Annotated in this window: 56 protein-coding genes (1 of these 56 cut by a window edge); 17 read left to right on the plus strand and 39 right to left on the minus strand. The window is 68.6% G+C overall.

Annotation, left to right across the window (positions count from 1 at the left end; translation table 11 throughout):
• Positions 1–81 precede the first annotated feature (81 nt).
• From ODR01_RS02240 to hisB, 9 genes are all read right to left on the minus strand, one after another.
• Complete coding sequence (locus tag ODR01_RS02240) at positions 82–363, minus strand: DUF883 family protein (protein WP_316975959.1); 282 nt, start codon at positions 361–363, stop codon at positions 82–84.
• Between the two features lie 174 nt (positions 364–537).
• Positions 538–897, minus strand: coding sequence for a histidine triad nucleotide-binding protein (locus tag ODR01_RS02245; RefSeq protein ID WP_316975960.1), 360 nt, complete (start codon positions 895–897; stop codon positions 538–540).
• 21 nt (positions 898–918) lie between these two features.
• Positions 919–1,242: a phosphoribosyl-ATP diphosphatase gene (locus tag ODR01_RS02250; RefSeq protein WP_394356804.1), complete on the minus strand. Its 324-nt coding sequence runs from the start codon at positions 1,240–1,242 to the stop codon at positions 919–921.
• The gene (hisF, locus tag ODR01_RS02255) at positions 1,236–2,006 is read right to left on the minus strand and encodes an imidazole glycerol phosphate synthase subunit HisF (RefSeq protein ID WP_316975962.1); all 771 of its coding nucleotides are present in this window, start codon (positions 2,004–2,006) and stop codon (positions 1,236–1,238) included. The genes ODR01_RS02250 and hisF overlap by 7 nt, the downstream gene beginning before the upstream one ends.
• A complete protein-coding gene (gene hisA, locus ODR01_RS02260; protein WP_316975963.1) occupies positions 2,000–2,743 on the minus strand; it encodes a 1-(5-phosphoribosyl)-5-[(5-phosphoribosylamino)methylideneamino]imidazole-4-carboxamide isomerase in 744 nt (247 codons plus the stop codon). The genes hisF and hisA overlap by 7 nt, the downstream gene beginning before the upstream one ends.
• Before the next feature lie 14 nt (positions 2,744–2,757).
• Complete coding sequence (hisH, locus tag ODR01_RS02265; RefSeq protein ID WP_316975964.1) at positions 2,758–3,402, minus strand: imidazole glycerol phosphate synthase subunit HisH; 645 nt, start codon at positions 3,400–3,402, stop codon at positions 2,758–2,760.
• The gene (locus ODR01_RS02270; RefSeq protein ID WP_316975965.1) at positions 3,399–3,779 is read right to left on the minus strand and encodes a DUF2628 domain-containing protein; all 381 of its coding nucleotides are present in this window, start codon (positions 3,777–3,779) and stop codon (positions 3,399–3,401) included. The genes hisH and ODR01_RS02270 overlap by 4 nt, the downstream gene beginning before the upstream one ends.
• A gap of 18 nt (positions 3,780–3,797) precedes the next feature.
• A complete protein-coding gene (locus ODR01_RS02275) occupies positions 3,798–4,418 on the minus strand; it encodes a glutathione S-transferase family protein (protein WP_316975966.1) in 621 nt (206 codons plus the stop codon).
• A 20-nt stretch (positions 4,419–4,438) separates the two neighbouring features.
• Entirely contained in the window at positions 4,439–5,038 is a 600-nt protein-coding gene (gene hisB / locus ODR01_RS02280) for an imidazoleglycerol-phosphate dehydratase HisB (protein WP_316975967.1), read from the minus strand.
• Positions 5,039–5,190: 152 nt separating this feature from the next.
• Here hisB and ODR01_RS02285 point away from each other — a divergent pair, with 152 nt between their 5' ends.
• From ODR01_RS02285 to hslU, 3 genes are all read left to right on the plus strand, one after another.
• Positions 5,191–6,525 carry a S1C family serine protease gene (locus tag ODR01_RS02285; RefSeq protein ID WP_316975968.1) on the plus strand — a complete coding sequence of 445 codons (1,335 nt, stop codon included), beginning with the start codon at positions 5,191–5,193 and terminating at the stop codon, positions 6,523–6,525.
• 107 nt (positions 6,526–6,632) lie between these two features.
• Positions 6,633–7,181, plus strand: a complete 549-nt coding sequence (gene hslV / locus ODR01_RS02290) for an ATP-dependent protease subunit HslV (protein ID WP_394356805.1) — start codon at positions 6,633–6,635, stop codon at positions 7,179–7,181.
• The gene (gene hslU, locus ODR01_RS02295) at positions 7,178–8,500 is read left to right on the plus strand and encodes an ATP-dependent protease ATPase subunit HslU (RefSeq protein ID WP_316975969.1); all 1,323 of its coding nucleotides are present in this window, start codon (positions 7,178–7,180) and stop codon (positions 8,498–8,500) included. Before hslV ends, hslU begins: the two co-directional genes overlap by 4 nt.
• Positions 8,501–8,890: 390 nt before the next feature.
• On the opposite strand, the gene ODR01_RS02300 is transcribed toward hslU, so the two are convergent.
• Genes ODR01_RS02300 through ODR01_RS02330 form a run of 7 tightly spaced genes read right to left on the minus strand, consistent with a single transcriptional unit; the run spans position 8,891 to position 14,667 of the window.
• A complete protein-coding gene (locus tag ODR01_RS02300; protein WP_316975970.1) occupies positions 8,891–9,271 on the minus strand; it encodes a helix-turn-helix domain-containing protein in 381 nt (126 codons plus the stop codon).
• 16 nt (positions 9,272–9,287) lie between these two features.
• Positions 9,288–9,899 (minus strand): Smr/MutS family protein, encoded by a 612-nt coding sequence (locus ODR01_RS02305; RefSeq protein WP_316975971.1) that lies wholly within the window; start codon positions 9,897–9,899, stop codon positions 9,288–9,290.
• The gene (locus ODR01_RS02310) at positions 9,883–10,569 is read right to left on the minus strand and encodes a LutC/YkgG family protein (protein WP_316975972.1); all 687 of its coding nucleotides are present in this window, start codon (positions 10,567–10,569) and stop codon (positions 9,883–9,885) included. The genes ODR01_RS02305 and ODR01_RS02310 overlap by 17 nt, the downstream gene beginning before the upstream one ends.
• On the minus strand, positions 10,566–12,020 hold the full coding sequence (locus ODR01_RS02315) for a LutB/LldF family L-lactate oxidation iron-sulfur protein (protein ID WP_316975973.1): 1,455 nt from the start codon (positions 12,018–12,020) through the stop codon (positions 10,566–10,568). The genes ODR01_RS02310 and ODR01_RS02315 overlap by 4 nt, the downstream gene beginning before the upstream one ends.
• 3 nt (positions 12,021–12,023) lie before the next feature.
• Complete coding sequence (locus tag ODR01_RS02320) at positions 12,024–12,797, minus strand: (Fe-S)-binding protein (protein ID WP_316975974.1); 774 nt, start codon at positions 12,795–12,797, stop codon at positions 12,024–12,026.
• A 39-nt stretch (positions 12,798–12,836) separates the two neighbouring features.
• Entirely contained in the window at positions 12,837–13,991 is a 1,155-nt protein-coding gene (mltA, locus tag ODR01_RS02325; RefSeq protein WP_316975975.1) for a murein transglycosylase A, read from the minus strand.
• On the minus strand, positions 13,984–14,667 hold the full coding sequence (locus ODR01_RS02330; protein WP_316975976.1) for a Tim44/TimA family putative adaptor protein: 684 nt from the start codon (positions 14,665–14,667) through the stop codon (positions 13,984–13,986). Before ODR01_RS02330 ends, mltA begins: the two co-directional genes overlap by 8 nt.
• A gap of 163 nt (positions 14,668–14,830) precedes the next feature.
• Between ODR01_RS02330 and ODR01_RS02335 the strand changes: the two genes are divergently transcribed.
• Entirely contained in the window at positions 14,831–15,349 is a 519-nt protein-coding gene (locus tag ODR01_RS02335) for an FxsA family protein (protein ID WP_316975977.1), read from the plus strand.
• Positions 15,350–15,432: 83 nt separating this feature from the next.
• Positions 15,433–15,948, plus strand: coding sequence for a protein-export chaperone SecB (secB, locus tag ODR01_RS02340; protein WP_316975978.1), 516 nt, complete (start codon positions 15,433–15,435; stop codon positions 15,946–15,948).
• 12 nt (positions 15,949–15,960) lie between these two features.
• Here the strand turns inward: secB and dnaQ are convergent, their stop codons facing one another.
• From dnaQ to ODR01_RS02365, 5 genes are read right to left on the minus strand one after another with little or no spacing between them, the layout of a single operon-like run.
• Positions 15,961–16,635, minus strand: coding sequence for a DNA polymerase III subunit epsilon (dnaQ, locus tag ODR01_RS02345; protein WP_316975979.1), 675 nt, complete (start codon positions 16,633–16,635; stop codon positions 15,961–15,963).
• Between the two features lie 26 nt (positions 16,636–16,661).
• Positions 16,662–17,291, minus strand: coding sequence for a dephospho-CoA kinase (gene coaE, locus ODR01_RS02350; protein ID WP_316975980.1), 630 nt, complete (start codon positions 17,289–17,291; stop codon positions 16,662–16,664).
• 13 nt (positions 17,292–17,304) lie between these two features.
• Positions 17,305–18,159 (minus strand): shikimate dehydrogenase, encoded by an 855-nt coding sequence (locus ODR01_RS02355; protein WP_316976209.1) that lies wholly within the window; start codon positions 18,157–18,159, stop codon positions 17,305–17,307.
• A gap of 52 nt (positions 18,160–18,211) precedes the next feature.
• The gene (locus tag ODR01_RS02360; RefSeq protein ID WP_316976210.1) at positions 18,212–18,820 is read right to left on the minus strand and encodes a Maf family protein; all 609 of its coding nucleotides are present in this window, start codon (positions 18,818–18,820) and stop codon (positions 18,212–18,214) included.
• A complete protein-coding gene (locus ODR01_RS02365; protein WP_316975981.1) occupies positions 18,817–19,659 on the minus strand; it encodes a pyruvate, water dikinase regulatory protein in 843 nt (280 codons plus the stop codon). Before ODR01_RS02365 ends, ODR01_RS02360 begins: the two co-directional genes overlap by 4 nt.
• A gap of 409 nt (positions 19,660–20,068) precedes the next feature.
• Between ODR01_RS02365 and hemE the strand changes: the two genes are divergently transcribed.
• From hemE to rho, 3 genes are all read left to right on the plus strand, one after another.
• Positions 20,069–21,109: a uroporphyrinogen decarboxylase gene (gene hemE, locus ODR01_RS02370; protein ID WP_316975982.1), complete on the plus strand. Its 1,041-nt coding sequence runs from the start codon at positions 20,069–20,071 to the stop codon at positions 21,107–21,109.
• Between the two features lie 45 nt (positions 21,110–21,154).
• Positions 21,155–22,186, plus strand: a complete 1,032-nt coding sequence (gene hemH / locus ODR01_RS02375) for a ferrochelatase (protein ID WP_316975983.1) — start codon at positions 21,155–21,157, stop codon at positions 22,184–22,186.
• Positions 22,187–22,422: 236 nt separating this feature from the next.
• Positions 22,423–23,679: a transcription termination factor Rho gene (gene rho, locus ODR01_RS02380; protein ID WP_316975984.1), complete on the plus strand. Its 1,257-nt coding sequence runs from the start codon at positions 22,423–22,425 to the stop codon at positions 23,677–23,679.
• Positions 23,680–23,752: 73 nt separating this feature from the next.
• Here the strand turns inward: rho and ODR01_RS02385 are convergent, their stop codons facing one another.
• The 3 genes from ODR01_RS02385 to ODR01_RS02395 are packed head-to-tail and all read right to left on the minus strand — an operon-like array spanning position 23,753 to position 27,383.
• Positions 23,753–24,730 (minus strand): quinone oxidoreductase family protein, encoded by a 978-nt coding sequence (locus ODR01_RS02385; RefSeq protein WP_316975985.1) that lies wholly within the window; start codon positions 24,728–24,730, stop codon positions 23,753–23,755.
• A 43-nt stretch (positions 24,731–24,773) separates the two neighbouring features.
• Positions 24,774–25,226, minus strand: a complete 453-nt coding sequence (locus ODR01_RS02390) for a methylated-DNA--[protein]-cysteine S-methyltransferase (protein ID WP_316975986.1) — start codon at positions 25,224–25,226, stop codon at positions 24,774–24,776.
• Between the two features lie 9 nt (positions 25,227–25,235).
• Positions 25,236–27,383, minus strand: coding sequence for a thioredoxin domain-containing protein (locus ODR01_RS02395; protein WP_316975987.1), 2,148 nt, complete (start codon positions 27,381–27,383; stop codon positions 25,236–25,238).
• A gap of 45 nt (positions 27,384–27,428) precedes the next feature.
• Between ODR01_RS02395 and ODR01_RS02400 the strand changes: the two genes are divergently transcribed.
• The 6 genes from ODR01_RS02400 to ODR01_RS02425 all read left to right on the plus strand — a co-directional run bounded on the left by ODR01_RS02400 (position 27,429) and on the right by ODR01_RS02425 (position 33,764).
• Complete coding sequence (locus ODR01_RS02400; RefSeq protein ID WP_316975988.1) at positions 27,429–27,773, plus strand: (2Fe-2S) ferredoxin domain-containing protein; 345 nt, start codon at positions 27,429–27,431, stop codon at positions 27,771–27,773.
• A gap of 36 nt (positions 27,774–27,809) precedes the next feature.
• The gene (gene mnmE / locus ODR01_RS02405; RefSeq protein ID WP_316975989.1) at positions 27,810–29,150 is read left to right on the plus strand and encodes a tRNA uridine-5-carboxymethylaminomethyl(34) synthesis GTPase MnmE; all 1,341 of its coding nucleotides are present in this window, start codon (positions 27,810–27,812) and stop codon (positions 29,148–29,150) included.
• Positions 29,151–29,308: 158 nt separating this feature from the next.
• A complete protein-coding gene (mnmG, locus tag ODR01_RS02410) occupies positions 29,309–31,174 on the plus strand; it encodes a tRNA uridine-5-carboxymethylaminomethyl(34) synthesis enzyme MnmG (RefSeq protein ID WP_316975990.1) in 1,866 nt (621 codons plus the stop codon).
• A 67-nt stretch (positions 31,175–31,241) separates the two neighbouring features.
• Positions 31,242–31,856 (plus strand): 16S rRNA (guanine(527)-N(7))-methyltransferase RsmG, encoded by a 615-nt coding sequence (rsmG, locus tag ODR01_RS02415; protein WP_316976211.1) that lies wholly within the window; start codon positions 31,242–31,244, stop codon positions 31,854–31,856.
• Positions 31,846–32,655: a ParA family protein gene (locus ODR01_RS02420; protein WP_316975991.1), complete on the plus strand. Its 810-nt coding sequence runs from the start codon at positions 31,846–31,848 to the stop codon at positions 32,653–32,655. Before rsmG ends, ODR01_RS02420 begins: the two co-directional genes overlap by 11 nt.
• Positions 32,655–33,764, plus strand: a complete 1,110-nt coding sequence (locus tag ODR01_RS02425) for a ParB/RepB/Spo0J family partition protein (RefSeq protein ID WP_316975992.1) — start codon at positions 32,655–32,657, stop codon at positions 33,762–33,764. Before ODR01_RS02420 ends, ODR01_RS02425 begins: the two co-directional genes overlap by 1 nt.
• Here ODR01_RS02425 and holA read toward each other — a convergent pair.
• From holA to ODR01_RS02465, 8 genes are all read right to left on the minus strand, one after another.
• Positions 33,761–34,792 carry a DNA polymerase III subunit delta gene (gene holA / locus ODR01_RS02430; RefSeq protein ID WP_316975993.1) on the minus strand — a complete coding sequence of 344 codons (1,032 nt, stop codon included), beginning with the start codon at positions 34,790–34,792 and terminating at the stop codon, positions 33,761–33,763. The genes ODR01_RS02425 and holA overlap by 4 nt on opposite strands.
• Positions 34,789–35,316, minus strand: a complete 528-nt coding sequence (lptE, locus tag ODR01_RS02435) for an LPS assembly lipoprotein LptE (RefSeq protein WP_316975994.1) — start codon at positions 35,314–35,316, stop codon at positions 34,789–34,791. The genes holA and lptE overlap by 4 nt, the downstream gene beginning before the upstream one ends.
• The gene (leuS, locus tag ODR01_RS02440) at positions 35,303–37,873 is read right to left on the minus strand and encodes a leucine--tRNA ligase (protein ID WP_316975995.1); all 2,571 of its coding nucleotides are present in this window, start codon (positions 37,871–37,873) and stop codon (positions 35,303–35,305) included. The genes lptE and leuS overlap by 14 nt, the downstream gene beginning before the upstream one ends.
• 139 nt (positions 37,874–38,012) lie before the next feature.
• Positions 38,013–38,414: a DUF3576 domain-containing protein gene (locus tag ODR01_RS02445; protein ID WP_316975996.1), complete on the minus strand. Its 402-nt coding sequence runs from the start codon at positions 38,412–38,414 to the stop codon at positions 38,013–38,015.
• Between the two features lie 248 nt (positions 38,415–38,662).
• Complete coding sequence (locus tag ODR01_RS02450) at positions 38,663–39,790, minus strand: porin (RefSeq protein WP_316975997.1); 1,128 nt, start codon at positions 39,788–39,790, stop codon at positions 38,663–38,665.
• Between the two features lie 319 nt (positions 39,791–40,109).
• Positions 40,110–41,228, minus strand: a complete 1,119-nt coding sequence (locus ODR01_RS02455; protein ID WP_316975998.1) for a porin — start codon at positions 41,226–41,228, stop codon at positions 40,110–40,112.
• A gap of 239 nt (positions 41,229–41,467) precedes the next feature.
• Positions 41,468–43,630, minus strand: coding sequence for an O-linked N-acetylglucosamine transferase, SPINDLY family protein (locus ODR01_RS02460; protein WP_316975999.1), 2,163 nt, complete (start codon positions 43,628–43,630; stop codon positions 41,468–41,470).
• A gap of 42 nt (positions 43,631–43,672) precedes the next feature.
• On the minus strand, positions 43,673–44,281 hold the full coding sequence (locus ODR01_RS02465; RefSeq protein WP_316976000.1) for a thiamine phosphate synthase: 609 nt from the start codon (positions 44,279–44,281) through the stop codon (positions 43,673–43,675).
• A gap of 90 nt (positions 44,282–44,371) precedes the next feature.
• On the opposite strand from ODR01_RS02465, the gene ODR01_RS02470 reads away from it, so the two are divergent.
• Positions 44,372–45,067, plus strand: a complete 696-nt coding sequence (locus tag ODR01_RS02470; protein ID WP_316976001.1) for a YggS family pyridoxal phosphate-dependent enzyme — start codon at positions 44,372–44,374, stop codon at positions 45,065–45,067.
• Here the strand turns inward: ODR01_RS02470 and ODR01_RS02475 are convergent.
• The 3 genes from ODR01_RS02475 to ribA form a co-directional block, all read right to left on the minus strand.
• Entirely contained in the window at positions 45,009–45,554 is a 546-nt protein-coding gene (locus tag ODR01_RS02475) for a L,D-transpeptidase family protein (protein WP_316976002.1), read from the minus strand. The two genes, ODR01_RS02470 and ODR01_RS02475, sit on opposite strands and share 59 nt — an antisense overlap.
• Positions 45,555–45,595: 41 nt before the next feature.
• A complete protein-coding gene (locus tag ODR01_RS02480) occupies positions 45,596–46,351 on the minus strand; it encodes a hypothetical protein (RefSeq protein WP_316976003.1) in 756 nt (251 codons plus the stop codon).
• A gap of 163 nt (positions 46,352–46,514) precedes the next feature.
• Entirely contained in the window at positions 46,515–47,663 is a 1,149-nt protein-coding gene (gene ribA / locus ODR01_RS02485) for a GTP cyclohydrolase II (RefSeq protein ID WP_316976004.1), read from the minus strand.
• 255 nt (positions 47,664–47,918) lie between these two features.
• Here ribA and ODR01_RS02490 point away from each other — a divergent pair, with 255 nt between their 5' ends.
• Positions 47,919–48,620 carry a response regulator transcription factor gene (locus tag ODR01_RS02490; RefSeq protein ID WP_316976005.1) on the plus strand — a complete coding sequence of 234 codons (702 nt, stop codon included), beginning with the start codon at positions 47,919–47,921 and terminating at the stop codon, positions 48,618–48,620.
• 657 nt (positions 48,621–49,277) lie between these two features.
• Here ODR01_RS02490 and ODR01_RS02495 read toward each other — a convergent pair.
• From ODR01_RS02495 to ODR01_RS02510, 4 genes are all read right to left on the minus strand, one after another.
• Positions 49,278–49,967 carry a LolA family protein gene (locus tag ODR01_RS02495; protein WP_316976006.1) on the minus strand — a complete coding sequence of 230 codons (690 nt, stop codon included), beginning with the start codon at positions 49,965–49,967 and terminating at the stop codon, positions 49,278–49,280.
• Positions 49,960–52,314: a DNA translocase FtsK gene (locus ODR01_RS02500; RefSeq protein WP_316976007.1), complete on the minus strand. Its 2,355-nt coding sequence runs from the start codon at positions 52,312–52,314 to the stop codon at positions 49,960–49,962. Before ODR01_RS02500 ends, ODR01_RS02495 begins: the two co-directional genes overlap by 8 nt.
• Positions 52,315–52,324: 10 nt before the next feature.
• On the minus strand, positions 52,325–53,530 hold the full coding sequence (locus ODR01_RS02505) for an aminotransferase class I/II-fold pyridoxal phosphate-dependent enzyme (RefSeq protein WP_316976008.1): 1,206 nt from the start codon (positions 53,528–53,530) through the stop codon (positions 52,325–52,327).
• Between the two features lie 146 nt (positions 53,531–53,676).
• Entirely contained in the window at positions 53,677–53,973 is a 297-nt protein-coding gene (locus ODR01_RS02510) for a helix-turn-helix domain-containing protein (protein WP_316976009.1), read from the minus strand.
• 279 nt (positions 53,974–54,252) lie between these two features.
• Between ODR01_RS02510 and ODR01_RS02515 the strand changes: the two genes are divergently transcribed.
• Positions 54,253–54,864 carry the 5' portion of an ankyrin repeat domain-containing protein gene (locus tag ODR01_RS02515; RefSeq protein WP_316976010.1) on the plus strand. It continues 282 nt past the right edge of the window, so only the first 612 of its 894 coding nucleotides appear in the window; the start codon lies at positions 54,253–54,255; its stop codon lies off the right edge, out of view.

The raw sequence follows: 54,864 nt of genomic DNA on the forward strand, positions 1-54,864 counted from the left end.
CGCATCGGGGCGGAGCGCGGGCTTCCGGTAAAGGGGTCGAGGCGGCCAGGGGACACCACCCCCGGCCGGTGCCGGCGTCGATTACATCCTGCGGCCCAGCAGGGCGCCCAGGACCATGCCGATGCCGAAGGCCGACAGCAGCGCGGTCAGCGGACGTTCTTCGATCTGCCCGCCGACGACTTCGCGCACCTGGTGGGCCTGGTTCTGGATGCGCTCGCCGGCGTCCCGGGCATGCGCCTTGGCGCGGTCGAAGCCGTGCTCGGCCTGCCCGCGCAGGCTTCCGGTCAGTGTTTCCATTTCGGCGCGAAGCGCGGTGAAGTCCTTGCGCAGCGCCTCGAAATCCTTGGTCGTCTGATCGGCCATGAATTCTCCTCTCGGCTTGTCGTCGGCGCCCGCGACGGATCGCAAGGGCCGCCGCCAGGGTGGTCACAGGTAGACTGTGGCCGTCCCGGGGCTATTCCCGGAGGCATGGCATCAGGCCCCGGCCCGAGCCGGGGCGGCGGTTTCAAGAGAGGGGAGGTGCCGGTATCCCCGGACCTAGCGTTTCAGCATCGGCCCCAGCGGCCTGCCGGCGAACACGTGGACGTGGAAGTGCGGCACTTCCTGGCCGGCGTCGGGACCGGTGTTGGCGAGGATGCGATAGCCGGCGTCGGCCACCCCCAGCTGGCGCGCCACCGCGCCTACCGCCCGCCAGAAGCCGGCGATCTCGGCCACGGTCCCCTGTTCGGAGAAATCGTCGAGCGATTCATAGGGCCCCTTGGGAATGACCAGGACATGGGTGGGCGCCTGCGGATGGATGTCGGGGAAAGCCATCGCGAAGCCGTCCTCGTAGATCTTCTGGCACGGGATCTCGCCGCGCAGGATGCGGGCGAAGATATTGCTGTCGTCGTAGGCCATGGCTCTTTTCCCTTCCTGACTTCAGCGCGGACGGCGGGCCGCCTTCTCGGCCAGGCCCGAAATGCCCTCGCGGCGCCCCAGTTCCGCCCACACGTCGGCGGCGGCAACCCCGGTTTCCGCCCACAACACCAGAAGATGATACAAAAGATCGGCGCTTTCCGCCGCCACCCTTTGCGGCGATTCGGTCAGCGCCGCCCGCGCCGTTTCCCGGGCTTCCTCGGTCAGCTTGGCGGCAATGGCTTCCCGCCCCCCGGCGAACAGCCGGGCGGTATAGGAGCCGTCGGGGTCGGCGCCGCGCCGCGACTCGATGACGGCGAACAGGCGGTCGAGCCCGGCGTTCACGATCCCGCCCTGTCCTCGCGCACCGGGATGCCGGCCTTGCGCATGTGGGCCTTGGCCTCGGCGATGGTGTAGGTGCCGAAATGGAAGATCGAGGCGGCCAACACCGCCGAGGCGTGGCCCTTGATCACGCCGTCGATGAGATGATCGAGCGTGCCGACGCCGCCAGACGCGATCACCGGCACCGGCACCGCGTCGGAAATCGCCCGCGTCAGGTCGAGGTCGAAGCCGATCTTGGTGCCGTCCCTGTCCATCGAGGTCAGCAGAATTTCGCCGGCCCCCAGGCCGGTCATGCGTTTCGCCCAGCCGATGGCCTCGATACCGGTCGGCTTGCGCCCGCCGTGGGTGTAGATCTCGAAACCGTCGCCGGTGCGCTTGGCGTCCACCGCCACGACGATGCACTGGTTGCCGAATTTCTCGGCGGCCCGGCCGACGAAGTCGGGGTCGGCCACCGCCGCCGTGTTGATCGACACCTTGTCGGCGCCGGCCAGCAGCAGCTTGCGGATGTCTTCCAGCGTGCGCACGCCGCCGCCCACCGTGAGCGGCATGAAGCACTGCTCGGCGGTGCGCCGCACGACGTCGAACAGGGTGTCGCGGTTCTCGTGGCTGGCGGTGATGTCGAGGAAGGTCAGCTCGTCCGCCCCGGCGGCGTCATAGACGCGGGCCTGCTCGACCGGGTCGCCGGCATCGATGAGGTCGACGAAGTTGACGCCCTTCACCACGCGGCCGGCCTTGACGTCGAGGCAGGGGATGATGCGCACCTTCAGCATGGCGCCGCCGCCTTTCCCGCCAGCAGGGCCACCGCGGCCCGCGGATCGATGCGCCCGTCGTAGACGGCGCGGCCGCTGATGACGCCCTCGAGCTTGCCGTCGGCCACCGCCTTGATGGCCGCCAGATCGGCCATCGAGGAAACGCCGCCCGACAGCACCACCGGGATCGATACCGCCTCGGCCATGGCCAGGGTGGCCATGATGTTGGGCCCGGCCATGGCGCCGTCGCGCGCGATGTCGGTATAGATCAGCGCCGCCACGCCGGCGTCCTCGAAGGCGCGGGCGAGGTCCACCGCCTTCATGGCCGAAACCTCGGCCCAGCCCTCGACGGCGACGAAGCCGTCGCGGGCGTCGATGCCGACCGCCACCCGGCCGGGATGGCGCCGGCAGGCGTCCCTGACCAGGGCGGGATCGCGCACCGCGACGGTGCCGAGGATGACGCGATGGACGCCCGCCGCCAGCCAGCCCTCGATGGTGGCGAGGTCGCGGATGCCGCCGCCCAGTTCGACCGCCATGTCGACGGCGCCCAGGATGGCCTTGACCGCCGGCGCGTTGACCGGACGCCCGGCGAAGGCGCCGTTGAGATCGACCACGTGCAGCCACGTGCAGCCGGCGGCGGCGAAGGCGGCGGCCTGCGCCGCCGGATCGTCGCCGAACACGGTGGCGCGTTTCATGTCGCCCTGGATGAGGCGCACGCACTGGCCGTCCTTGAGGTCGATGGCGGGCAGGAAGTTCATGGCCATGGCAATCCTCAGGGCTTCCAGGCCAGGAAATTGGTGATCAGGCGCAGCCCCGTCCGCTGGCTTTTCTCGGGATGGAACTGGGTGCCCACCAGGTTGTCGCGGCCGACCACGGCGGCCACCAGGCCGCCGTATTCCACGCTGGCCAGCACGTGGGCCGGATCGGCACAGCGCATGGCGTAGGAATGGACGAAATAGGCATGCGCCCCGGCCTCGATGCCGGCCAGCACCGGATGATCGGGGGCCGCCACCACCAGCTCGTTCCAGCCCATGTGCGGAATCTTGAGCGCGGCGTCGGCGGGCGTCAGCGCCACCACCTCGCCCGGCAGCCAGCCGAGGCCGTCGCTGACTTCGTATTCGCGCCCCACCTCGGCCATCAGTTGCATGCCGACGCAGATGCCGAGGAAAGGCCGCCCGTCCTCGATCACCGCCTCGGTCAGGGCATCCAGCATGCCGGGCAGCGCGGCGAGCCCGCGCTTGCAGTCGGCGAACGCCCCCACCCCGGGCAGCACCACGCGCGCCGCCCGGCGCACCACCTCGGGATCGGCGGTCACCGCCACGGTTTCGGCGGAGCCAGCCTCGCGGATGGCCCGCTCGAAGGCCTTGGCGGCCGAGCGCAGGTTGCCCGACCCGTAGTCGATGAGGGCGACGGTCATCCGAGCCCCCCGGTCAGCAGCGGGGCGTTGGCGAGAAAGCGCCGCAAAGCCTCGTCCTCGCCGCCGCCCATCACCACCCCTTCCTCGGAGAAACCCCGGCGTTCCAGCGTCCAGCGGCGAAGGTCGTTGGCGGTGCCGCCGATCGCCATCGCCGTGCCCAGCGAAAGCGCCGCCGCCGTCACCGCATCGAGGCCAGGCACGGCGCCCGCCGCGCCGACGGCAACGACGAGGGCGACCAGTCCCAGCGCCACCACCCATAGCCCGTGCCACAGCGCCCACAGCGGGCCGGCCAGGAACGCCGGCCAGCAGAAGCCTTCCTTGACCAGCACGATGTCGCCGCCGTCGTCGGGCCGGAAATGGACCGTATAGATGCGCATGGGTTTCCGGCGGCCTTTCTAGCGGGTGACGTGATCCATCGGGATGTGCAGCGGCTGCGCGGCCACCCGCTCTATCCAGGCCCGGATGGCCGGATAGGGCTCGAGGTCGAAGCCGCCCTCGGGGGCGACGTGGGTGTAGGCGTAGAGCGCGATGTCGGCCACCGAATAGCGGCCGCCGGCGAAGAAGGCGCGGGACGACAGCGTGGTCTGCATCAGCTCCAGCGCCGCCCGCCCCTTCTCCCACAGTCCGGGCAGCCGGGGTTCCTCGTCTGCCGACTTGCCGAGGACATGCATCAGGGAGCGGGCCACCGCGATACAGGGCTCGTGGCTGTACTGTTCCCAGAACAGCCACTGGTAGGCCTTGGCGCGTTCGAAACGGTCGGTGGGCAGCAACGCGGTCCCCTCGGCGAAGTGCAGCAGGATGGCGTTGGATTCCGAAAGCCGGCGGCCGCCGCCGAGATCGAGCAGCGGCACCTTGCCGGCCGGGTTCAGCTTGAGGAATGCCGGCGTGCGCGTCTCGCCGCCCTGAACGTCGACCTCGACCGTGGAAAACGACCGGCCGAGCTGATGGAGGGCGAGGCGCACCTTGTAGCAGTTGCCCGAGCCCTGGAACTGGTAAAGCTTCAAATCGCCGAGCATGGTGCGTCGCCACCGTCCGTCTAGAGAGAGCCGCCCAGGACCCCCTTGGTCGAGGGCACGGCATCGGCCTTGCGCGGGTCGATCTCGACCGCTTGGCGAAGCGCGCGGGCCAAGGCCTTGTATAGGGATTCGGCGATGTGGTGGTTGTTGTCGCCGTAGAAATTCTCGACATGCAGCGTCAGCCCGGCCGCCTGGGCGAAGGCCTGGAACCATTCCTTGAAGAGTTCGGTGTCCATCTCGCCCAGCTTGTCGCGCGCGAAGGTCACCTTCCACACCAGGTACGGCCGGTTGGAGGCGTCGAGTGCGACCCGCGACAGCGCCTCGTCCATCGGCGCGATGGCGGTGCCATAGCGGGCAATGCCCTTGCGCGCGCCCAGCGCCTTGTTCACCGCCTCGCCGATGACGATGCCGGCGTCCTCGGTGGTGTGGTGAAAGTCGATATGCAGGTCGCCGTCGGCCTTGAGCGTCAGGTCGATCAGGCTGTGGCGCGACAACTGCTCCATCATGTGGTCGAGGAAGCCGATCCCGGTGGCGATGTCGTAGCGCCCGGTGCCGTCCAGATCGACGGTCGCCGAGATGCGGGTTTCGGTCGTCTTGCGCTCGACGGTGGCGCGGCGCATGGAACGTCTCCTTGGCAGCGGACAGCCCCGTTGTATCAGGAACTTGCGCCAACCGGAAGCCCGCCGCTTCGCGCCGGTTGCGCGCACCAAAAACACGTGTATCATCGAGGACCTGTACAATCGTGCGGGCGCAACGGGGAGGAGCGGGGACGATGGCGGGGCGAACGGAGGGGCGTGTCGTCTTTCTGGCGATGGCGGCGGCGTTGCTGGCGGGCTGTAACCACAACATGGTCGCCGTGGAAACGGCGCCCAGGCTGCAGGCGGCGGAAATCGCCAACCGCGAGGAACTGGCGCCGATGCGGTTCAACCGGCTCAGCATCAACCTGCGGCGCGGGACGGTCGTCGGCGGCTACGAGAAGGACCTGATCACCTGCTATCCTTACGGCCCGGACAAGGTGGTCTGGAACAGCGGCCGCGTGCTGCAGCGCGACATCGAGTTCGAGGACCTGTTCTTCGAGGAAATGTCGCTGGCGAACTTCAACGTCGTCGGCGATCCCAAGGACCTGTTCAGCGGGGCCCGGCGCGAGGAGATCAAGCCGGAGTACCTGGTCAGCGCCCAGATCGAGGACATTCGCATGAACGTCTGCGAGGTCATGGGCTACTGGACCGCGAAACCCGACGGGACCTTCCGCGGCGAAGCCTCGGTGCGGGTCCTGTGGCAGGTATTCTCGGTGTTCGACCAGAATGTCGTCTACGAGACCACGACCAAGGGTTCCATCAAGCGCCAGGAAGCGAGAGCGGGCGGCGAAGTCGGTTTGCTGACCGAAGCCTTTTCCGAGGCGGTGGCCAATCTCGCTGCCGACCGCAAACTGGTCGACCTTCTCGGCAAAAGAACGCGCACCGTTGCCGACGTTCGCGCGGTTGCCGACGCCCCGCTGAAAATCCCCTATCAGCCGCCCTTCCAAAGCACCATCACCGACAACATCGACGCCGTCCGCCGGTCCGTCGTCACCCTCGACGGCGGGGCCGGCCATGGGTCGGGCTTCTTCATCTCGCCGACCCTGATCGTGACCAACCATCACGTGGTCGCCGGCCAGACCGTCATGCGGGTCACGCTGGTGACCGGCCGCAAGGTGCTGGGCGAGGTGATGCGCCGCCATCCCGAGCGCGACGTCGCCCTGGTCCAGGTGGAGGCGGCGGGCCATCAGCCGCTGCCGTTGCGCCTGGAGCCGGTCAGGATCACCGAAGAGATCTACGCCGTCGGCTCGCCGCTCGACAAGGCGCTGGCCGGCACCGTCACCAAGGGCATCGTCAGCAAATTCGCCACCAATACCCATGGGCTGGAGGACATCCAAGCCGACGTCGACATCCAGCCGGGCAACAGCGGCGGCGCCCTGCTCGATACCCGCGGCAACGTGGTCGGCATTTCCTACGCCGGCATCGGGGAGACGTCGGTGGGCCTGAATTTCTTCATCCCCATCTACGACGCGCTGGAGCGGCTCAACGTCGGGATCGACAAGACCCGCGGCCTGACCGTCGCCAACTAGGGCCGCGGCCGGCCCGGCTTGACGGAGCGGGCCGGCCGGCCTAGATCATGACCATGAACCCGCTCCGGCGGCGCGCCGCGCCGCTTTCCCCGAACCCCATGGACATGATGGCCTCCGAAAATTCCTCGACCTGGCACGGCACCACCATCCTCGCGGTGCGCAAGGGCGGTAAGGTGGTGATCGCCGGCGACGGCCAGGTCACCCTCGGCCAGACCGTGCTGAAGTCCAACGCCACCAAGGTGCGCCGCCTTTCCGACGGGGCGGTGATCGCCGGCTTCGCCGGGGCCACCGCCGACGCCTTCGCGCTGTTCGAGCGCCTCGAGGGCCGCCTGGAGCAGTACCCCGGCCAGCTGGCCCGGGCCTGCGTCGAGATGGCCAAGGACTGGCGCACCGACCGCTATCTGCGCCGCCTGGAGGCGATGATGGCGGTGGCCGACCGCAAGGTTTCCCTCGTGCTGACCGGCACCGGCGACGTGCTGGAGCCCGAGGACGGGCTGATCGGCATCGGCTCGGGCGGCAACTACGCGCTGGCCGCCGCGCGCGCGCTGATCGACCGCGACGACCTCGACGCCGAGGCGGTGGCGAGGCGCGCCATGAAGATCGCCGCCGGCATCTGCATCTACACCAACGAGAGCGTCACCGTCGAAATCCTATGACCAGCTTCACCCCCCGCGAAATCGTTTCCGAACTCGACCGCTTCATCGTCGGCCAGAAGGACGCCAAGCGCGCCGTCGCCATCGCCCTTCGCAACCGCTGGCGCCGCCAGCAGCTGGACGAAACCCTGCGCGAAGAGGTCATGCCCAAGAACATCCTGATGATCGGGCCCACCGGCGTCGGCAAGACCGAGATCTCGCGCCGCCTGGCCAAGCTGGCCCAGGCGCCGTTCATCAAGGTCGAGGCCACCAAGTTCACCGAGGTGGGCTATGTCGGGCGCGACGTCGAGCAGATCATCCGCGACCTGATCGAGGTCGCCATCGCCATGACCCGCGAGCGCCTGCGCCAGCAGGTGGCGGCCAAGGCCGAGCTGCTGGCCGAGGAACGGGTGCTGGACGCCCTGGTCGGCGACAACGCCAGCAAGGAGACCCGCGAGAAGTTCCGCAAGATGCTGCGCGAGGGCGCGCTGGCCGACAAGGAGATCGAGGTCCAGGTGGCGGAATCCGCCGGCTTCGGCCTGCCGACCATGGACATTCCCGGCATGCCGGGCAGCCAGCTTGGCATGATCAATCTGAACGACATGCTGGGCAAGGCCTTCGGCGGCGGCAAGCGCACCAAGGCCCGGCGGATGACGGTGGCCGAATCCTATACCGTGCTGATGGCCGAGGAGAGCGACAAGCTCTTGGACGAGGACAAGGTGGTCAAGGAGGCCATCGCGACGGCCGAGAATCACGGCATCGTCTTCATCGACGAGATCGACAAGATCACGGCGCGCAGCGGCGAGCAGCGCATGGGGGCCGACGTGTCCAGGGAAGGCGTGCAGCGCGACCTGCTGCCCCTGATCGAGGGCACCACGGTGGCCACCAAGCACGGGGCGGTGAAGACCGACCACATCCTGTTCATCGCCTCGGGCGCCTTCCACATGTCGAAGCCGGCCGACATGCTGCCGGAACTCCAGGGCCGTCTTCCCATCCGCGTTGAGCTGCGCGCCCTAACCCGCGACGACTTCGTCAGAATCCTCACCGAGCCCGAGGCCTCGCTGATCAAGCAGTACGTGGCCCTGTTGGGGGTCGAGGGGATCACGATTTCCTTCGCCGCGGACGCCATCGACGAGATCGCCGACCTGGCGGCCGCCATCAACAGCGGCGTCGAGAACATCGGCGCCCGGCGCCTGCAGACGGTAATGGAGAAGCTGGTCGAGGAAATCAGCTTCGAGGCCTCCGAGCGCAGTGGCGAAACCATCACCATCGACGCCGCCTATGTGCGCGACAAGGTGTCGAATCTCGCCAAGGACGCCGACCTCAGCCGCTTCATCCTGTAGGCGCCGGGCGGTCAAAGATACCTTCGAATCAGAGGGTTGCCGGCCGACTTCAATCTCTTTCGTCACCCCCGCGCACACTCTTGGGCACGGGTATTTCTTTCTCCATCCCGTCATTGCCCGGCTCCGTCCGGGCAATCCAGGCGCCCGCAGGCTGGATGCCCCGGGCTGAACAGCTGGCGCCGGGGCATGACGGATCGCGGGAAACGGCTCGGGGTTTGGCAGATCCTGACAATTCGCCTTAATCTTTAGGGGTATTGCCTTGAATCGCCCGGAGGAATTCGATCGGCGCCTCGAAACCAGCCGCCGTCTCGAATGTTGCAACGCAATCTCGCGTATTGCTTAAAATTTTATGGTTATTGCGTTGAAAAGACTCGGCGATTCATCGCCGTGTCAATACGCCGGCCCCTTGGGCGGCAGGCGGCGGGTGCGGATTTCGGCCAGCACCCAGTCCAGCGTCTCCTCGTCCAGCTCGCCGATGTTTTCGGCCAGCAGGTTGGCCAGCTCGGTGGCCTTGGCGCTGAGCCCCGCGGTGTCGACCACGACGCGCGGGTGCGACAGCCGGGCCAGGCGCTTCAACTCCTCGGCCTCGTCCCAGATCAGGCCGAACAGGGCGCAGATCTGCATGATCAGGCCGGTGCGCGGGCGGCCGCGGTTGCCGTGCTCCAGCGCCGACAGATAGGCCGACGACACGCCGAGGTGGGCGGCCATGTCCTTGAGCGCCATGCCGCGCGCCGCGCGGAGCGCGCGGACCTTTTCGCCGAAGGGCGTCATTTCCCCTCTCCCTCCCCTATTTCCGCCGTTTGAGCAGCAGGTAGAGCGCGCCCTCGCCGCCGTCCCGGGGTTGGGCGTGGCAGAAGGCCAGGATGCGCGCCCGGTTGGGCGCCTCGTTCAGCCAGCGCGGCACGTTGCGGCGCAGCACGCCGGTGCGCCCGTCCTGGCGCAACCCCTTGCCGGTGACCACCAGCACGCAACGCCGGCCGGCCCCCTGGGCGCCGATGACGAAGGAGGCGAGCGCCCGGTGGGCGTCCTCCTCGGTCAGGCCGTGCAGGTCGATACGCGCCTCGATCGGCAACTGGCCGCGCCGCATGCGCTGGGCGGTGCGCTTGTCCAGTCCGGCGACGTCGCCGTGCGCGATCTCGGGCAGGCTCGGCGCCGGCGGCGGCGGAGCCGGCGGTTCGGGCAGCGGCGGCTTGCGCGGCCGGCGGCGCGGCGCCGGCGGCGGCACCGGCGACACCGGCAGCGGCTCGGAGGGAAACTCCTCGTCGAGGTCCGGCAGCAGGCGGCCGGGCAGCGGCGCCACCGTGGCGGCCAGGCGCCGCCACAGCGCGAGGTCTTCGCGGCTCAGCCGGCCGGCCCTGGCGCGGCGCTTGCGCGAGGCGGGTTCAGGCGTCTTGCACATCGACCAGCAGAATATGCAGGCGGCGCGGCCCGTGCACCCCCAAAAGCAGGATCAGTTCGATGTCGGCCGAGCGCGACGGCCCGGTGATCCAGTTGACGGCGCGCGGCATGAAGTCGCCCCTCGCCGCCTCAGCCCGGAAGCGCGACCAGGCGTCCTCGTAGGAGCCGACGATGCGGGCCGTTTCCAGTACCACGATGTGGACGTCGGGCAGGTAGTTGAGCGTGGTCGGGCTCGCCGGACCGGAGGGCAGGACCAACGTGCCGGTTTCGGCGATGCCGGCGACGGCAACGCTGAGGCCGACCGGGGTATCGGCGTCGGCCCTGCCGTATTCGACGGCGACGCCGAGCCGTTCCGGCCAGGAAACGTCCTTCAGCGCCGGGGCCGCCCGGACCCGCCGGGACAGGCCGTGGGCGGTGAGATAGTCGGCGGCGGCGGCCGCAATGCCGGCGCGGCCGGCCACCCGGGCCACGGTGGCGGCGGCGGCCTCGGATTCGGCAATGAAACGAACGAGAAGCTCGGCCGGCGTTCCCTTGCCGCGTTCGGGGACAAGGTTGGCCCTCGGCGCCGCCAGCCGGGCGGCGAAGGCCTGTTCGACCGCCGGGCGGCCGGGCGCGACGGCGCCGCCGGTGGCGCGGCGCACGGCGGCTAGGATGTCGTCGCGGGCGCTCATGGCCGGCCCTCCGTACGACTTCGGGAGGCGGGTTTCCCCCGCCGGCGTTCGGCCCACAGCGATTGGAAGGTGCGGCCCTCGGGCGCCGGCAGGTCGCGCGGCCCGGTCCAGGCGGAGGCCAGCGGCAGCCGCCGGAAGCGCCCGCGGCCGCGCCCGAGGATGGCCAGCAGGCCGACGCCCAGCGCCATGGCCCGCCGATAGAGGGCCGGCCGCCGGGCGAGGAAGGCCCACAGCTTCAGCGCGCCCCTGCCCTTGGCGGCCGGGCCGCCGGAAACGAACTGGCGCTCGCGCAGGTGGCGCATCATCGCCGGCAGCGGGATGCGCATCGGGCAGACCTGTTCGCACTTGCCGCAGAAGGTCGAGGCGTTGGGCAGGTCGTCGGCCTTATGCGCCCCCAGCAGGCTGGGGGTCAGCACGCTGCCCATCGGCCCCGAATAGACCCAGCCGTAGGCGTGGCCGCCGATGCCGGCGTAGACCGGGCAGTGGTTGAGGCAGGCCCCGCAGCGGATGCAGCGCAGCATGTCGCGGAACTCGCCGCCCAGCATGGCGGTGCGCCCGTTGTCCATGAGCACGATGTGGAATTCATCGGGACCGTCGGGGTCGCCCGGCCGCTTCGGCCCGGTGGCGAACGTGGTGTAGGCGGTGATGTCCTGCCCGGTGGCCGAGCGCGCCAGCAGGCGCAGGATGGTGGCGGCATCCTCCAGCGTCGGCACCACCTTTTCCAGGCTGGCCACCGCCACGTGGACCTTGGGCAGGCTCATCACCAGGTCGGCGTTGCCCTCGTTGGTGACGACGACGATGGAGCCGGTCTCGGCCACCAGCATGTTGGCGCCGGTCAGCCCGACGTCGGCGGCCAGGAACTCGCCCCGGAGCACGGTGCGGGCCTCGCGCAGGATGGCCTCGGGCTGGTCCAGCGCCCGGCCGGCCGGCAGCGCGGTATGTTTTTCGCGGAAGGTTTCGGCGATGTCCGGGCCCTTGAGGTGGATGGCCGGCACCAGGATGTGGCTGGGCGATTCGCCGCGCACCTGGATGATGTATTCGCCGAGGTCGGTTTCCACCGGCCGCACGCCATTGGCTTCCAGGAATTCGTTGATGGCGATCTCCTCGCCGATCATCGACTTGCTCTTGGTCACCGTCCTGGCACCGGCGGAGCGGCAGATGGCAAGGATGGTCTCGCGGGCCTCGGCGGCATCGCGGCACCAGTGGATCTTCGTTCCCGCCGCCGCCGCCTTGGCCTCGAAGCGCTCGAGGTAGAAATCGAGGTTGGCCAGCACGTGGTTCTTGATGCTGACGCCCTCGTCGCGCAGGGCGTCGAATTCGGGCAGGCGGTCGATCACCTTCTGGCGCTTTTCGGGGAACGTCTTGGTGAAACTGGCCAGCGATTCCTTGAGCCGGCCGTCGGCGAGCGCCCCCCTGGCGTTGTCGCGAAAGCGCTGGCTGGTGGCGTCCATGGCCTAGGGCTTCCGCCCGGGCTCGCCGATGGCGGGCGCGTCGAGCGATCCGGCCAGCACCTCGGCGACGTGGCGGGCCTGCATGGCAGAGCCCTTGCGCTTGAGCCTGCCGGCGATGTTGAGCAGGCAGCCCAGGTCGCCGGCCAGCACCATGTCGGCGCCGGTGGCCATCAAATCCTCGGCCTTGGTATCGACCATGCGCTCCGAGATCTCGGGGTACTTGACGCAGAAGGTGCCGCCGAAGCCGCAGCAGGTTTCGGCCATGGCCGATTCCTTCACGGTCAACCCGTCGACGGCGGCAAGCAGGCGGCGCGGCTGCGCCTTGACGCCCAGTTCGCGCAGGCCGGAACAGGCGTCGTGGTAGGTGACGGTGGCGGCGAGCCTGGCCGCCACACCCTCGACGTCCAGGACGTCGACCAGGAAGGCCGTGAGCTCGTAGGTGCGTTCGGCAAGCCTGCGGGCCCGCCCCTCCCACGCCGCGTCGCCGGCAAAGAGGCGCGGATAGTGCTCGCGGATCATGCCGGCGCAGGAACCCGAGGGGGCCACCACGTAATCGAAGCCCTCGAAGGCGGCGATCACCTGTTTGGCCAGGGCGATGGCGTCGGCCCGGTCGCCCGAATTGTAGGCCGGCTGGCCGCAGCAGGTCTGTTCGGCAGGCACCTCGACCCGGCAGCCGGCGTCTTCCAGCAGCTTGACGGCGGCGAAACCCACCGACGGCCGCATGAGGTCGACCAGGCAGGTCACGAAGAAACCGACACGGGGGGCGGTGCTGGGCATGGGCCGCACAATGCGGGCAGAGGCGCCGTTTGGCAAGGGTCAGGAGGTCGGCCGGACGCCCTTGCGCGGCAGCAGGACGAAGTAGCGGCCGCGCGCCTTCATGACACCGGCCTGACGGGCGGCCGGATCCCCGAAGCCGAAAAAGAGGTCGGCCCGGATCGGTCCCTTGATGGCGCTGCCGGTGTCCTGGGCGACGAACAGGCGCCGGAGCGGCGTATTGGGGGCCAGCGGCTCGACGGTGTCGACCCACATCGGCGCCCCCAAGGGCACGAAGGCGGGGTCGACCGCCAGGCTGCGCCCCGGCGTCAGCGCCACGCCCTGGGCGCCGATCGGGCCGTCGTCGGAATAGTTGCGGATGGCGAAAAAGATGTAGCGCGGATTCTGCCCCATCATATGGCCGGCCTGGGCGGGGTTGGCGGCGATCCAGGCGCGGATTTCCTGCATGCTCGGCGGGGCGGCCATGAAGCCGTGGTCCATCAGCGCCCGGCCGAGCGAGGCGTAGGGATGTCCGTTGTCCCCGGCATAGCCGAGGCGGACCACCCGGCCGTCGTCCATGACCACCCGGCCCGAGCCCTGCACGTGCAGGAAGAAGACGTCGACCGGGTCGTCGGCCCACAGCAGCTCCAGCCCCTTGCCGGCAAGCGCGCCGCCGGCGATCTCGGCGCGCGTCCGGTACTTGCCGCCGTTGCCGGCCTTGGCAGCCTCGAGATCGGGCGGTGGACCGTAGACGGGGGCCTGATAGCGGCCGCCCCGCTTGCGCGAGCCGCGCAGCTCGGCCTCGTAGTAGCCGGTGAAGAGGCCGGTATCGTCGGCCCCGACGGTGGCGCGATGGGGAACGAACCACTTTTCGATGGCGTAGCGGGCGGTGGCGTCGTTGCCGGCCGGGATTTTGTCGATGGCGGCGCAGGCCGCCCGCCAATCGACCGCCTGGCCGCCGATGCCGCCGTCCCCGCCCATCGGCCTGTCGGCCGGCAGGCTGGCGATGCGCGCGCAGGACCGGCGGATGGCCGGTAGCGCCGCCGCTTGGTGATCTACTTTCCAGCCGGGAAGCTGATCGAAGGAAACCGGCGTCAGGGTAAGGCGGGCCGGGGCGCCGGGCGGCGCCACCGGGGCCGGCGGTGGGCCTCCGGCGCAGCCGGCGACCGTCACGAGAAGGGCGCCCAGAAGCGCCAGACGCAATCCGGTGCTAATCAAGGGTGCCCGTCGCCACCAGGGTCCAGTTGGGATCGCGGGACTTGAGCGCGCGCTCGAAGGTCCAAAAGTCGCTGACCTCGGTGGTGGCCTCGGGATCGCCTTCGATCAGGCGGCCCTCGTGGTCGCGGGTCAGGTTGGTCTGGTCGCTGACGAACTTGACGGTCAGGCGCGCCGTGCGGCCGTCGACGCGGGCCTCGACGATGTCGGAAATCCGAATGGCGGTGACGACGGTTTCAAGCGTTTCGCCCGACTCCTCGCGCTTGGCGATCTCCTCGGCGAAGTTGGCAAAGACATCGCGGCTGAGCAGCGGCTTCAAGGCCTCGGTGTCGCCGGCGGCAAAGGCGCTGATGATCATTTCGAAGGCGGTGCGGGCACCGACCAGGAACTCTTCGATGTCGAAGCCGGGATCGGAGCGACGAAGCCGCGCCAGGCCCGCCTCGATGGGGTCGGTGGGCTCGGTCTCGGCGGCATCCCCGACGGCATCGGGGTTGCCGCGGTCGGGCAGCGCCACTACGTTTTCGTTGTCGGCCTGGCCCCCGGCGGGCGGGGCGAAAGGATCGCGCGGCCGGCCCTTGAAGCCGTCGCGCCGCCCGAGGACGCCGCGCAACCTCAGGACCAGGAAGGCGGCGATCAGGGCGAAAAGGATGATGTCGATGAACTGGAAGCCGTCGCCCATGATTGCCTTCCTGCGTAATCTCCGGCTGGACCGCCGGAGTTCCCTGCGTTAAACACGACCGACCGCTCCAGCCGGGCGACCCCGAGACATAGCCGGCGACTGGCGGCCAACACGAGGGAACGCCTGCTGAACTAGATAATCCGATATTCGCCTAAGGGCAAGCATGGCTCTTGTCATTCTCCTGCTCCTGATCGGGGTGCCGATCGCCGAAATCGCCGTCTTCATCCAGGTCGGCGGTTGGATCGGCTTGGGACCGACCATCGCCGTGGTGGTGCTGACCGCGCTGCTCGGCGCCGCGCTGTTGCGCCAGCAGGGATTCGCCATCTTGATGAGGGTGCGCGAAAGCCTGGCGGCGGGCCGCCTTCCCATGGCCGAGGTATTCGACGGCGTGTGCCTGCTGGTGGCCGGCGCCCTGCTGCTGACCCCCGGTTTCGTCACCGACACCATCGGCTTCCTGCTGTTCGTGCCGCCGGTGCGCGCCGCCGTGCGCCGGTGGCTTGCCGCCTACCTGCTGTCGTCCGGGCGGGTGCACACCGTGTCGGAGGGCCCGCCGCCGCGCCGCGACCCCCCCCGTTCGCCCAGCGGCCCGACGGTCATCGAAGGCGAATACGAGGAAATCGACAGCAGCCGGCCGCCGCCCGACAAGGATGACGCCAACCCCTGGCGCCACGGCGGCCGCTAGGGGCCGTTCGGCCGGCTTTGGCGATTGTCTCGGCCGGAATTCCGTGCTAGCCAGCCCTGCCAACCCATCCATGGAGACCCGCGATGACTTCCAACGGCCCGTCCGACGCCACCCCGACCGACGCCGCCCCGACCGATACCGGTGCCGGCGTTCCGCCCCTGATCGTCAATGGCCAGTACATCAAGGACCTGTCCTTCGAGGTACCGGGAGCGCCCGGCATCTACGGCGAGATGACCACCAAGGAACCGCAGATCTCGGTCAACGTCGAGGTCCAGGCCAAGGCCGCGCAGGAGACGCTTTTCGAGGTGACGCTGCACATCGTCGCCGAATGCAAGGTGGGCGAGGCCGTCGCCTTCGTCTGCGAGCTGGCCTATGCCGGCCTGTTCACCATCGTCGTGCCGCGCGAACATCTGCAGGCCATGCTGCTCATCGAGTGCCCGCGCCTGCTTTTCCCGTTCGCCCGCAACATCATTGCCGACGCCACCCGCGATGGGGCGTTCCCGCCGCTGATGCTCTCGCCGGTCGACTTCGCCGGCATGTACCGCAACAAGATAGCCAGTCTGGAGCAGGCCGCGGCGGGCGCGCCGCAGACGGCCTGAGGGCCTGCCGCCTCAGGACGCCCACAGCGGGTCTTTGAGCTTTTCGAGGAAGCGGGCATGGGCCGCCTCTTCCTCGGGCGTCGGTGCGTGCGGCCTGGGTGGGCGTTGCGGACGCGCCGCCGCCGGCATGCCTGCCGCCGCACTCGCCGCGGCCGCGGTCAAGGCGAGCTTGGTCTGGCGGCCGCCAATCAGTTCCAGGTAGACCTCGGCCAGCAGTCTGGCGTCCTTCAGCGCGCCGTGCAGCGCGCGATCCGAAAGATCGATCTGGAAGCGACGGCACAGCGCGTCGAGGCTGGCCTGGGCGCCCGGATACTTGCGGCGCGCCATGCCGACGGTGTCGACGGCGCGCGCCGCCGGCAGCGCCGGCTTTTCCAGGCGGGCCAGCTCGGCGTTGAGGAATTTGAGGTCGAACTCGGCGTTGTGGATGATCAGCGTGGCGTCGCCGATGAAGTTCAGGAAGTCGGCGGCGATGGCGGCGAACACCGGCTTGTCGGCCAGGAAGTCCGCCGACAGGCCATGCACCGCGAAGGCTTCGGCCGGCATGTCGCGCTCGGGATTGATATAGATCTGCCGGCTGTGGCCGGTCGGCAGGTGGTTGATCAGCTCGACGGCACCGATCTCGACGATACGGTGGCCGGCCGCCGGGTCCAGCCCGGTGGTTTCGGTATCCAGCACGATCTCGCGCATGGGCGCAATCTCCTTCGTCGCCGGCGTCAGGGACAGGCCGCCGCCGGCCACGGCCAGCGGCAGGGGCGCAGGGTTCGCGCCTGGGCGGCGATGCGCATGATGGCGCGCAGCGTTTCGCGCCGCCCCAGGCCCGAGGGTATCAAAAAATCGGCCCGCCGGCGCTTCTCGGCATCGGCCATCTGGCGGGCGCGGATGGCTTCCAGCCTTTGGCGCGTCATGCCGGGACGGGCCAGCACCCGGGCCTCCTGGACGAACGGCGGCGCCATGACCACGGCCACGGCGTCGCAGTTGCCATCCGCTCCCGTTTCGAACAGCAGCGGCACGTCGAGGACCGCCAGTTTGCAACCCCGCCGCGCCTGACGCCTAAGGAAGGCCGCCTGATCGGCCCGCACCGCCGGATGAAGCACGCCCTCGAGCCGTCCGATGGCCGCCGCGTCGTCGAAGACGCGCCGGCCGAGTTCCCGGCGGTCGATGGCGCCCTCGCGAAGCACGCCGGGAAAGGCGGCGGCGACGGCCGCGACCGCCCCGCCCCGCCGTCCCAGCAGCCGATGGACGGCGGCGTCGGCGTCGTGCACCGGGATTCCCAAGCGCCGGAACATGCCGGCGGCCACGGTCTTGCCCATGCCGATCGAACCGGTGAGGCCCAGGATCACCATGGGCCGCCCGTCCTCATCGCCCGGCCGGCGCCAAGCCGGCCAGCACGAATTCGCGCAGCGCCGGGGTGACGTCGGGTTCGACCCCGAACCAGCGGGCGAAGCCCGGCCGGCCCTGGTGCAGCAGCATGCCGAGGCCGTCGACGGTGCGGTTGCCGCGCGCACGAGCCGCCGCCAGCAGCGGCGTTTCGAGCGGCGAATAGACGATGTCGGTGACCACCGCCTCGGGGGCCAGGTGGCGAAGATCGACCTCGAGCGGCGGCTCGCCGGTCATGCCCAGTCCGGTGGTATTGACCAGCAGGCAGGCGCCCTCCATGGCGGCGGCAAGCTTGGACCAGGGCGTCACGGCGAACGGGCCGCCGATGTCGCGAGCCAGGGAATCGGCGCGGCGCACCGTGCGGTTGGCCAGCCGGATCTCGGGCACGCCGGCATCCAGCAGGGCCACGCAAACCGCCCTGGCGGCGCCGCCGGCGCCGATCACCACGGCCGGCCCCTCGGTGGGGCGCCAGTCCGGCAGCCCGTTCTTGAGGTTGGTGATGAACCCGAAGGCATCGGTGTTCTGGCCGTACAGGCTGCCGTCGGGAAGGACGGAGATGGTGTTGGCGGCGCCGATGCGCCGGGCCGTCTCGTCGGCGTCGTCGACGGCGGCCAGCGCCGCCTCCTTGTAGGGGATGGTCACGTTCACCCCGGCGAAGCCCAGCAGCGGCAAGGCGCGAAAGGCGCCGTCGAAGGCGTCGGCAGGCACCGCCAGGGGCACGTAGGCGCCGTTGATGCCGTAGCGGTCGAGCCAGTAGCCGTGCAGGCGCGGCGACAGGGAATGGCCGATCGGCCACCCCATGACGCCGGCAAGCTTGGCCTGACCGTTCGGTATCATCGCTGCATGGTTCCCGCTGCCCCGTCCGCGGCGGCCGACGTGTGGCCGGTCAATCCAGGATCATGCCCTTGCGGCGAAGAAACCGCAGGAGCGGCAGCAAGGGGAGTCCCTGAATGGTGAAGTGATCGCCGTCGATGCGCTCGAACAGCTGGGCGCCCAGGCCCTCCAGCCGGTAGCCGCCGACCGAATCCCACGTTTCCGGACCGGCGGTGTTGAGATAGGTCTCGAGAAACTCCTCGCTGAACGGGCGCATGGTCAGGCGGGCCGTTTCGGCATGGCTCCACAGCAGGTTGCCGTCGCAAACCACACAGACGCCGCTGACCAGGCGATGCGTACGGCCGCCCAGCATCCTCAGGTGGCGCCGCGCTTCGTCGCGGTTGCCCGGCTTGTCGAAGCACTGGCCGGCGTATTCGAGCACCTGGTCGGCACCGATGACCGCCAAGCTTGGCCGCCGGGACGCCACCAAGCTGGCCTTGGCATGGGCCAGGGCGCCGGCCAGTTCGGTGGCGTCGGCGCCGGTGGCCGCCATGTCGGCCTTGATCTGGGTTTCGTCGAGGTTGGGCGGCTCGCACTCGAAAACCACGCCAGCGGCGCGAAGCAGGCGCAAGCGCGCCGCGCTGGCCGAAGCCAGGACCAGACCGGGGAAGGATGCGCTCAGAGCTGTCTCTCCTGCCGTTCCTTGTAAAGCTGCATGATGATGGCCGCCACCTCCTCGACCGAGCGTTCGGACACGTCGATGAATGGCCACTTGTGCTTGGCGAAGGTTTCGCGGGCGATACGGATTTCCTGCGAAACGGTTTCGATGTCGGCGTAGTCGGTGTTTTCGTCGCGGTCGAGCAGTTTAAGCCGGTTGCGGCGGATCTGCACCAGGCGCTTGGGGTCCTTGGTCAATCCGACGACCAGCGGCGCTCCCGGCTCCAGGACCTCGGCCGGCAGGGGAACCCCCGGCATGATCGGGATGTTCGCCGCCTTGACACCGCGGTTGGCGAGATAGATGCAGGTCGGCGTCTTGAGCGTGCGCGACACCCCGGCCAGGATGACGTCGGCATCGCGCAGGTCGGCTGGCGACTGCCCGTCGTCGTGAGCCAACACGAAATGGATGGCCTCGATGCGCGAGAAGTACTCGGCGTCCATTTCATGCTGGCGCCCCGGCGTCGCCCGCGCCTTCGCTCCCACGTACGAATGCAGGGCTTCCAGCACCGGGTCGAGGACGCCGACGCAGGGCACCTGCAAATGGCGGCAGCCTTCCTCCAGGGCATCCTGAACGTCGCGGTCGACCACCGTGTAGATGACGATTCCCCGGTCCTTCCTGATGGACTCGAGGATGGTGCCGACCTGGCCGGGGGAACGGACCATCGTCCAGGCATGTTCGACCGGCTGTACGTCGTCGAACTGCACGAGGCAGGCCCTGGCAACGGTGGAGACGGTTTCGCCCGTCGAATCCGACACCAAGTGCACGTGCACGGCTTTGTTTTTCCGGCCTGTTTGGGTAGTCATGTCGATGAATTGGGGATAAACCCCCTCCGACCGCTTGGCGTTGGAAAGCGTCCTCGTTCGTCGTTATTTCTTACACCGCCAGAATCCGAATTGAAAACATTATCCTTCGCCCGCCGACAGCGCGCATAACCGTTGGAACGACCGGGCTTTTTCCCCGCTTTCCCCGGCTTTGTCCGGGCGACCCAAACAGCCGGAAACGAGCCCTTGGGCAAGCGCCGTCAACAGGTTGCGCACCGTTGGCCGGGTCGGACCTTAAAAATGCGTCGTGGCGGCGGGGACAAGCTGTGGAGAACATTAATCCCCATGACTCACCGCACAACTACCACTACAGAACCTTTTATAAAAAAGATTCTTGTAGAAGAGGCCTGGGTATAAGTTCGGCAACCGACCGGGCGAAGAAGGAAGCGGCATGGCCGAGGACGTCAAACCATTCCTGGCGGCGTTGCGGGGGCAATCGATGGTGCCGCCGCCGCTGTGGCTGATGCGCCAGGCCGGCCGCTATCTGCCGGAATACCGGAAACTGCGCGAGCGGGCGCGGAATTTTCTCGATTTCTGCTATACGCCGGAGTTGGCCGTCGAAGCGACCTTGCAGCCGCTGCGCCGTTTCAGGCCGGACGCCGCCATCCTGTTCAGCGACATCCTGGTGGTGCCCGATGCCCTGGGCCAGGCCGTCGATTTCCGCGAGGGCGAGGGGCCGGTTCTCGAGCCGTTGCGCTCGCGCCGGGACGTCGAGGTCCTCAAGTCCGGGCGGGTCCTTCGACACCTCGAGCCGGTTTTTACGGCCCTTCGCGGCATCCGGCGCGCGCTGCCGCCGGAAACCGCGCTGATCGGCTTTGCCGGGGCGCCGTGGACGGTCGCCACCTACATGGTCGAGGGCCGCGGCGGCACCGATTTCGGCCGCGCGCTCGGATGGGACGGGGAAGATCCCGAGGGCTTCGCGATGCTGATCGATCTCCTGGTCGAGGCGACCGCCGCCTACCTCATCGAGCAGGTGCGGCACGGCGCCGAGGCCCTTCAGATCTTCGACAGCTGGGCTGGGGCGCTCGACGAAGCGCGTTTCCGCCGGCTGGCGATCGCGCCGACGAGACGCCTGGTGGCGAAGGTGCGCGCCGCCTGTCCCGAGATTCCGATCATCGGCTTTCCGCGCGGCGCCGGCGTCCTCTATGCCGACTATGTGCGGGAGACCGGGGTCGACGGTATCAGCCTGGACAGCGCGGTGGACCTGGGCTTCGCGCGCCTGGCCCTGCAGCCCAACACCGTCCTGCAGGGCAATCTCGACCCCCAGGTTCTGGTTCGTGGCGGCAGCGAAATGCGGGATGCCGCGCTCGCCATCCTTGAAAACCTCGGCCGGGGACCCTTCATTTTCAACCTCGGCCACGGCGTCGTTCCCGAGACGCCGGTCGAGAATGTGCTTCAGTTGGCCGCAACCGTTCGCGCCTGGCGGCCGTAACACTCGTGGAAAATGGGGGCCGTTCCGCTCCCCATGGTCAGGATCATGCCGAAGATTGCCGTCGTCGCGTTCAATCTGGGCGGCCCGGACCGGCCGGAAGCGGTCGAGCCGTTCCTGTTCAACCTCTTCAACGATCCCGCCATCATCGGCCTGCCGTGGCCGGTTCGCCCGCTGCTGGCCAAGCTGATTTCCCGCCGGCGGGGCCCGGTGGCGCGCGCCATCTACGCCAAGATCGGCGGCGGCTCGCCGCTGCTGCCGCTGACCCGCGAGCAGGCGGCGGCGCTTCAAGCCGCGCTGGCCGGCGACGGCGAGGTCAAGGTGTTCATCGCCATGCGCTATTGGCACCCGATGAGCGACGAAACGGCCTTGGCGGTCAAGGATTTCGCCCCCGACGAGATCGTCCTGCTGCCGCTCTATCCCCAGTATTCGACCACCACCACGGCGTCCTCGGTCATGGACTGGGAACGCGCCGCCAGGGCGATCGGCCTCGACGTGCCGACGCGGGCCGTCTGCTGCTACCCGACGGAGCCCGGTTTCGTCGCCGCCGAGGCCGAACTGGTGGCTGCCGCTGTGGACCGGGCGTCCCGGGCCGGGCGGCCGCGCGTGCTGTTTTCCGCCCACGGGTTGCCCAAGCGGGTGATCGAGGGCGGCGATCCCTACAAATGGCAGGTCGAACGGTCGGCGGCGGCGGTGGTGGCCGCGATGGGCCGCGACGACTTCGAATGGCGGGTGTCCTTCCAGAGCCGGGTGGGGCCGCTGGAATGGATCGGCCCGGCCACCGATGCCGAGATCGAGCGGGCGGGGCACGAGGGGAAACCCCTGGTGGTGGTGCCCATCGCCTTCGTTTCCGAGCATTCCGAGACTTTGGTCGAACTCGATATCGAGTACGGCGAACTGGCCCACAAGGCAGGCGTGCCGGCCTACGAACGGGTGCCGGCGGTGGGCACCCATCCCCTTTTCATCGACGGCCTGGCCCGTCTGGTTCGCGCCGCTAGGGCTGGCGGCTGCGCCACCATTTCGCAGGATGGCCGGCGGATCTGCCCCGGCGATCGCGGGCGGTGCGGCCATGCGGGATAGCGCCGGACGGTCTCTTTCGCATTCTCCGTTTGACAGGGTCGGTGCGTTTGGTTAATGCTCTTGAAATCGCAGAGGGTAAGGCACACCCTTTCCATTCCCCAACTTGTTGCAATGTGGGCGGGCCATCGGCCCGGTTGTTGATATCACCGACCGATTGCGGCATTCCGCCGCATGCCGATCCCCAATCCTCTCCACCCCATCCCGACCCGCTTCAGGGTCAGAGCTGACGGCCAGCCATGAATCTCAAGGAACTGAAATCCCAATCCCCGACCGAGCTTCTCGCTTTTGCCGAGGAGCTGGAAATCGAGAACGCCAGTTCGCTGCGCAAGCAGGACATGATGTTCGCCATCCTCAAGCAACTGGCGACCAACAACGTGTCCATCTACGGCGACGGCGTGCTGGAGGTTCTGCCCGACGGCTTCGGCTTCCTGCGCTCGCCGGAGGCCAACTACCTGCCCGGTCCCGACGACATTTACGTCTCGCCCAGCCAGGTCAGGCGCTTCGGGCTGCGCACCGGCGATACGGTGGAGGGCGAGATCCGCGCGCCGAAGGACGGCGAGCGCTATTTCGCGCTGCTCAAGGTCAACGACATCAATTTCGAGGACCCGCAGGCGGTCCGGCACCGCATCAACTTCGACAACCTGACGCCGCTATATCCGGACCGGCGGTTGTCGATGGAAATCGACAGCCCGAAGATCACCGACCCGACGCTGCGCGTCGTCGACCTGATTACGCCGATCGGCAAGGGCCAGCGGGCGCTGATCGTGGCGCCGCCGCGCACCGGCAAGACGGTGATGCTGCAGAACATCGCCCACGCTGTGGCCGAGAATCACCCGGAATGCTACCTGATCGTGCTGCTCATCGACGAGCGGCCCGAGGAAGTGACCGACATGGCCCGCTCGGTCAAGGGCGAGGTGGTGAGCTCCACCTTCGACGAGCCGGCGACCCGCCACGTCCAGGTGGCCGAGATGGTGATTGCCAAGGCCAAGCGCCTCGTCGAGCACAAGCGCGACGTGGTGATCCTGCTCGATTCCATCACCCGCCTGGCGCGCGCCTATAACACCGTGGTGCCGTCGTCGGGCAAGGTCTTGACCGGCGGCGTCGATTCCAATGCGCTCCAGCGGCCGAAGCGCTTCTTCGGCGCGGCGCGCAACATCGAGGAAGGCGGTTCCCTGACCATCATCGCCACCGCGCTGATCGACACCGGCTCGCGGATGGACGAGGTGATCTTCGAAGAGTTCAAGGGCACCGGCAACTCGGAAATCATCCTCGACCGCAAGCTCACCGACAAGCGCACCTGGCCCTCGATCGACATCACGCGCTCGGGCACCCGCAAGGAGGAGCTGCTGGTCGACAAGGGCACGCTGTCGAAGATGTGGGTGCTGCGCCGCATCCTGATGCCGATGGGCGTCGTCGACGCCATGGAGTTCCTGCTCAAGAAGCTCAAGGAAACCAAGAACAATCCCGATTTCTTCGATTCCATGAATACCTGAGCGAACCCACGCTTCACGCCAAGCGAAGGCGGCACGTCCTTAAGGGGCGCGCCGCCTTTTTTGGTACCTTCTCTTATGGCAGCAGGATGGTCGATCCCGTGGTCTTGCGGGCCTCGAGGTTGCGTTGCGCCTGCGCCGCCTCGGCCAGCGGATGGGTCTGGCCGATCTCGATTTTCACCTGGCCGCCGGCGACGACGTCGAACAGCTCCCTGGCGGCCGCGTTCAGGGCTTCCGGCGTCGGCACGTAATCGCCGAGCCTGGGGCGCGTCAGGAACAGCGAGCCCTTGGCGGCGAGCGTCGCCGGCTCGAAGGCCGGCACCGGTCCCGAGGCGTTGCCGAAGGTGACCATCAACCCGGTCCGCCGCAGGCAATTCAGCGATCCTTCGAAGGTCGCGGCGCCGACCGAATCGTAGACCACGGGGACGCCGGCGCCGCCGGTGATCTCGCGCACCCTCTTAGTGAAGTCCTCGCGGGTATAGACGATGACATGGTCGCAGCCGTGGGCCTTGGCGATCTTGGCTTTTTCATCGGTGCCGACGGTGCCGATGACGGTGGCTCCAAGATGCTTCGCCCATTGGCTGAGGATGGAGCCGACACCGCCGGCGGCAGCGTGCAGCAGAATGGTTTCGCCTTTCTGCACGGGATGGATTCGGCGGATCAGGTACCAGACGGTCAGGCCCTTGAGCATGATCGCCGCGGCGGTGCGGTCGGCGATGGCATCGGGCAGCGGCACCAAGCGCTCGGCCGGGAACAGGCGGGCTTCGGAATAGGCGTCGGCGGGGCCGACGCCGTAGGCGACGCGCTGGCCGACCTTGAAGCCGGCCACGCCCGGCCCGACGGCCTCGATCACGCCCGCCGCCTCCTGGCCGAGGCCGGAGGGCAGCGAGGGAAGCTTGTAGAGGCCGCTGCGCATGTAGGTGTCGACGAAGTTGAGGCCGACGGCGGTGTGACGCAGCCGGACCTGGCCGGGCCCGGGCTCGCCGACCGTGACGTCCTCCCACTTCAGGACCTCGGGGCCGCCGTACTCGTGGATGCGGAAGGCTTTGGTCATGATCGTCTCCCCAGCAAGGACAATGGCCGATGACGCCGGCCGGTCACGGAACGTGGGCGGCCTCCAGGACGAGGAGGACGCGCTTGGTGTCGGTGCCCTCGCCACCCGAATAGCCGGTCAGGCGGCCGCCGGCGCCGACGACGCGATGGCAGGGAACAATGATCGGGATGGGGTTGCGCCCGCAGGCGCCGCCGATGGCCCGGGCGGCCGAGCCGAGGGCGTTGGCGAGGTCGCCGTAGGTGCGGGTTTCGCCATAGGGAATGGTCGAGATGGCTCCCCACACGGCCCGCTGGAAGGCCGAGCCGGCGGGCGCCAGCGGCAGCGAAAAGTCGCGCAGCCGGCCGTCGAAGTAGGCGTCGAGCTGGCGGCGGGCCTCTTCGAGCAGCGGCGTTTCCTCGCCGGGCGGGGCGCGGCCGAATTCGACGGCGACGACGGCGGCCTCGTCCTCGAAGACCGTCAGGGGCCCGAGCGGGCTGCTGAGCGACAGGTACGGCATGGCGGCAGATTACAGGGCTGCAAGCTCCTGCCGCAAGATGCTGGCGTCGGTCTTGGGCAGGCCGCAGGTGGCGCCAGCGCACACATAGGCGGTCGGCCGCCCGTCGCGCAGGCCCTTGCCGGCCGCCGGGTGGCCCTCGGGAAGCGGCTCGGCGGGGTCGAGGGCGGCGATGGCGGCGGTGGCCGGTGCCGCCTCGCGGGCGGCTTTCAGCAGTTCGGCGCGGGCGGGATCGGTGGCGGAGCCGAGGACGACGATCTGCACCGGCGCCTCCAGGATTTCGGCCCCGATACACAGCGTCGGCATGCGGGCGTTGTGCTCGGGCGTCGCCGCCGAGAACAGCTTTACCAGGGCTTCGGCGCGTTCGCGGTAGGCGGTCCTGCCGGTCAGCAGGAACAGGCGGCCCAGGACTTCGACCATGGTGCCGTTGCCGGGCGGCACCGCGTGGTCGGCGATGGTCTTGGGCCGCGTGATGAGGTCGGCGGCGTCGTCGGCGGTCAGGAAATAGCCCCCCTCGGCCTTGTCCCAGTAGTGGCGATCGAGGGTTTCCGTCCACGCCTCGGCCAGGGTCAGGAAGGCCCCCTCCCCGGTCGCCTGGTGCAGGGCGAGCGCGGCGCGCGCCAGGTTGGCGTAGTCGTCCAGCACGGCGGCGTGCCGGGCCTGGCCGGCCCGCCAGGAATGAAGCAGACGATCCGGCGCCGCGGGGTCGGCCATATGACGGCCGACGAAGGCGAAGGCGGCCCGGGCGGCATGGATCCAGGCGGGATGGCCGAACACTGTTCCCGCGTTCGCCAGGGCGGCGATGGCAAGGCCGTTCCAGTCGGCCAGCACCTTGTCGTCCCAGGCCGGGGGCACCCGCTCGCGCCGCGCCGCCAGCAGCCGCGCGCGTGCGGCGCCGATGCGGGGATCGTCGGCGATGGCGGTGGCGGCGTGGCTGCGGTTGAGGATGGTGACCCCCTCCCAGTTGCCGGGGGCGGTAACGCCGTAGGCGGCCTTGAAGAGGGCGGAGTCCAGCCCGAGGATGGCGTCGATCTCGGCCTCGCTCCAGACGTAGTATTTGCCCTCGACGCCCTCGCTGTCGGCGTCGTAGGCGGAAGCGAAGGCGAATCTGCCGTCGTCGTCGTCGTCGACCCGCATGTCGCGGAGCAGCCAGTCGACGGTTTCGTGGGCGCGGACGGCATAGAGGGGCGAGCCGGTGGCCTGCCAGGCCTCGGCCAGCAGATCGAGAAGCTGGGCGTTGTCGTAGAGCATCTTTTCGAAGTGCGGGACCAGCCAGCGGGCGTCGGTCGAATAGCGGGCGAAGCCGCCCCCCAGGTGATCGTAGATGCCGCCCTGGCAGAGGGCGTCGAGCGTGGTGGTGACGGCGTCGCGAAAGGCGGCCTCGCCGGTGCGCCGATAGGCCCGCCACAGGAAGCGGAAGAAGCCGGGTTGCGGGAACTTGGGCGCGCCATGGGTGCCGCCGTGATGGGTGTCGACATCGGCCAATGCGGCGCGCGCCGCGGCGTCCAGCGCGGCGCGGCCAAGGCTGCCGCCGGCGGCCGGCTGGGCCAGGCGGGCGAGGCCGTCCCTGAGGGCGGCGACATTGTGCCGGATGGCATCGGCGTCCCGGGCGTGGACCTCGGCGACCCGGCGCAGGACGTCGGCAAAGGCCGGCCGGCCGTAGCGGGGCTGGTTGGGGAAATAGGTGCCGCCCCAGAAAGGCTCGCCCTCGGGGGTGAGGAACATGGTCAGCGGCCAGCCGCCCTGCTCGCCCATCAGGGCCAGCGCGGACTGGTAGATGAGGTCGATGTCGGGACGTTCCTCGCGGTCGACCTTGATGTTGACGAAAAGGGCGTTCATGACGGAGGCGGTTGAATCGTCTTCGAAACTTTCATGGGCCATGACATGGCACCAGTGGCAGGCGGCGTAACCGACCGACAACAGGATCGGACGGTTGAGCCGCTTGGCTTCGGCCAGCGCCTCTGGACCCCAGGCCCGCCAGTGCACGGGGTTCAGCTTGTGCTGGAGCAGATAGGGACTCGTTTCACGGGAAAGGAGGTTCTGGCTCATGCGGTCGTCGGGCCCTTCGCGACGCGGGGTTCCCCAGGTAGGTTGGGGCACCCGGGCGGCGATGCAACAGAAACCGAGATTGACGGCGGCGGCGGCGCACCACAGATTCACCGGGGTTCGGCCGGCGCGGCCGGAGATCTGGCGAAGGAGACCGGGGTGGCGAGCGACGAAACCGAGGGCGGCCTGTATTATCGGCATCACGTGTTCTGCTGCATCAACGAGCGGCCGGAAGGCAATCCACGGGGCTGTTGCGCGCGCAAGGGCGCCATGGGGTTGCGCAACTACATGAAGGGCCAGGCGCAGAAGCTGGGCCTTGACGACGTTCGGATCAACACGGCGGGCTGCCTGGACCGCTGCGAACTGGGGCCGACCATGGTGGTCTATCCGGAGGGCATCTGGTATCGGGCCGAGAGCCGCCAGGACATCGACGAGATCCTGACCTCCCACCTGCGCGAGGGACAGCCGGTGGCGCGCCTCATGTTGGGGCCGAGGGAAGAATAGAATACCAGATACGGTAGGAAGCGGCGGAAGCGGGATATGAAAAGCGGCACCATCTACGCCCTGGCCAGCGCCAGCGGGCCGGCCGGCGTGGCGGTCATCCGGCTGTCGGGGCCGGAGGCTGGCGAGGCGTGGCGGCGCCTGACCGGCATCCCCCTGCCGCCCCCTCGCCGCCTGGTGCGGATGCGATTCACTGACCCCGACACCGGTGAGGTCCTCGACGATGGGCTTGGCGTGTGGTTCGCCGGGCCGGCCAGCTTTACCGGCGAGGATGTGGTGGAGTTTCACCTGCACGGCGGTCGGGCGGTGGTCGCCGGCGCGCTGGCGGCGCTGGGGCGGATCGGCGGGCTTAGGCTGGCCGAGCCCGGGGAGTTCACGCGGCGGGCCTTCGAGAATGGCAGGATGGATTTGACGGCCGCCGAGGGCCTGGCCGATCTGGTGGCCGCCGAGACGGCGGCGCAGCGCCGTCAGGCCTTGCGCCAGATGCAGGGTGCCCTGGGCGCGCTTTACGAGGAATGGCGGGAGGATCTGCTGCGCGACCTCGCCCATGTGGAAGCGGCCATCGACTTCGCCGACGAAGATTTGCCGGAGGGCTTGATCGAGGAAGTCCGGCGGCGGGCGGCGGCGGTGCGCGCCGCGATGGCCGATCACCTGGCCGACGGTCGGCGCGGTGAGCGGCTGCGCGACGGCGTGCAGGTGGCGATCGTCGGGCCGCCCAACGCCGGCAAGTCGAGCCTGCTGAACCTGCTGGCCCGCCGCGAGGCGGCCATCGTGGCGGAGACCGCCGGCACGACGCGCGACGTCATCGAGGTCCATCTCGACCTGGCCGGGATTCCGGTGGTGGTGGCCGACACTGCCGGCCTGCGGGACGGCGGCGATGCGGTGGAGTGCGAGGGCGTGCGGCGGGCCCAGGCGCGGGCGGCCGAGGCCGATGTCAGGATCGCGTTGTTCGACGCCACCCGTTGGCCGGAGACCGACGGCCGCACCGCCGCCCTGGTCGATGGGGCGACGGTGGTGGCGATCAACAAGTCCGATATAACGTCCCCGCCCCCACCCCTCGCGGTAAACGGCGTCGCGGGGCTGGCGGTTTCGGTGCGCACCGGTATTGGCATCGACGGGCTGATGGCCCGGCTGGCGGCGGCGGTGGCCGAATGCTGTCCGGCGGCGGGTGCGCCGGCCATGACCCGGGCCCGCCATCGCGAGGCCCTGGAGGCGTGTGTGGCGGCGCTGGACCGGTTCCTGTCGGGAGAGGGCGTGGCGCCGGAGTTGGCCGCCGAGGACCTGCGGCTGGCGACCCGGGCCCTGGGGCGGATTACCGGACGGGTGGATGTCGAGGACGTGCTCGACGTCATCTTTCGCGAGTTCTGCATCGGCAAATGATGTTTCACGTGAAACATGCCGGGACGAGGGACGGCGATGATTCACGTGAAACATTTTTGGGAAGTCCGCCGGAGTCGATGATTCACGTGAAACATTCGGGGCTGGCGGCGACGGAAGACTTTGACTCCGCGATCGGCGGACCCTAGGTTTGGCGACCCATGGAACGCTATGACGTCATTGTAATTGGAGCCGGCCATGCCGGCGTCGAAGCGGCTGCCGCGTCGGCCCGCGTCGGCGCGCGCACCCTGCTGCTGACGCACCGGCTGGATCGCATCGGCGAGATGTCCTGCAATCCGGCCATCGGCGGCCTGGCCAAGGGGCAACTGGTGCGCGAGGTCGATGCCCTGGATGGGCTGATGGGCCGGGCCATCGATCGCGCCGGCATCCAGTTTCGGGTGCTCAACCGCAGCAAGGGGCCGGCCGTATGGGGGCCGCGCGCGCAGGCCGACCGCAAGCTTTACCGGCGCGTGATGGGCGAGCTGCTGGCCGAGCAGGCCGGGCTGACGGTGCGGGCGGCGGCGGTGGAGGATCTGACTTTTTCGGCCGACGACACGGTTTCGGGCGTGATCACCGCGGGGGGCGAAAGGGTGGCGGCCGGCGCCGTGGTGGTGACCACCGGCACCTTCCTGCGCGGGATCATTCATTGCGGCGAGAACCAGATCCCGGCCGGCCGCGTTGGCGACCCCCCTGCTGTCGGTCTGTCCCACACCTTTCGCCGCGCCGGCTTCGCCTTGGGGCGGCTGAAGACGGGAACGCCGCCCCGCCTCGACGGGCGCACCATCCGCTGGGACGGCCTGGAGGCGCAACCGGGGGACGATCCGCCCGAGCCCTTTTCCTACCTGAGCGAGCGCATCGCGACGCCGCAGGTGGTCTGCCACATCACTGGCACCACGCCGGAAACCCACGCCCTGATTCGCGCCAACCTCGATCGGGCGCCCCTCTACTCGGGGCAGATCCGCAGCACCGGGCCGCGCTATTGCCCGAGCATCGAGGACAAGGTGGTGCGCTTCGCCGGGCGCGACCGACACCAGATCTTCCTCGAGCCCGAGGGGTTGGACGACGATACCGTCTACCCCAACGGCATCTCCACCTCGCTGCCCAAGGACGTCCAGGCCGCCTTGCTCAAGACCATCCCCGGCCTCGAGGACGCGGTGATGCTGCGGCCGGGCTATGCCATCGAGTACGACTTCGTCGATCCGCGCGAACTTTACCCGACGCTCGAAACCAAGCGGGTGGCGCGGCTTTTCTTCGCCGGCCAGATCAACGGCACCACCGGCTACGAGGAGGCGGCGGGCCAGGGACTGATGGCCGGCCTCAACGCCGCCCGCGCCGTGGCCGGCGACGACGGCCTGGTGCTGGACCGGGCCGAGGCCTACATCGGGGTCCTGATCGACGACCTGGTGACGCTGGGCACCACCGAGCCTTACCGGATGTTCACCTCGCGGGCCGAATACCGGCTGGCCCTGCGCGCCGACAACGCCGACCAGCGGTTGACCGCCAAGGGCGAGGCCGCTGGGTGCGTGTCGACCGGTCGCGCCCGCGTCTTCGCCGCCAAGATGGCCGAGCTCGACACCGAACGGCGGCGCTTGTGCGCCCTGACGGCCACGCCCAACCTGCTGCAACGCCACGGCCTGACGGTCAACCTCGACGGGGTGGCGCGTTCGGCCTTCGACCTCCTCGGCCATGCGGGCATCACGCTCGAGCGGCTGACGGGCGTCTGGCCGGACCTCGCCGTCCTTCCCGCCCCCGTCGGACGGCAACTGGAGATCGAAGCCCTCTACGCCCATTACCTTGAGCGCCAGGAGGCCGACGTCCGCGCCTTCCGCCGCGACGAGGCGTTGGCGCTCGACCGCGATCTCGATTACCGCGCCGTCGCCGGCCTGTCGAACGAGGTCCGTGACAAGCTGGTCCGCGCCAAGCCGGCGACGCTCGGCCAGGCCGCCCGCATCTCGGGCGTCACCCCAGCCGCGCTCACCCTGCTGCTCGCCCATGTCCGTCGCCAGGATGCCCGCCAGGGCGCCTAAGGAGCCCCATGTTTCACGTGAAACACCGCCGCCGCTCCAGGGGTCGATCATGACGACGCCCCCTCCCCTGACCCCGGCGGCCTTCCAGGCGCACACGGGAATATCGGACGACACGCGGGCCCGACTGGAAGCCCTGGTCGCGGTCCTTTTGAAATGGCAGGCGCGCATCAACCTGATCGGCCGCGGGACGGTGGCCGACATCTGGCGCCGCCATATCCTCGATTCGGCGCAGCTGGCGCCCCTGGTGCCGGTGACGGCCGAGACCGTCATCGACCTCGGCAGCGGCGCCGGCTTCCCCGGTCTGGTTCTTGCCCTCCTGGGAATCCGCGGCATCCATCTCGTCGAAAGCGACGGGCGCAAGTGCGCCTTCCTGCGCGAAGCGGCGCGAATTACCGGCGCCGCGGTCGAAATTCACGCCGTGCGGGCCGAGGCCCTGGCGCCCCGAGAGGCCGATGCGATCACGGCGCGCGCCCTGGCGCCTCTTTCCGATCTACTGGATATAGCGTCCCCCTTTCTCGGACCCCATACAGCTTGTATTTTCCCCAAGGGACGCGGCGCCGAACAGGAATTGACGGTGTCGCAAAAAACCTGGATGATGACGGTCAGCCGGTTCGAAAGTGTGACCGACCCCGAGGGGACGATTCTGAAATTGGAGGACATTTCCCGTCGCCATGTCCGCTAATCCGCCTCCCGTGCCGGCCGCAGGGCCTCGCATCATCGCCATCGCCAACCAGAAGGGCGGTGTCGGCAAGACGACGACGGCGATCAACCTGGCCACCGCGCTGGCCGCCATCGGCCAGCGGGTGCTGATCATCGATCTCGATCCCCAGGGCAACGCCAGCACCGGCCTGGGCATCGCCCGCACCGCCCGGCGCGTCAATTCCTACCACCTGCTGATCGGCGATGCGGTTCCCGCCGAGGCTGTCGTCGCCACCGAGATTCCCGGTCTTTTCATGATCACCGCCGGGGTCGACTTGAGCGGCGCCGAGATCGAGCTGGTCAACGAGGAGCGCCGCGAGTACCGGCTGCGCGAGGCGCTGGCCACCGGAGCCGGCGACTTCGACTTCATCCTCATCGACTGTCCGCCGGCGTTGGGGCTGCTCACGATCAACGCCCTGGTGGCGGCGCAGGCGGTGCTGGTGCCGCTGCAATGCGAATTCTTCGCGCTGGAGGGAATCAGCCATCTGGTCAAGACCATCGAGCGAATCCGCAAGGCCTTCAATCCCGGGCTCGAAATCCAGGGCATCGTGCTGACCATGTTCGACCGCCGCAACAACCTGTCGAACATGGTGGCCAGCGACGTGCGCGCGTTCTTCGGCGACAAGGTCTACAAGACGATGATCCCTCGCAACGTAAGGGTCTCCGAGGCCCCGTCGCACGGCCGGCCGGTGCTGGTTTACGATCTGCGCTGTCCGGGCGCCCAGGCGTATCTCAGCCTGGCCAGCGAGGTCATCCGGCGCGAGCGGCTGGAGGCGGCGTGATGGCGGCGGAAGGGCATCGGCGCAACCTGGGGCGCGGCCTGTCGGCCCTGCTCGGCGAGGACGACGAGGCCCCGGCAGGGGGCGAAAGCGGCGCCGGCGGCATCCGCACGCTGCCCATCGAATTCCTGCATCCCAGCCCGTTCCAGCCGCGCCACCGGATGAACGACGAGTCGTTGCAGGAGCTGGCGCAGTCGATCGCCGACAAGGGCATTCTCCAGCCCCTCCTGGTGCGCCGCGACAGCGGGCAGGCCGATTCCTACGAGATCATCGGCGGCGAGAGGCGCTGGCGGGCCGCCCAGCTGGCCCAGGTTCACGAGGTACCGGTCATCATCCGCGAGATGGAGGACCGCGAGGCCCTGGAAATCGCGCTGATCGAGAACCTGCAGCGCGAGGATCTCTCCCCGCTCGACGAGGCCGACGGCTATCGCCGCCTCAAGGACGAGTTTTCCTATACCCAGGAGGAGCTGGCCGCCTCCCTCGGCAAGAGCCGCAGCCACGTGGCCAACACGCTGCGCCTGCTGAACCTGCCGGCGGCGGTCAAGGACATGGTCAACGGCGGCGTGCTGACGGCGGGCCACGCGCGGGCCCTGCTCAACGCCGAGAACCCGGCCGCGTTGGCGGCCATCGTCGCCAAGCGGGGCCTCAACGTGCGCCAGACCGAAAAGCTGGCGCAGGCCAAGGCGAAACCGGCCGCCCAGCGGAGCGGCGGCGCCCGCGACCCCGACACCATCGCGCTGGAGCGCGATCTCTCGAACCTGCTGGGGCTCAAGGTCGGCATTCGCTTCCGCGGCGGCGCCGGCAGCCTGACCATCGAGTACCAGTCGCTCGAACAGCTCGACGAGATCCTCCATCGTCTGAGTCGCGGGGCCACCGGCACGCGGGGCTCGCTGCCGAGCGGCGCCGGTCGTCGCGACGACCCCATCGAACCCCTGCCCGACGATCCGATGGAGGCGCTGGCCGACTTCATGCCGGGCGACGACGACCTGGACTCCCTGGGTTTCGGCGGGTTCGGCCCGGACGATGGCGCGAACGGCGCCGGGGCCGACGATGCCGCGTCGGACGAGCCGCCGGCCTTCCCTTCCGAGGACCCCAAAGAGCCGAAGGATTAATCGCGGCCGGCGCGGCCCGCCTGGGCGATGCGCAGGAGGGCCCGCGAGCATACCGCCACGTCCGGCATGCCGGTCGTCTTGCAGTCCAGTTCGGCCTCCAACAGGATCGACAGCACGCGGGCCAACCGGTCGGCCGGCCACCGCCGGGCCTGGGCCTTGAGGGCGTCGGCGTGCAGGAACAGCACCGGCGGCCGCAGGGCGGACACCGCCTGCTCGACGCTGCGGCCCGCCGCCATCTGGCCGCGCAACCAGTGCAGCCGCTGGAAATGCCGATTGGCGGCGCGCAGAAGGGCGATCGGCGCGACGCCTTCCGTGAAGGCGCGGCCCAAGGCCTTCTCGAGAGCGGCAAGATCGCCGGCGCCGGCGGCGAAGACGGCGCCATCGAGCGAAGTCGCCGCGCTGTCGCCGACGCAGGCGGCGGCGTCCCCGAGGGTGACGGTGCCGGGACCGCCCATGTAGAGGGCCAGCTTTTCCAGCTCGGCCCGCGTCACCGAACGATCCGAACCAAGGTTGCTGGCCAGGAAGGCCAGCGCGTCGGGGGCCGCCTTCAGCCCATGGGCGCCCAGGGTTTCGGCAATCACGGCGCCCAGGCTGCGCGCGTCGTCGGCATAGCACGGAACGGCGGCGGCGTTGGCGGCGTCCTCGAAGGCCCGGCGCAGGGCCGAGCGCTTCGCCAGATCGCCGGCCTCGGCCACCACCAGCGCGCCATCGGCATGGGCGGTGGCGAAAAAGGCCGAGAACAGCCCCGCCATGCCGTCGTTGGCCTCGCGCACCCGGATCAGACGGCGGCCGCCGCCCAGGGAAATAGCGGCGGCCTCGTCGCCAAGCCGGGCCGGGTCGCCCTTGAGGTCGGCGGCGGTCAATTCGACGGCGCGGAACGGATCGGCGGGATCGTCGACGACGGCGCGCGCCAACGTTTCCGCACGCTCCCGCACCAGGCCGCGGTCGGGTCCGTAGACGAGGACGGCGGCGATCTTGGGGTCCGGCCGCCCGACAAAGGCATCCGCGCGGGCGCCGGCGACTTTCACGGCGTCCGCGGGGCGGCCGGCTGTTCCTGCTGCAGCCGGAAAAAGGCGGCGAGCCTGGCCTCGATGTCGAGGGCGACCTCGCGCAGCACTCGCTCGCGGACGTCCTGCTCGGCGGCGAGGGTGGCGAATTCCGAGTTGAGGATGTTGTAGCCGCCCTCGATCGCGCTCGAAGCGGAGAAGACGCTTGCCCCGGTATCGACGCGGGTCAGGGCGTAGGCCGCTGTAATGCGAAGGCTGGTGCGGGTCGGAAACTCGCTTTTGCGCACCGCGATGCCAGATGAACTGTCACTCAAATTGATCCGCAGGACATAGGCCGGATGGGCCGGCCGACCGTAAGTATTCAGGCGGTCCAACAGGTGGTTGCGAAGAATCTGCCCGCTGCGATCGGCGATGGGTTCGATGCGGATCGACGCCAGCTCGGCTACGGTCGGGCCCCGCTTGCCGCCGCCGTACAGCGGCTGGAACCCGCAGGCCGCCAGAAAGCTGGCCGCGACGACGGCGGTTAAGAGTCTAGACCACCACATTGACGATCCTGTTTGGCACCACGATGACCTTGCGCGGCGCCCGCCCCTCCAGCGCCTTGGCGACATTGGCGACCGACAACGCCGCCGCCTTGACTTCCTCGCCGTCCATGTCCTTCGGCAGATCGATCGTGCCGCGCAGCTTGCCGTTGACCTGCACGGCGATGACGACGGTGTCCTCGTGAAGCAGCGAGGCATCGATCGCCGGCCAAGGCGTATCGACCAGCAGGGTGGCGTGCCCCAGGCGCTGCCACAATTCCTCGGCCAAATGCGGCATCATCGGTCCGATGAGACAGACCAGGGTGTCGAGCGCTTCGCGCAGGACCCATCCGGCGCCCGCCTCGCTGCGGTCCAGGCCGTCGACCAGGTTGGTCAGCTCGCGAATACGCGCCACCGCCTTGTTGAAATGGAAGCGCTCCAGATCGTCGGAAACCGCGGCGACCGTCTTGTGAATGGCCCGGTTGAGCTTGTCGGCCGCCGGGGATATGGCTTCCGGCGCCGGCGTTCCGGGTTCGGCGAGCGCGACCCCCGGCTCCTCGATCATCCGCCACAGCCGGTTGACATAGCGCCAGGCGCCGTCGATGCCGGCATCGGTCCAGTCGAGATCGTGATCGGGCGGGCTGTCGGACAGCATGAACAGCCGGGCGGTGTCGGCACCATAGGCCGCCAGCGTCGCCTCGGGGTCGACCACGTTGCGTTTGGACTTGCTCATCTTTTCGGAACGGCCGACCGTCACCGGCGCCCCGGTCTTGGCGTGCGCCGCCGTGCCGTCGGGGGCCTCGATGACGTCGGTCGGGAACAGCCAGCGGCCGGTGGCCCCGTCGCGGAAGGTGCGATGGCAGACCATGCCCTGGGTCATCAGGCCGGCGAACGGTTCCTTGATGCCCAGGTAGCCGCAGTCCTTGAGCGCGCGGATGAAAAAGCGCGAATACAGCAGATGGAGAACCGCGTGCTCGATGCCGCCGATGTATTGATCGACCGGCAGCCAATAGTCGACGGCGGCGCGCGCGAAGGCCTGCGCGGTTTCGTGCGGCGCGCAGAACCGCGCGAAGTACCACGACGATTCGAAGAAGGTATCGAAGGTATCGGTCTCGCGCCGGGCCGGTCCGCCGCACTGCGGGCAGGCGACGTGCTTCCAGGTCGGGTGGTTCTCGAGCGGGTTGCCCCGCCCGTCGAAGGTCACGTCTTCGGGCAGGCGCACCGGCAGGTCGGCCTCGGGAACCGGCACCGCGCCGCAACGTTCGCAATGGATGACCGGGATCGGGCAGCCCCAATAGCGCTGGCGGGACACCCCCCAGTCGCGCAGCCGGTAATTGATGGCCTTCTCGCCGGAGCCCTGGGCGGCCAGCCGCCGGATGGCTTCGGCCTTGGCATCCTCGACGGCCATGCCGTCGAGGAAGGAAGAATTGATCAGCCGGCCGTCGCCGGTATAGGCGACGTCGCCGACCGCAAAGGCGGCCGGCTCGACGTCGGCGGGCGCCACCACGGGCACCACGGGAAGGGCATATTTGCGGGCGAAATCGAGGTCGCGCTGATCGTGCGCCGGGCAGCCGAAGATGGCGCCGGTGCCGTATTCCATGAGCACGAAGTTGGCGACGTAAACCGGCAGTTCCTTGCCCGCCACGAAGGGGTGCAAGGCCCGAAGTCCCGTATCGAAGCCCTTCTTTTCCACCGTCTCGATGGCGGCCTCGCTGGTCCCTAAGCGATTGCACTCGGCGATGAAGTCGGCGAGCCCGGCGTTGGAACGCGCGGCCTCCAGGGCCAGCGGATGGTTGGCGGCGATGGCGCAGAAAGAGGCGCCGAAGATGGTGTCGGGCCGGGTGGTATAGACCCGCAGCCTGTCCTTGCGCCCGGCCAGATCGAAGATCATGTAGGCGCCTTCGGAGCGGCCGATCCAGTTGGCCTGCATCAGGCGCACCCGTTCGGGCCAGCGCTCCAGCGTGGCCAGCGTCTCCAGCAGATCGTCGGCATAGGCGGTGATCTTGAGGAACCACTGGCTCAACTGGCGCTTTTCGACCGCGGCGCCGGAGCGCCAGCCCTTGCCGTCGATCACCTGCTCGTTGGCCAGTACCGTCTGTTCCACGGGGTCCCAGTTGACCCAGGATTCCCGCCGGTAGGCCAGGCCCGCCTTGAGGAAGTCGAGGAACATCTTCTGTTCGTGGCGGTAGTATTCTGGCTCGCAGGTGGCGAGTTCGCGCGACCAGTCGTAGGAAAGCCCCATGCTCTGGAGCTGCCGGCGCATGGTGTCGATGTTCTGGCGCGTCCACTGGGCCGGCGGCACTTTGTTCTCGATGGCGGCGTTCTCGGCCGGCAGCCCGAAGGCGTCCCAGCCCATGGGATGCAGCACATTGAAGCCGCGGGCCCGCTTATAGCGGGCGACCAGGTCGCCCAGCGCGTAGTTGCGCACATGGCCCATATGGATGCGCCCCGACGGGTAGGGAAACATCTCGAGCACGTAGTACTTTGGACGGGCCGGGTCCTCGGTGGCCGCGAAGCATTGCCGCTCGGCCCAGATCTTCTGCCATTTGGCTTCGGTTTTCTTGAAATTATAGCGAGCCATGGTCTCTTCGATGTCGGCTTGTTGTCGCCTTTTGTCATGCCCGGACTTGTTCCGGGCATCCACGTCCTTCCGGAGGTCGTGGATGGCCGCGGCAAGCACGGCGACGGCGTGGAGGATTGTTCGGCCGGCCGGGCGTCCTCTATTTCCTCAACGTCTCGTTGCGAAGCTGGCGGGCCTTGGTCAGGATCGCGTCCTCGATCTTGGAGGCGACCTTGATGTCGAGCGGCTGGTCGCGCCACGCCTCGCCTTCCCGGACCTGCCGGAAGACGGCGACCCTGACGCCATCGGCGCGCAGCGCCCGGCCGAGGATATAGACGTTCAGCTTGAAGCGCTGGTCCGGCGGGCTGTCCGACGGGGTGTGCCAGTCGGTGATGATGACGCCGCCGAAGGGGTCGGCGGAACTGACCGGCAAGAACAGCAGGGTGTCCAGCGAGGCCCGCCACAGGAAGGAATTGACGCCGATGCCGCTCCCCTCGAGGTCCTCCTTGGAATGATCGGTGCCACCTAGGATGAAGGCGTCATCGCCGAAAATCCTTCCCATCGACCCCTGCTTACGGATATCGGTGGGGTTTTGCGTCCGTGGATCGGCGGGGGTCGTGGTCTCGATGCCGGAACAGGCGGCCATCCCCAAAAGGATCGCTGCCCCAGCCAAGGGCACGAGAAATCTAGTTTTCGACATCATGCGGCGCATTATAGGTCAACATTTCGTGAAGTTTCCAGGGCATTCTATACGCAAGAAAGCCGCGGCTTGCGCCGCGGCCCTCCCGAACTTCAAAAGGTCGAAAGACCTTAGAAGCTGACTTGCGTGCCAACCAGGAACATGTTGGCTTCGCTGTCTTTGCTGTCATCGGTACCACCGTCGTCGAGATCGATATAACGGTAGGCGGCATAGAAATCGAGGCCGGGAGCGGCGGCATAGCCGGCGCCGACCTGCAGCCAACTGACCTCATCGTCATCCGCACCGCCGTCGTTGGCTTCCGACTGCATGTAGACGACCGACACCCCGTAGGGGCCGGTCTTGTAGGCGACGCCAACATCCCACCAGGAACCGGCATCGTAGCCAGCGTCCTTATTCGTGGTAGTCAGGCCGGAGTCACCCTGGTCCTGGTAGGAACCGGCGACCGAGAAGCCGGCGTAGGAGATCTTCAGACCGCCGCCGTAAGCTTCGGCGTCTTCGTATTCGATGGTGCCGTTGCCCTCGTAATCGCCGCGAACGTAACGGGCGTTGGCCTCGACGCCAACACCGTTGAAGGTCGCGGCATACCGCCCAGCGACGCCGATCTGGTTGCTCTGAGTGCCCTTGATGCCGCCCTTTCCCTCGTCGGAGCTGAAGTCGCTGTTAAACTGGTCGCCGGTGTCCGGGGTGTAGCTGACGGCCAACTGAAACCCGCTGAAGCTCGGCGTGTAGTAGCTGATCTTGTTGGCGTCGTCGCCATTGAGGAAGTCGGTGCCGATGTAAGCGCTGTTCATTCCGCCGATCATGGTGGAGCCGTTATCGCCATCCCAGGCGCCGTCCTTGTCGGCGCTGATCGACCAAGCGCCCAGCTTCCACGTGTTGTGCACGCCGTCCTGCGAGCCCATTTCCAAGCGGCCCCAACCGCCGGAGAGGAACACGTTGGCCTCGTCGTAACCGACCTTGCTGTCGCTGCCACCTTCCTGCAACTCGACATAGAAGCCGTACTCGAGGCCGTTATCGGCCTTCGCCGACCCACGGAAGTGGATCTCGACGTCGTCCATCTGGAAGCCGACACCGCGGCTGTTGTCGTTCGGATCAATGTCCTGATCCGAACCCCAGGCCTCGAAGCGCAGGTAGCCGTCCATTTCGAGCTTCGGCTTCTCGGCTGCCCACACCGGAGCGGCGAGAAGGACGGAGGCGCCGACGATGGCGCTGGTACCCAGAAGAATCTTCTTCATCATCCTCATTCCTTCAGTTTCAGGCTGATTTCAGCCCCCTTGTTTACCCCTGATTTGCCCCACGACCCACCGACCGTGTCGGCCCTGCGAACGTCGCATACGCGAGGAAATCGACAGCATAAAACCGCTATTTTTGATGCTTTGCAACGGCCCCGCGGCCCGGGCTGTATCTTTTCTGCCAGGGTGTGTTATTTCCGCAACAAGCGCGGCGCGGCGCCGCGGAGCCGAAACGCGGGAGGCCGCGGTCTCCCGCGGCCTCCCAATCCGTCCTTCGAACGAAGAACGCTAAAGCGAAATGCGATCCGACGGAACCCGCCCCGTTCTAGAAGCTGACCTGGGTGCCAACCATGAACAGGTTGGCCTCGTTGTCGCTGGCGTTGCCGGCGCGGTCGAGGCCGACGTACTGGTAGGCGGCGTAGAGGTCGAGCCCCGGCGCCGCGGCATAGAGGCCGCCGACCGACAGGAAGTCGACCTCGTCGTCCTGTACGCCGCCCGGCTGGGCCGCCCACGAGCGCATGTAGGCCACCGAGACCTTGTAGGGGCCGGTGCCGCAGGCGAGGCCGACGTCCCACCAGCCGCCGGCATCGGCGCCGTCGGCGGTATTGGCCTTGGCGATGCCGGTGTCGCCGTTGTCGGTGTAGGAACCGGCTAGCTCGAAGCCGGCGTAGCCGACTTTGACGCCGGCGCCCCACGCCCGAACGTCTTCGAGCTCGGTGGTGGGATCGCCGGTATCGTTGAGGCCGTAGCGCCCGGTGATGCCACGCGCCGACACCTCGACGTCGATGTCGCTGAAGGTGGCGGCGTACTTCAGGGCGACCTCGACCACGTTCTCGGGATCGGCGGTCTCCGCCTTGAAGTCGCTATTGAAGAAGGCCGTGCTATCCGGCGTATAGCTGACGGCGGCGCCGAAGCCGGAGAACTCCGGGGTGTAGTAGGTGACCTTGTTGGCGTCGTCGGTGTTGCCGGCCATGTTGCTGCCGATGTAGGCGGCGTTGTCAACGGTATCGAACATCAAATCGCCGTCCCAGCCGGCGTGCAAGTCGGCCATGATGGAGACGGCGCCCACCTTGAACACGTCCTCGGCACCGGGGGCGGAGCCCAGCTCCAGGCGGCCCCAACCGCCGGCAAGATAGACGTTGGCGACGTCATAGCCGACCTTGCTGTCGGACCCGCCTTCCTCCAGCTCGACGTGGAAGCCGTATTCGAGGCCGTTGTCGGCCTTGGCAGAGCCGTCGAAATGGACATGAACGTCGTCCATTTCGAACGCCGTGCCGCGGTTGTTGCCGTTCGGAGCGACGTCCTGATCCGAACCCCAGGCCTGGAAGCGCAGGTAGCCGCTCATCTCGAGGGTAGGCTTTTCGGCCGCCAGCGCCGCACCGGAGACCAGGAAGGACGCAGCAACCGCGGCCATGGCGGTTGTGCAAAGCAAATTCCTTTTCATAACAATGTCCTCTCTCATTTCGCAACGAGCCACCGGGTCCGTACCGGACCCGGCCACAGGGTTTCCGTTTATTCGCCCTGCTGCCTCTGCGGGCATCCCGCCGAAACGCACAACCTTCCCCCAAGGCGACGACTGAACCTTAACGGAGATTTTCGAACGGCGGCAATTGCCTTTGATTCGCGTTCGTATTTTTTTCGGCCACACCGTAACGAAAATGCCACACGGCATATGTGGAAATGTCAGTCTTCGACGACCGCGAAGGATGCTGGCTCGAGGCCGGCTCGATGGCGCGCCCACATTTGTTCGAACCCCCGTTCGAGATTGCGGGCAAAGCGGACGGTGTCGAAGAGCGGCGACCTTTCGCGATTCTCGTTCAACAGCCGTCGAACCTCGGCGAGTTCGCCCCGATCCCGGGCCAGCCGCACAGCCAACTCCCGGTAATCGTCCAGGCTGTGTGTTACCAGTTGCTCCAGCCCAATTGCCTTGAGCAGGCTCGCTCCGACGCGCGAGGCGAAATGCCCACCCAGCAACGATATCACCGGAACGCCGGCCCATAACATGTCGCTCGTGGTCGTATGACCGCCGAAAATCCGGGTATCCAACGCCAAATCCGCCAGTCCGCTACGCGCCAAGTGATCTTCCTTCGCGGCAAGGCGGGCGGCGAAGACAAGGCGGGTGGCGGCAACGCCCAGGGCTTCCGCATGGCGGCGCAGGTTTTCCTTGCCCGTTGGGCTGACATCGGCCAGCCAAAGCACGGAATTCGGAACGCGGCGCAGGATGTCCATCCATACCCTAAACATGATCGGCTCGATCTTCTCGTTTCGGCAGAACGAACAGAAGGCGACGGCGTCGTCGGGCAATCCGCATTCTCTCCTCGCCGGACGTTCTTCGGAAAGCGGATGAGGGCTGGTGACCATATAACAACCCGGCAGGTGAACGAGCTTTTCAGCGAAGAATCGGGCATGCTCCATTGGGGCAACGACGCTGTCGCCGATAACGTAGTCCATGAAATCCGCGCCCGTTGTCCCCGGATATCCCAAATAACCAACTTGTACGGCGGCCGGTTTCAGGGCCAGGACATCGAGCCGGTTCCGGGTCGTAAGGCCGTTCAGGTCGATCAGGATGTCAACGCCGTCCTCGCGGATTCGCTGCGCCGCCGCCGCCGTTCCCGCGGCCACGAGATCGACGAAAGCGTCGCATCCGGACTCGACCCGATGGCGGTACGCGCTACCGTCATCGGGGCCGGCCGAATAGGCGATCACCCGGAATCGGTTCCGGTCGTGCCGGGAGAACAGACCGCTAACCAGATGGCCAACGGGATGGTTGCGAAAATCGCTCGACAGGTAGCCAAGGGTGATCCGGCCATCCCCCGGCCGCGTGGCAACGGCCGGCAGGCTTTCACGGAGCGCATTCGTTGCCGCAACGACGGATTGACTATGGGCGCGAGCATTCCGCAGGAGGTAAATCGGGTCCATGTCCCGGCCCATAGCGTCGAACGATTCCTCGGCGGGCGATTCCCCCCTTTCCAGTGTTTCCAGGGCGGCTTGTCGGACCAGGCGCCTATATTGACCGGCCTCCTCCCAGGCACAAATCTGTTCCAGCATCTTAAGATAGCCGCAGTTGGCCTGTGGATGGGACGGCTCGATAGCCAGAACCGTTCGCAAGACTTCCAGCGTCTCCTCACGCTTGCCCATTAGCTCCAAGACTTCCGCGAACCCCATTAGGACTCGCAGGTTCGTCGGGATGAGGGCGATAAACCGCCGGAAACACCCCACGGCATCCCGCGGCTGGCCCAACAGGCGCAGCAGGCGCGCGAAGCCAAGCAATGCCGCCTCATGGTCCGGCTTGATCTCGACGGTCCGGCGAAAAGCCCCGGCGGCTTTCTCCGGCAGGCCCATGGCCTGATATGCCAAGCCGAGACTGTGAAAAATTTGCGCGTCGTTGGGCTGGGTTCTCAGCGCCCGCTCGTATTCCTCGATCGCCTCCTCCAGCCGCCCCGCCTCCTTCAGCAGGTTGCCCAGGTTGTAGTGGGCGTCGGCGTAACCGGGGGCGAGGTTGAGCGCCTCGCGGAAGGCCGCCTCCGCTTCCGCCGCGCGGCCGCTCTTTTGCAGCGCGTTGGCCAGGTTGTTGTGGACCTCCGGGCGGCGCAGGCCGCGCTCCAGGGCTTTCCCGATCAGCCGCAGGGCGGCGTCGAGATCGTCCTCCTCATAAGCGGCGACGCCGGCCATGTGCAGCAGTTCCGGGTTGTCCGGCTGGCCCGCCAGGGCTCGCGCATAGAGGGCCCGCGCCTCCTTGGGCCGCCCGGCCCGGTGGTGTTCGAAGGCGGCCCGGAACAGCGCTTCCGGCGTGGCCGGCGCCATGCCGGTTTCCGATCGCTGCTTGCGGCGCTCCCTGCGGTTCATCCCTCGGGTCCTTCGGATGCGTTCATCGATGGCGGGTTCTGTCTAGCAGCCCGCCCGGGCGCCGGCAATCCCGGCCAGCGCGCCCAAGGCGGCGAAACCGGCCGCTCCCGTGCCCTTGAGGCGGCGGGCGGAGTGCCGGTCGATGCCGCCCAGCGCATAGACCGGCAGCGGCGATCGGCGGCACCAGGCGACGAAGCGGATGGCCCCGATGCCGGCGGCGCCGGGGTGGCTGGCGGTGGGAAACACCGGGGACAGCAGGGCGGCGTCGGCGCCGGCCTTGGCCGCCCGCCAAAGGGCGGCCGGCGAATGGGCGGCAGCGGTGACCAGGAAGCCAGGCCGGCGAAGGCCGCCCCCGCCCCGGGCCGGCGGGCCGCGCCGGGCCGCCGCTTCCGGCAGGTGGACGCCGCCGGCGCCGACGGCGGCGGCCAGCCGCCAGTCGCCGGCGATCAGCAGCCGCACGCCGCGGCGCCGGCAAAGGGCGGCCAGCCGGCGGGCCAGGGCGGCCCGTCCCGGCGCGTCGTAATGGCGCAGGATGACCGCCGCCCCTCGCGGCAGCCGGCGGATGGTGGCGGCGGGATCGGGCAGGCGCGCTGCGTCGGTGACCAGGATGAGCGGGGGAAGCCGGCCGGCCCCCGGAAGGGGATCGTGCAAATTGAGAAGCCGCCGCCGTTCTGCTAGGTTCGCCCGCACGGTTTCCTTCCCTCCCCTGGGCCTCCGCCCGCTTCAAATCGGTTATCGCACATGACTGAAGACAACGGTATCGCCGCAAATCTCGCCGCCGTCAAAGGCCGCATCGCCGAAGCCGCGCGGGCGGCCGGACGGGCGCCCGAAACGGTCGAGCTGGTGGCCATCAGCAAGACCAAGCCGGCCGAGGCGATTCTCGCCGCCATCGCCGCCGGCCAGCGGGTCTTCGGCGAGAACCGCGTCCAGGAGGCCGAGGAGAAGTGGCCGGTCCTCCGCGCCGCCCACCCGGAGGTGTCGCTCCACCTGGTCGGACCCTTGCAGCGCAACAAGCTGCGCCGCGCCGTCGCCCTCTTCGACGTCATCCAGTCCGTCGACCGCGAGAAACTGGCCGCCGCACTGGCCGAGGAAATGGCCGCAAGCGGCCGGCGGCTCGGCTGCTTCGTTCAGGTCAACACCGGCGAGGAGCCGCAGAAGGCGGGCGTCCTGCCCACCGAGGTCGACGCCTTCGTGGCGGCCTGCCGGAACCGCTTCGGCCTCGACGTCAGGGGTCTCATGTGCATCCCGCCGGTCGACGAGGAGCCGTCGCTCCATTTCGCTCTGCTGGCCGAAATGGCCCGCCGCAACGGCCTTGCTCAGCTCAGCATGGGGATGAGCGACGATTTCGAGGTCGCCGTGCGCTTCGGCGCCACCCACGTCAGGGTCGGCACCGCCCTTTTCGGCGGCCGCCCGCCGCTTGACCCCCAGGCGGGATGACGACCAGCCGCCAGTCGGGCCGCCAGGCCGCCAGGATGTCCTTGAGATCGGGAAGCGCCAGGGCGACGCAGCCCTCGGTCGGGGCGTAGCCGGGCGCCGCCACGTGCAGGAAGATGGCGCTGCCCCGGCCGGCGACCGGCGGGGCGTCGTTGTGGCCGATCACTGCCAGCAGGTCGTAAAGGCCATCCTCGCGCCACAGGGTTTCGTGGCGGGCGGCGAACGGCCGGCGGATGGCGCAATTGTAGGCGGGATCGGCGGTATCGTCGCACCAGCCGTCGGCGGCCTCGAGCGGGCGCGCCGGCAGGTGGACGGCCGGCGGCGCCAGGCGGTCGGGCCGGTAGAGGACTTGGCGCAGCGCGAAGCGGCCGGCCGGCGTGGCGCCGTCGCCCTCGCGCTTGGCCGTGGCGACGCCGCCGCGCCCCACCGCGCAACGCATCGTCCGGCCACCCCAGGCCAGGGTTCCGTCGGCAAAGACCTTGATGTCCATGGAAGGGTTTTAGCGCGCCGCGGGAGCCGCCGCCTAGGCCGTCAATTCGTGGCCGCCGCCATCGTCCCGTCGGTTTTGGCCTGCAGCCGCTGGGCGTCCTGATACCTCTCCATGGCCGCCAGCATGGTCTGGGTGAACCAGCCGCCTTCTCCGGCCAGGGCGCCCGGCGGGATGGCGGCGGAAGATGCGGTGCGGCGGGCGGGCGGCGCGGCGGCGGGGTCGGCGGCCCGTCCGGCATCGGGCATCGCCGCCACGAGAACGGCGGAAGAAGGTGGGGCCAGGGGGGCCAACGCCGCCAGATCGATGGGCGCCGCCGGGCGGGAGGCGGGAGAAGGCGCGGTGTCGGCGGCCGGCGCCGGCAGCGGTCCGAGCAGGGCGAGGTCGGGCACGGCGGCTCCGCCCGTCGTTTCCGCGACGGCGGTGCCGGGCTGCGCGGCGGAGCCGTCTTCGAACCAGGCCAGGACGTGCTCGCCGGCGTCCTTGCCGGTGGCGTCCTCCAGCGCGGCATTGACCCCGGCGACGGCGACGCCGATGACGCCGCCGAAAAGCGCGCCGCCGGCCAGGCGGGCGCCGGGATCCAGGGTGTCGCCGGTGATCCGGCGATAAATGGTGCCGATGACGGGGATGTGTTGCAGCGGGTTCACGATGTCCAGCAGGTCGGCGAAGGTGAAACCATCTTCGCCGAACAGCGCGAACGGCGTCTCGCCGTCCGCCGTCGCGGCGTCGCTTTGCCCGGCGGGCGGGGCGAGGGCCGGCGGCGGCGCCGTCGGGGCCGCACGAAGGTCGGTGGTGACCATGGTTCCGCAATCCGCTTCTGACTGTCCGGGACTTCCCTCGCAAATCCCGGGCCACGAAAAAACGGCCCTGTTTTCAAGAGGATGCGGATAGGGTGCCGAAGTTCGGGCACCCGGTTGCGGCAATTTGTTCCGCCTGCCCGGCCCATCCTGCCGGGCGGGCCGCCTAGAACAGGTGGCCGCTGCGCGCCCGCTTGGTGCGCAGGTACGCCTCGTTGTGCTGATTGGACGGGAAGCTGTGCGGCACCCGCTCCACCACCTCGACGCCGCAACGGGCCAGCGCCGACACCTTCTCGGGGTTGTTGGTGAGCAGGCGGACGCGGGAAATCCCCAGCTGGTGAAGCATCTCGGCGGCCGGGATGTAGACCCGCTCGTCGGCGTCGAAGCCCAGCTGCTCGTTGGCCTCGATGGTATCCAGCCCGCGGTCCTGCAGCTCGTAGGCGCGCAGCTTGTTGACCAGGCCGATGCCGCGGCCCTCCTGGGCGAGGTAGAGCAGAATTCCGCTGCCGGCCTGCCCGATCGCCACGATGGCGGCGCGCAGCTGCTCGCCGCAGTCGCAGCGCAGGCTGCCCAGAAGGTCGCCGGTGAAGCATTCGGAATGCAGACGGGTCAGCACCGGTTGGGCGGCATCGGGTTCGCCGACCACCACGGCCAGGTGTTCGAGGCCGCCGTCGACCGGGCGGAAGGCCAGGATGCGCGTGTTCTCGGCACCCATCAGCGGCACCCGGGCCTCGCTGACCCGGCGCAGGCGGCGGGCCGAGGTGTACTCGTATTGAAAGACGTCGCCGCCATCGATCAGCAGCAGGTCGTGGCGCACCGCCCACGCCGCTAGGTCGTCGGCGTCGGGATCGGCGATGCGCGCCACCAGCGCCGCCGGCAGCAGGCGGGCCACCTTGGCCAGGCCCACCGCCGCGCTCTCGCACCCGTGCGCGGCCGCCGCCTCGACCGTGAAGCGGGCGGCGTCCAGGCGGGCGACGCCCGACAGCGGGTCGGCGAGGTCGCGCACCGTCTCGGCGGAAAGCGGATCGAGGGGCTTGAGCGCCACGGCGGCGGCGCCCTCGGCGGCGAGGCCCAGCACCTGGGCGCGCCGGGCGGTCAGCACGATGGCTGGGGCCGACCGGGCCAGCCGGGCCAGCTCCGCCAAACCGTCCGCCGTCGCCGCCTCGCTGGCCAGCGTCAGCGCGGCGTCGCCGCCGGCCCCGCGCAGGGCCACCGGCCGGCCGCGCCGGAATTCGGAAACCGCGCGGTCGACCGCCAGCAGCGAGACCGGCTCCCGCGAGGCGGGCATGGGAACGGTGGGATGGCGGTGGGGCATTCGGCCTTCGTCGTCTGAGCTCGATTTTCCGCCGGGCGTCGGGGCGCCGGCGGCGCTCCCCCGAAGCTTGGGGCGGCGCCCGCCCGGGGCTGCGGACCATACCGCCAAAGCCCCCTCCTGGGAAGGCGGGATTCGGCCGTTGCCGGTTGGCCCTTGAAATGGCGCGCTTTCTCCCGGAAATATAGGGGGGCGGACGGGCCCGGCCAAGGCAGAGCCCCGCCGATCGTGCGATCCGCCGCCCGAGGGGGAGTGATCATGAGCAGCGGCAAACGAATCCTGATCGTCGACGACGACGAAGCCCTCCTGCAGATGCTGGCCGAGCAGCTGCAATTGCACGAGGAATTCGCCACCGACTGCGTCACCCGCGGGACCGAGGCCCTGGAGCGGGTCAAGGCCGACTATTTCGACGTCATCATCCTCGACGTCGGGCTCGCCGACATCGACGGGCGCGAGGTCTGCCGGCTGATGCGGCGGGGGGGCGTCACCTCGCCGATCATCATGCTGACCGGCGCCGACACCGACGCCGACACCATCCTGGGCCTCGATTCCGGGGCCAACGACTACATCACCAAGCCGTTCCGCCTGGGCGTCCTGCTGGCCCGGCTGCGCGCCCACATCCGCCAGCACGAACGCAGCGACGATGCCGTCTTCGCCATCGGGCCCTACACCTTCCAGCCCGGCAACAAGCTGCTGGTCGACGAGCCCCGGCGCAAGAAGATCCGCCTCACCGACAAGGAGACGGCGATCCTCAAATATCTCTATCGCACCGGCGATCGGGTGGTTAGCCGCGAGGTGCTGTTGGACGAGGTGTGGGGCTACAACGCCGGCGTCACCACCCACACGCTGGAAACCCACGTCTACCGGCTGCGCCAGAAGATCGAGCGCGATCCAGCCAACGCCCGCATCCTGGTCACCGAACCGGGCGGCTACCGCCTGGTCGCCCAGGTCGCCGAATAGCGCGGTTTGCGGGCCCATTGACACGACGGCGCACCCCCACCCCGACACCAAGGGGGAGGGGGAAGAAGTGCGAAGCGAGACGAAAATATCCCTCCCTTCGTGCTGCACACATCTCGGACACCGTGCTCATCTCCCTCTTCGCCCCTTGGGGGCGGAGAGGGTCGGTCCAGCGGAGCCGGATCAAGGGAGGTGAGGTGGGGATTTCGGGCATTTCCCCCGCGAACACGACGGCGGCACCCCCACCTCACCCTCCCCATCGCTGGCGCGACGGGTCCCCTCCCTCTCCCCCGCCGTGCGGCGGAGAGGGCTAATTTATGCGACTTTCGCTACCAGCCGAGATGTGTGAATCCGGTAGCCCCTTCGTGGGGGAGGGTAGCTGGCCTCGCGGCGCGCTTCCGCCGGATCGCGAAATGACCCCCGCCGCGCGGGCAAAAAAAGCGCCCGGTCAAGGGGGGGGGAGACCGGGCGCTTCGGGGCTCATTGCAAAAGCCGGAAAAACGGGTTTTGGCCCCGTCCTTTTTTTGGGTTCGCATGGGAACCCGCGGCTCTCGTATCCAAAAGGTAGTTATTCCCGCCAGGAAAAACAACTGCTGATGCATCCCTCCTGCCATGCAACGGACACATGGCGGAGCGACGCGGCCGCGGCCGCGGCCGTTCCTATTCCTGGCGCGGCTTGAAGAAGGTCGGGTCTTCGAACTCGAAGAGCTTGGAATCGATGGCGACGCCGGTGCGGGCGTCGAGCAGCGAAACCGTTGTGGTCACGCCCTGGGCGTCGGTGACCATCCATTTCTTGAGCTCGAGCGGCCGATCGGCCAGCACCAGGGCCAGGCTGCCCTCCTGCGGGTCGGACGCGCGCACCAGGCTGATGCGCAGGGCCTGCGATTCGCGCTCGAAGCCGGTGATCACGAACTCGCCGGACAGAAGCGAGATCTTCTCGCGCACCAGGATGCCGGCCGGCGTCGAGTCGAGGGTGACCCGGCTCACCTGCTCCAGCTCCTTGTCGAAATAGGTCAGCCATCCGCGGTTGGCGACGATCAGCACCGGCACCGGCGGGTCGTATTCGATGCGCAGGCGGCCCGGACGGTGCAGATAGAGCTTGCCTTCCGAATACTCGCCGGTCGAGGTCACCTGAAGGAATCGGGTTTGCAGGGTCTTGAGGCCGTTCAAATAGTCCTCGACGCGGCCGATCTCGGCCTTGTCCTCGGCCGTCAGCGGGGCCGGCCGGGGTTGCTGGGCGACGGCCGGCAGGGCGGCCAACAGGGCACCGGCCAGGGCCAGCCAAAGCCAAGCCCGGCATTGCCGGAACCGGCTGGGCATCGTGGCGGTTTCGCGGCGCGGATCAGGCACGGTCGGCGGCGCCCACCAGCACCTCACGGCGACCGACGCGGTCGGCTTTGCTGACAACTCCCTCGGCCTCCATGCGCTCGATCATGCGGGCGGCGCGGTTATAGCCGATCTGCAGGTGCCTTTGCACGAAACTCGTCGAGGCCTTGCCTTCGCGGGCCACCAGCGCCACCGCCTGGTCGTAGAGATCGTCCCCCGAGCCGCCGCCGGCAACCGCGTCGACGAAGTCGTCGTCCTCCTCCTCGGTGACCGCCTCGACGTAGTCGGGCTCGCCCTGGGTCATCAGGAAGCGCACCACGTCTTCGACCTCCTGGTCGGAAACGAACGGGCCGTGCACCCGGGAGATGCGCCCGCCGCCCGCCATGTACAGCATGTCGCCCTGGCCCAGCAGCTGCTCGGCCCCCTGCTCGCCCAGGATGGTGCGGCTGTCGATCTTGCTGGTCACCTGGAAGCTGACGCGGGTCGGGAAGTTGGCCTTGATGGTGCCGGTGATGACGTCCACCGACGGCCGCTGGGTGGCCATGATCAGGTGGATGCCGGCGGCCCGGGCCATCTGGGCCAGGCGCTGTACGGCGGCCTCGATGTCCTTGCCGGCGACCAGCATGAGGTCGGCCATCTCGTCGACGACGACGACGATGAAGGGCAGCGGGTCCATGTTGAGCGGCTGTTCCTCGAACAGCGGATGGCCGCTGTCGGGGTCGAAGCCGGTCTGCACCCGGCGGGTCAGGTTCTCGCCCTTCTTGCGGGCCTCGGCCAGGCGGGCGTTGTAGCCGGCGATGTTGCGCACCCCCAGCTGCGACATGGCGCGGTAGCGCTCTTCCATTTCGCGCACCGCCCATTTCAGGGCCACCACCGCCTTGCCCGGCTCGGTCACCACCGGGGCCAGCAGGTGCGGGATGCCCTCGTAGACCGAAAGCTCCAGCATCTTGGGGTCGATCATGATGAACTTGCAGGCGTCCGGCGGCAGTTGGTAGAGCAGCGACAGGATCATGGTGTTGATGGCCACCGACTTGCCCGAGCCGGTGGTGCCGGCGATCAAAAGATGCGGCATGCGGGTCAGATCGACCATCACCGGCGCGCCGCCGATGTCCTTGCCCAGCGCCAGGCTCAGCTTGCCGCCCTTGCGCTCGAAGCTGTCGGAGGCCAGCAGCTCGCGCAGATGCACCATCTCGCGGCGCACGTTCGGCAGTTCGATGCCGATCACGTTGCGCCCCGGGATGACGGCGGCGCGCACGGAAACGGCGCTCATCGAGCGGGCGATGTCGTCGGCCAGGCCGATGACGCGGGATGTCTTGGTGCCCGGCGCCGGCTCCAGTTCGTAAAGCGTCACCACCGGGCCGGGCCGGACCTTGACGATCTCGCCGCGCACCCCGAAGTCCTCGAGCACCGATTCCAGAAGCCTCGCGTTCTGCGCCAGGGCCTGCTGGCTGACCGCGGCGGCGGCGCGGTCGCGCGGCGGGTCGGCCAACAGGTCGAGCGGCGGAAACTGATAGGTGCTGCCCGGCTCCAGGGCCAGCGATCCCTGGCGGGCCGCCTGGGCCTTGCGCCCGGGCGGCGTGCGCCGCACCCGCGGCTCGACCAGGGCCAGCCCGGCCGGCTCGGCCGGTTCGGCGGCTTCCGCCACGGCCTCCTCGCGCAGCCGGGGCGCCGGCCCGTCGGGGTCCTCGAGCACCGGTTCGCTGCGCGTCGGGGCCAGCCGGCCGGCCGCCTTGCGGCTCCACTGGAAGGCCCGGCCGAGGGTGCCGAACGCGCCGGCGATGCCACGGGCCAGGCGAAGGCCGTCGCTCCAGGCCAGCCCGAGGGCGGCCACCAGGGCCACCGCGCCGACGGCGCCGCAGACGGCGGCGACCATCCATCCGGCGAGGCGGATGGGGGCGGCCAATGCGGCCAGCGGCCCGAACACCAGGGCGCCGGCAACGCCGCCCAGGCCGATGTTCAGCGGCCAGAATTCCGGGGCCGGCACGACGCCCAGCGCCGCGGCCAGCAGCGCCGCCGCCGCCACCAGGGCGAGGAGCCGCAAGAGGGGCCGCGACACCGCCTGCTTGCTGAGCAGCCGCCAGCCCCACGCGGCGGCGACCAGGGTCGGCAGGATGGCGGCCAGGCCCAGGGTCTGGACCAGCAGGTCGGCGGTATAGGCGCCGGGCAATCCCAGCAGGTTGCGCACGGGGCCGTCGGAAGCGCTGTTGAACGAGGGATCGCCCGGGGCATAGCTGACGACCGCCGTCATCAGGGCGGCGGCGACGGCGAACAGCGCAATCCCGCCCGCCTCGGCCAGCCGTCGCTTGAAGAAGTCGACGGCACCGCGCGGCAGGACGGCGCCGTGGCTTCTTGAAGACACTGAACGGGCCATGCTCGTCCCTTTACGGCATTATGGTTACCAAGACCTTAACAAGCCGCTCCAGGGCCCGCGTCGTGGTCGCCAGGTCGTGCACCAGGGCGACCCGGATATAGCGGCTCGCGGGGTTTTTCCCGGCCGCGTCGGGCCGCGCCATGTAGGCGCCGGGCAGCACGCGAATGGCGGCTTCCCGCCACAACGCCCGGGCCGCCTTCTCTCCGTCGCCGACGTCGAGCCACAGGAAAAAGCCGCCGGCCGGCGTCACCTTGCCGAAGCGCGGCCCCAGCAGCCGCTCGGCCGCCGCGAACTTGGCGCGATAGAGCGCCCGGTTGGCCTCGACGTGGCCCTCCTCGCCCCACAACGCGATCGAGGCCTCGATCACCGGCCCCGGCACCCCCGCCCCGCCATAGGAGCGCAGGCGGCGGAACAGCGCCATGGTGCCGGGCGCCCCGGCGACGAAGCCCGAGCGCAGGCCGGGAACGCTCGATCGCTTCGACAGCGAATGAAAGACCACCACGTGATCCAGCCCTTCGCCCATCTCGGCGCACGCCTGCAACGCCCCGGCCGGCGGCCCGTCGGTGTAGATCTCGGTATAACACTCGTCGACCGCAAGGATGAAATCGTGCTTGACGGCCAGCGCCACCGCCCGCTTCAGCGTCGCCAGATCGGCCACTGCCCCCTGCGGGTTGGAGGGCGTGCAGAGGAAGGCCAGCGCGGTGCGATCGAGGATGGCCGGATCGAGCGCCGCGTAGTCGGGCAGGAAACCGCTTTCGGCGGTGGCCGGCACGAACACCGCCTCGGCGCCCATCATCTGGGGCACCGCCGAATAGACGTGATAGTAGGGGTTGGGCACCAGCACCACCGGGCGCGCGCCCTTCTTGCTTTGCGGCACCGCCAGGTGGCCGATCATGAAAAGGGCCTCGCGGCTGCCGGCGATGGGCAGGATCTGGGTGTCGGGGTCGATCCAGCCTTCCGGCAGGGCGTAGCGGCGGGTCAGCCAGCCGGCCACGGCGCGGCGGAAGGCCGGGCTGCCGTCGACCGGCGGGTACTTGCCCCACAAATGGGCGTTGGCGGCCAGCACCTTGGCCACCATCGGCGGCGCCGCATGCTGCGGCTCGCCGATGGACAGCACCAGCGGCTCCATGTCCTTTGGCGGCTCGACGGGGCCCAGCAGGGCGCGCAGGCGGTCGAACGGAAAATCGGTGAAGCTTTCAAGCGAGGGATTGAGCATGATACCGGCCGGCAGCGGGGACGAAGGCGCCCGGACCGACCCGGGCGGGCGCCATGTAATCACGCCACCCCGCCGCCATCAACCGAAACGCTTGGGAGGACCGGCGTTAAGTCGGGCAAACCGCGCGGCCGACACCGGCGGTTGGCTTACGCGGCCCGTTGCAGGTCGATCCGTACGTCGAAGCCGGCCCGTTCCGCCAGCAGGATCAGGGCCTCGAGGTTGAAGCGATGGATGCGGCCGCGCAGGAGGTCGTTGAGCCGCGGCTGCGTCACGCCCAGGCGCTTGGCGGCATCGGCCTGGGTGCAGCCCCAACTCTCGATGTGACGGCTGAGCGCCAGCATCACCTCGGAGCGCCGGCGCATGCCGGCGGCCTGCTCGGGGCTGTCCTCAAGGGCTTCCCACACGCTCTCGAAACGCTTCTTTTCCTCGCTTGCCTCGGTCATCGCGAATTTCCTTTGCGCACCTGACGATACCGCGTCGCGGCCAGGTCGGCCGTCATCGGTTTCCAGTCGCTCGGATCTTCGCCGCACTGGACGGCAAAGATCGCATGCCCCGCTTCTGCGCGGGCCCCGTCGGGAAAATCCCGGCATTAGGTAGCAAACGCACCTAATGCCGAGGAGCTTCTTAAAAATGACTCCACAAGGAAAACAGCTAAGGGCATTCTGCCAGGCATGGCTAGCGTTAAGACGTGGCTACGACCAGCGCTCACTTGGGGCCGCCTTATGGGCGTTGGCCTGGGGGCGTTAGCCGTCGTGTTTGGATTAATTGCAGACATCTCCGGCGGGACATCTTTCTGGTCGCTATCACCGGGTGACTGGCTACGCGTGGGTATAGCCTTGCTTGTTATTTTCGGTGTGACCACGCTGTTTAGGCATGAGTATTTGCTCCACGAATTTGGAGACTTGTGGGGCAACGAGCACGCCAGAAAACTTCTACAGGATGGAATACCGCCCTACAGGGATGTATATTTTCAATATGTGCGAGATGGCAACTTTGCTATTGCGAATCGCTTCTGGCTCGCCGGTTTTGTCAACATAACCGACAGCCAGGGCCGATCTGATCTTCATATGGCTTGTGAAAAAGGACATGCGGCAATAGCCGATGGCATCATCCGGCATGGTGGCGACGCGAAGAGACCAGACAAAGAGGGCCTGACGCCGTTAATGTCGGCAGCAATAGAGGGCCATACAAGGGTTGTTAGCTCTTTGTTGGGGCACGATTGTGCTCTAAATGGAAAGTCGGCAAATCACGGTTGCTCAGCTCTATTCATTGCCGCCGCTCATGGCCGAATCGACATGGTTAATCTCTTGCTGAGCGAGGGGGCCGACATCGAC

Origin of the sequence: Shumkonia mesophila (assembly GCF_026163695.1) — a bacterium.
Lineage (GTDB): Bacteria > Pseudomonadota > Alphaproteobacteria > Rhodospirillales > Shumkoniaceae > Shumkonia > Shumkonia mesophila.

What these genes read in the sequence shown, in the direction of transcription:
- ODR01_RS02240 (WP_316975959.1), bottom strand. Translation starts at nt 363, where the DNA reads ATGGCCGATCAGACGACCAAGGATTTCGAGGCGCTGCGCAAGGACTTC.
- ODR01_RS02245 (WP_316975960.1), bottom strand. Translation starts at nt 897, where the DNA reads ATGGCCTACGACGACAGCAATATCTTCGCCCGCATCCTGCGCGGCGAG.
- hisF (WP_316975962.1), bottom strand. Translation starts at nt 2,006, where the DNA reads ATGCTGAAGGTGCGCATCATCCCCTGCCTCGACGTCAAGGCCGGCCGC.
- hisA (WP_316975963.1), bottom strand. Translation starts at nt 2,743, where the DNA reads ATGAACTTCCTGCCCGCCATCGACCTCAAGGACGGCCAGTGCGTGCGC.
- hisH (WP_316975964.1), bottom strand. Translation starts at nt 3,402, where the DNA reads ATGACCGTCGCCCTCATCGACTACGGGTCGGGCAACCTGCGCTCGGCC.
- ODR01_RS02270 (WP_316975965.1), bottom strand. Translation starts at nt 3,779, where the DNA reads ATGCGCATCTATACGGTCCATTTCCGGCCCGACGACGGCGGCGACATC.
- ODR01_RS02275 (WP_316975966.1), bottom strand. Translation starts at nt 4,418, where the DNA reads ATGCTCGGCGATTTGAAGCTTTACCAGTTCCAGGGCTCGGGCAACTGC.
- hisB (WP_316975967.1), bottom strand. Translation starts at nt 5,038, where the DNA reads ATGCGCCGCGCCACCGTCGAGCGCAAGACGACCGAAACCCGCATCTCG.
- ODR01_RS02285 (WP_316975968.1), top strand. Translation starts at nt 5,191, where the DNA reads ATGGCGGGGCGAACGGAGGGGCGTGTCGTCTTTCTGGCGATGGCGGCG.
- hslV (WP_394356805.1), top strand. Translation starts at nt 6,633, where the DNA reads ATGGCCTCCGAAAATTCCTCGACCTGGCACGGCACCACCATCCTCGCG.
- hslU (WP_316975969.1), top strand. Translation starts at nt 7,178, where the DNA reads ATGACCAGCTTCACCCCCCGCGAAATCGTTTCCGAACTCGACCGCTTC.
- ODR01_RS02300 (WP_316975970.1), bottom strand. Translation starts at nt 9,271, where the DNA reads ATGACGCCCTTCGGCGAAAAGGTCCGCGCGCTCCGCGCGGCGCGCGGC.
- ODR01_RS02305 (WP_316975971.1), bottom strand. Translation starts at nt 9,899, where the DNA reads ATGTGCAAGACGCCTGAACCCGCCTCGCGCAAGCGCCGCGCCAGGGCC.
- ODR01_RS02310 (WP_316975972.1), bottom strand. Translation starts at nt 10,569, where the DNA reads ATGAGCGCCCGCGACGACATCCTAGCCGCCGTGCGCCGCGCCACCGGC.
- ODR01_RS02315 (WP_316975973.1), bottom strand. Translation starts at nt 12,020, where the DNA reads ATGGACGCCACCAGCCAGCGCTTTCGCGACAACGCCAGGGGGGCGCTC.
- ODR01_RS02320 (WP_316975974.1), bottom strand. Translation starts at nt 12,797, where the DNA reads ATGCCCAGCACCGCCCCCCGTGTCGGTTTCTTCGTGACCTGCCTGGTC.
- ODR01_RS02330 (WP_316975976.1), bottom strand. Translation starts at nt 14,667, where the DNA reads ATGGGCGACGGCTTCCAGTTCATCGACATCATCCTTTTCGCCCTGATC.
- ODR01_RS02335 (WP_316975977.1), top strand. Translation starts at nt 14,831, where the DNA reads ATGGCTCTTGTCATTCTCCTGCTCCTGATCGGGGTGCCGATCGCCGAA.
- secB (WP_316975978.1), top strand. Translation starts at nt 15,433, where the DNA reads ATGACTTCCAACGGCCCGTCCGACGCCACCCCGACCGACGCCGCCCCG.
- dnaQ (WP_316975979.1), bottom strand. Translation starts at nt 16,635, where the DNA reads ATGCGCGAGATCGTGCTGGATACCGAAACCACCGGGCTGGACCCGGCG.
- coaE (WP_316975980.1), bottom strand. Translation starts at nt 17,291, where the DNA reads ATGGTGATCCTGGGCCTCACCGGTTCGATCGGCATGGGCAAGACCGTG.
- ODR01_RS02365 (WP_316975981.1), bottom strand. Translation starts at nt 19,659, where the DNA reads ATGACTACCCAAACAGGCCGGAAAAACAAAGCCGTGCACGTGCACTTG.
- hemE (WP_316975982.1), top strand. Translation starts at nt 20,069, where the DNA reads ATGGCCGAGGACGTCAAACCATTCCTGGCGGCGTTGCGGGGGCAATCG.
- hemH (WP_316975983.1), top strand. Translation starts at nt 21,155, where the DNA reads ATGCCGAAGATTGCCGTCGTCGCGTTCAATCTGGGCGGCCCGGACCGG.
- rho (WP_316975984.1), top strand. Translation starts at nt 22,423, where the DNA reads ATGAATCTCAAGGAACTGAAATCCCAATCCCCGACCGAGCTTCTCGCT.
- ODR01_RS02385 (WP_316975985.1), bottom strand. Translation starts at nt 24,730, where the DNA reads ATGACCAAAGCCTTCCGCATCCACGAGTACGGCGGCCCCGAGGTCCTG.
- ODR01_RS02390 (WP_316975986.1), bottom strand. Translation starts at nt 25,226, where the DNA reads ATGCCGTACCTGTCGCTCAGCAGCCCGCTCGGGCCCCTGACGGTCTTC.
- mnmE (WP_316975989.1), top strand. Translation starts at nt 27,810, where the DNA reads ATGAAAAGCGGCACCATCTACGCCCTGGCCAGCGCCAGCGGGCCGGCC.
- mnmG (WP_316975990.1), top strand. Translation starts at nt 29,309, where the DNA reads ATGGAACGCTATGACGTCATTGTAATTGGAGCCGGCCATGCCGGCGTC.
- ODR01_RS02420 (WP_316975991.1), top strand. Translation starts at nt 31,846, where the DNA reads ATGTCCGCTAATCCGCCTCCCGTGCCGGCCGCAGGGCCTCGCATCATC.
- ODR01_RS02425 (WP_316975992.1), top strand. Translation starts at nt 32,655, where the DNA reads ATGGCGGCGGAAGGGCATCGGCGCAACCTGGGGCGCGGCCTGTCGGCC.
- lptE (WP_316975994.1), bottom strand. Translation starts at nt 35,316, where the DNA reads ATGTGGTGGTCTAGACTCTTAACCGCCGTCGTCGCGGCCAGCTTTCTG.
- leuS (WP_316975995.1), bottom strand. Translation starts at nt 37,873, where the DNA reads ATGGCTCGCTATAATTTCAAGAAAACCGAAGCCAAATGGCAGAAGATC.
- ODR01_RS02445 (WP_316975996.1), bottom strand. Translation starts at nt 38,414, where the DNA reads ATGGGAAGGATTTTCGGCGATGACGCCTTCATCCTAGGTGGCACCGAT.
- ODR01_RS02450 (WP_316975997.1), bottom strand. Translation starts at nt 39,790, where the DNA reads ATGATGAAGAAGATTCTTCTGGGTACCAGCGCCATCGTCGGCGCCTCC.
- ODR01_RS02455 (WP_316975998.1), bottom strand. Translation starts at nt 41,228, where the DNA reads ATGAAAAGGAATTTGCTTTGCACAACCGCCATGGCCGCGGTTGCTGCG.
- ODR01_RS02460 (WP_316975999.1), bottom strand. Translation starts at nt 43,630, where the DNA reads ATGAACCGCAGGGAGCGCCGCAAGCAGCGATCGGAAACCGGCATGGCG.
- ODR01_RS02470 (WP_316976001.1), top strand. Translation starts at nt 44,372, where the DNA reads ATGACTGAAGACAACGGTATCGCCGCAAATCTCGCCGCCGTCAAAGGC.
- ODR01_RS02475 (WP_316976002.1), bottom strand. Translation starts at nt 45,554, where the DNA reads ATGGACATCAAGGTCTTTGCCGACGGAACCCTGGCCTGGGGTGGCCGG.
- ODR01_RS02480 (WP_316976003.1), bottom strand. Translation starts at nt 46,351, where the DNA reads ATGGTCACCACCGACCTTCGTGCGGCCCCGACGGCGCCGCCGCCGGCC.
- ribA (WP_316976004.1), bottom strand. Translation starts at nt 47,663, where the DNA reads ATGCCCCACCGCCATCCCACCGTTCCCATGCCCGCCTCGCGGGAGCCG.
- ODR01_RS02490 (WP_316976005.1), top strand. Translation starts at nt 47,919, where the DNA reads ATGAGCAGCGGCAAACGAATCCTGATCGTCGACGACGACGAAGCCCTC.
- ODR01_RS02500 (WP_316976007.1), bottom strand. Translation starts at nt 52,314, where the DNA reads ATGGCCCGTTCAGTGTCTTCAAGAAGCCACGGCGCCGTCCTGCCGCGC.
- ODR01_RS02505 (WP_316976008.1), bottom strand. Translation starts at nt 53,530, where the DNA reads ATGCTCAATCCCTCGCTTGAAAGCTTCACCGATTTTCCGTTCGACCGC.
- ODR01_RS02510 (WP_316976009.1), bottom strand. Translation starts at nt 53,973, where the DNA reads ATGACCGAGGCAAGCGAGGAAAAGAAGCGTTTCGAGAGCGTGTGGGAA.